Here is a 57,671-nt window from a genome sequence, read left to right as displayed (position 1 = left end):
TGGTGAGGGAGTAGTCACTGGATACGGGACCATCCATGGGAGACCCGTTTATTTGTTTGCTCAGGATTTCACTGTTTTCGGTGGGGCCTTGGGAGAAATGCATGCTCAAAAGATTGCAAAGGTGATGGATTTGGCAGCAGAAAATGGCGCCCCTTTCATCGGTCTAAATGATTCAGGTGGTGCGCGGATCCAGGAAGGCGTCGTTTCTCTTGATGGATACGGACAGATTTTCTATCGAAATTCGATATACTCCGGCGTAATCCCGCAGATTTCTGTCATTTTAGGTCCTTGTGCAGGCGGTGCTGTCTATTCACCGGCGATCACGGATTTCGTGTTCATGGTTGAGAAGACAAGCCAAATGTTCATTACTGGACCGAAAGTCATCGAGACCGTTACTGGTGAAAAAATCAGTTCAGAAGACTTGGGCGGGGCGAAGGTACATGGTACGAAAAGCGGGAATGCCCACTTTACAGCGCCGACAGAAGAGGAAGTGCTTCAGGAAGTCCGGCGACTGCTCGAATATTTACCGCAAAATAGTGAAGAACGTCCTGAACCGAAGCAAGTCGAGAATGAATCCGATTACAGGGAGAACCTTGCGGATGTCGTTCCATTTGAAACGATTCGCCCTTATGATGTAAGAAATGTTATCCTTGAGGTTGTGGATGAAGATTCATTCATGGAGGTCCACAAGGATTTTGCGAAGAATATCGTGGTCGGCTTCGGCCGGATAAACGGTGAGGCTATCGGATTGATCTGTAATCAGCCTAAAGTGATGGCTGGCGGTTTGGATATCGATTCATCTGATAAAGTTGCTCGCTTCATCCGGTTCTGTGATAGTTTCAATATCCCTTTGATTACATTTGAGGACGTTACAGGGTTTTTCCCTGGCATCAAACAGGAGCATGGGGGTATTATAAGACATGGCGCTAAAATCTTGTATGCTTATTCAGAAGCGACTGTCCCGAAGATCACAGTCATTACACGAAAAGCATACGGTGGAGCATATGTTGCACTCAACAGTAAGTCAATCGGAGCAGATCTCGTGTTTGCTTGGCCAAACGCGGAAATTGCCGTGATGGGACCTGAAGGAGCGGCTAATATCATTTTTGCACGTGAAATCAACAATAGTGAAAACCCAGAACAAACGAGACAGGAAAAGATTGCGGAATACCGTGAGAAGTTTGCGAACCCTTACGTTGCTGCAGCCAGAGGAATGGTCGATGATGTCATCGATCCTAGAGACACAAGAATCAAGCTTACTCAGGCATTACATATGCTGCGCAACAAAAAAGTGAACCGTCCTTATAAAAAGCACGGAAACATCCCACTTTAATACTATCTCTTTTGATAGATCGGCTAGATTAGAAAGGAGAATACAATGATCAATCAAGACAGAATTGTTGAAGAGTTTCTGGAATTGGTCCAAATCGACTCGGATACAAAACATGAAGAAGAAATCTCAAAAGTTCTCAAACAGAAATTTTCAGATTTAGGTTTAGAAGTATTTGAGGACGACGCTAAAGATAAAACAGACCATGGTGCAGGGAATCTCATTTGCACATTGCCGGCTACTAATGATAATGCTGATTCCATCTATTTCACTTCCCACATGGACACGGTCCTTCCAGGAAAGGGAGTTAAGCCATCCATTGAAGAGGGTTATATCAAAAGCGACGGGACGACAATTCTTGGGGCTGATGACAAGGCAGGATTGGCAGCGATGTTCGAGGCAATCAAAATCCTCAAAGAGGAAAGTATCCCTCATGGTAAAATCCAGTTTGTCATTACTGTAGGTGAGGAATCTGGTCTTGTCGGAGCTAAGGAGCTTGATCCAGAACAAATAGATGCACAGTATGGGTTTGCTCTTGATTCAGACGGTAAAGTGGGGAACATTATTGTAGCAGCACCGACTCAAGCGAAAATCAAGGCTGCGATCAAGGGAAAGACAGCGCATGCAGGGGTTGCACCTGAAAAAGGTGTTTCTGCAATCACGATTGCTGCGAAAGCTATCGCAAAAATGCCCCTCGGTCGAATTGATGAAGAAACAACTGCAAATATCGGTAGATTCGAGGGCGGTGCAGGAACAAATACAAACATCGTCATCGATCATGTCGATATTTTAGCTGAAGCACGGTCATTAGTCCCTGAAAAAATGGAAGCACAGGTACAGAAGATGAAGGAAGCTTTTGAAAGTACAGCTCAAACAATGGGCGGTAAAGCTGATGTTGAAATCAAAGTCATGTATCCAGGCTTCAAATTCGATCATGGGGACCATGTGGTGGAAGTCGCGAAACAAGCTGTTGAAAAGATCGGAAGAAAACCTGAGCTGCAACAAAGTGGTGGAGGCAGTGACGCCAATATCATTGCTGGATTCGGTATTCCAACAGTAAACTTAGCTGTTGGTTATGAAGAAATTCATACTACGAATGAACGGATGCCGATCGAAGAGCTTGTCAAAACTTCGGAACTTGTAGTGAGAATCATAGAAGAAGTTGGAACTGCCAAGTAATCTGTTTGATAAATGGTTGACCGGGTGAAGTTGGACTTCCTTTGGTCAACTTCTTTTTTGTACTTAAAGAAAGTATATTAATACTTTCTTCAGTATAAGCGCAACTAATGGCTCAGCCTACGCCTGCGGCTTGGCTTTGCCAAGTTTTCTTTATACTCATATAGGTACGCTTAATCATTTTTCGTAGATATTTGTGTAAAAAGTAACCTTTGGCCGGATTCCATGATAAAGTGGCCGGATTCTTCTGAAATTCCACCGGATTATTCACATGAATGGCCGGAATGCTTCAGTTTTCCGCCGGAATAGTTACAAGAAATCGGGTTTTTCAAACGGGAAATTACAATTGAATGTATCTTTCAAGTTTCTTTCTCCTAGTTAACTGCTTATTTTATATCCTTCCTTGGTTCTAGGCAAATACAGGACCTAGGTATCGAATTTTGTTAGATAAGCATTGAAAGGTGTCGACTCTTACAATATATGTTAATATAAAACTACCTTTTAATGCCTATTAAATAGAATAGAGAAAGCGAGGCGTTGGTAGTGAAATTAGCTAATCTACATATCATGATGAACTATCTGAGAGGAACCTACAAAGTACTGGAAGAAGAGTGGCAGAAATCAGCAAGAAGCATTGGGCTTACCCAGGCAGAACAGCACGTACTATGGATCGTACAACTTGAGAAAGAAGCGACGATAACGAAAATCGCTACGATTGGGTTGTGGGATGTTTCTACTGTCATGCAAGTCATTACACGTCTCAAGCAAAAAGGCCTCATCACCCTTATCAAAAAGAGTTCAGACCGCAGGGTATCATACGCTGTTTTGACAGATAAAGGAAAAGAGAAATATGAAGAATCCAAACAATTTTCCTATAAATTGTATGAGTATCTAGAAAACTTTGGGGAAAACTCAAATGAAAACAGACAGTTTGTAGAAAACTTGATGAAATTTCACCGGGAGTTGAATCAACATTTCCATGGGAGTGAGTTCATCGATTGGACAGAACAGACTGCTAAAACGATGAATAAAGGTAGTTAATGGCAACTGTGGAATATTCGGAGGTTTGCATCTTCGCTGTAAGAACAACTGAATTCCAATGATTCGATGATCAATTCTACAGAAACACCGATGTGTCTAGAAAGCTCAATAATCGTGGGGGAGCGCTGATTTATGCTTCTCAGTTGTTCTAAAGTGTCCAGGACCTTCAATTGAACAGCTGGATAAGGGGTACATGAATAATGTCGAATTCGATTGTACATGTAAATTACCTCCCTCCGTTATATAGCTTCATTTTATCACCTTTTAATAGAATATTCAAAATATTCTTAAAATAATATTTTTTGGCGATTATGTTCGAGGTGAAGGAGTTCATGTTGAAAAAGAACAAAACAGCAAGAATAATCTTCCATGTTGATATGAACAGTTTTTATGCTTCAGTCGAATGTGCACGTGATCCGAATTTACGTGGTAAACCACTTGCCATTGCTGGGAATGTTGAAGAACGGAGAGGGATCGTTGTCACAAGCAGCTATGAAGCGAGGGCAAAAGGTGTACGTACAACGATGCCTGTTTGGGAGGCAAGACAGAAGTGCCCGGAACTCATTGTCATGCCACCTTCCTTTGAACGCTATCGTACAGCTTCGCGAAAGATGTTCAATTTATTATCGGAATATACAGATCTAGTAGAACCTATCTCAATTGATGAAGGTTATATGGATATTACGGAAAGGTTTACTGAGTATTCACCAATAGAAATGGCAAAAGAAATTCAGCATCGTTTGATGGAAGAACAGCAATTACCGTGCAGTATTGGTATTGCACCAAATAAGTTTTTGGCGAAAATGGCTTCTGATATGAAAAAGCCGCTGGGAATCACCGTATTGAGAAAAAGGGAACTGGCAACAAAACTATGGCCATTACCCATTGAAGAAATGCATGGAGTAGGGAAGAAAACGATGGAGAAATTCCATGAGGTGAAGATTTACACCATTGGTGACTTAGCATCCAAAAGTCAGCATGAAGTGAAGCTTCATCTTGGCAGGAATGGCGAGAAACTGTGGAACCGTGCAAAAGGGATTGATGATCGACCAGTAGATCCAGAAGCATCTAGTGAATTCAAATCAGTAGGAACCTCTACGACATTACCCCGTGATATACTCCATTCTGATAACGCAGCTAAAGTACTGAGGGAACTTTCAGAGTCACTCGAACAACGATTGAAACGAAAGAAAGTCGTCACTACTTCCATCCAAATCACCATCCGTTATGCAAACCGCAAAACAATCACCCGGAGCCAGACGTTTTCAAATCCAGTTCAACAGAAGGACGAAATCTTTGATATTGCCTATCATCTTTTTAAAGAACATTGGGATGATCGACCGGTGCGGTTGTTGGGGGTCACTGCGACTCAAGTGATTGAGAAAAGCAGTGCAACCAGACAATTGGACTTGTTTTCATATAAAGAACATACAAAAGATGAACAACTTTTTGAAACGTTGGATCGTCTTAATCGTAAGTATGGGAATCAATCGATTCGAAGAGGTATAGAGAAAAAGGGGGATGTCAGTAATGGAAGTGAAGATGAAACTGAATGAAGTAAAAGAATCGATCGGCAAAGTTCTGATCGGTAAGGAAGAAAGTGTCGAGCTGATTCTGGTTGCATTGCTTGCAAAGGGGCATGTGTTGATGGAAGATGTGCCCGGCACAGGGAAGACGATGCTGGCGAAAAGTATCGCAAAATCCATCGCAGGTTCATTCGGGCGTATCCAATTCACACCGGATGTATTGCCATCAGATGTAACAGGGATCCAATATCTCAATCCGAAAACAAGGGAATTTGAAACGAGATTCGGGCCGGTGATGACGCATGTGCTTCTTGCTGATGAAATCAACCGTGCTACTCCGAGGACACAATCGAGTCTCCTGGAAGTGATGGAAGAGAGGCAGGTAACGATTGATGGTGCAACGAGTGCTCTGCCTAATCCGTTTATCGTACTGGCGACACAGAATCCGATTGAATCACATGGAACCTTTCCATTACCTGAAGCGCAAATGGATCGTTTTCTATTAAAATTGAACGTCGGCTATCCATCTTTACTCGAGGAGCAACAGATGATGAGAGCTTATCGTAAAGAAGAGCCGATAGAACATCTAGAGTCAATTTTTTCACCTGATGAAATCATTCAGATGCAGAAGATGATTAAAGAAGTCCACCTTTCTGATGAAATCGAGTCGTACCTATTGAGAATCATCATGGAGACGCGCCGATCAAAAAATATCGAAGTTGGTGTAAGTCCTCGTGGAACGTTAGCTTTCATGCGTGCATTACAAGCATATGCCTGGATCAATGGAAGGGAGTATGTAGTTCCGGAAGACTGTAAGAAGCTTGCACCATACGTTTTATCACATCGTCTTGTTCTTTCGATGGAAGGTGAATTGCGTAAAACGCAGAGACAAGTGATCCTGGATATTCTGGATGAAGTCGAGGTGCCAGTCGAGTCTGGAGCGGTCAACCAATGATCTGGCGCAGAATCCTGAATTCGGATAGAAGTATACGAATACTTCGTGTCCTAGCAATCTTTTTGATCATATTTGCGATTTATGGGAAATCCTATCTGATGTTTTTGGCTGGGGTTTTGATAGGGTTGAGCTCTTTCATGTCGATGTATTATATCCACAAAGTATCGCAAAAACTTTTTTATGCAAATGAAAAAGAGAAGGTCAGGTTATTTCCGGAAGATGAGACGACGTGGAACATGTCGTTGACCAATTACAGTAAATTACCTGTGTTCAATGCTAGACTCAGGTTACTCGTAAATAATAATATTACGTTCCAAAATATGAATCCAACTGAAGAACGAAAGAATGCAGATGAATATATTTTGCCGTTATCCTTTTTCCCTGGTGAAGAAAAGAATATGACTTTTGAAATCAAGGGGCTGAAACGAGGGGTCGCGAAAATCTCGAATTTAGAAGTTCATGTCTCTGACTTACTCAGTCTTGCAACTGTGAAAATGATCAACGATCGGCTCATACAAACGGAATTCATAGTTTACCCTACGATTCTACCTGTATCTGGAGTAGAAGATTTGATCAAGTTTAGTCAGGGGACACGCCCTGTTCAGAGCTCTTTGTATGAAGATCACACTGCAGTGGTGGGGACACGTGATTATCTTCCCGGGGATTCGTTCCAACGCATTCATTGGAAAGCATCTGCAAGAATGGAAGAAATGCAGACCAAGCTGCACGAAAAGACCGTCTTACAATCATGGACAATCCTCCTGAACGTCGTTATGGATCCAGAGGAAGTCGCGCATATAAGGGAATCTGAATTATTGGAAAAACAAATCAGCCATACGGCTTACTTATGCCAATACGCAGTACAGCATCATATTCCATTTGAAATTTTCGTGAATATCAAAACGATGGGGAGATTGCCATTCATGCATCTGGAAATGGGAGAAGGGAAATCTCATCTGGTCAAAGCGTTGGAGTTATTGGCAAGGTTGAACATCAATAGCATCAGGATGCCGATGTTCCGTGTACTGACCCTTTTCAACCGGCAACAGGTGGATGCAACAGTCGTCATCCTGGTCGGGGATGATAAATCAGATGCAGCGTATTATTATGAATGGCTCAGACAAGGAATTGATCTACATAAGGTTTACATCGATGCAGACAGTGCTAAGCTAGAGCACTATGCTCCCAGGAGGTCGATTTCATGAATAAATGGGCGTACATTCGCTCCAGGTGGTTGAATTATTCCCTGGATATCCTGCTCCTCTTGTTAATTACAACATGGTTGTACGCACCTTTCGAAACGAGCGTCATTGTCCCTACACTGATCGTGATGATTGGGGGAGGGATACTCTATGAAATGATTTTACCGCGAATGGAGCTGACAACCGGGAAAATCATTATAACGATACCACTTATCTGGGGAATCGGTCTCGTGGCTGGATTAGGTGAAGATTTGTTCTATCTTGCAGTATTAGGTGTGATTACTACAATCCGTTATTCCAGACATTATGCCGATGCTGATCTCCAACAAGAGTTTCCGATTTTGCTATCAACGACCATTGGCGCTATCTTCTTCTTTTTTCTGTACAATACCAATGATCAACTGGTATATGTTCTTTGGATTGCGATTTCTCAATTTTGCATGTTCGTATTTGTACGTTTAAATAGAATGATGGTGCAACAACCAGCTGATCCTGAATTAAAACGTTTTTTATACTACATGATTTCCGCATTTTTCGGTATTTCTGTCGTCATTGCCATTTTTCTTCCTGTCGTGAAGGCTGGCGCATTTTTCGTGTTGAAAATCGTTACAGCTGTTTTGTCGCTCATCTTTTTTCTTCCTTTGAACGCTTTTTTCAATTGGTTCGCAAACATATTTTCACCTGGAGAATTGCAACAAGAGGGTGACGATCAAGAAGGTACAGTAGAAGTAAGGCCTGAGGAGCTTGGTGAGTTCAATATCGAAGCTTCAGATACTCTATTGAATATCATACTTCTGATCGGATTGCTCCTATTGGTATGGTATGTCTATAAGTATTATAAAAATAAGATCAAGATAATGGATTATTCTACAGTTTCAGCTGGAATCGATTCAAGGAAAGCTGGTGGTACGAACCCTGAATCTCTATTTGGATTTAAACGGAGTAAACCACCTGAAAACAATATAAGGAAACAACTGTATAAATTAGAAAAAAGGATGGCGAAGATCACTTACGGCCGTTTTCAACATGAATCTGCCTCCGAATGGATGAACAGAGTTAATGCACCAGAGGAATTACAATGCGAAATTGATCGGATTTATAAGAGGGTACGATATGGCGAGGAAGAGGTCAATGAACAGGAAGCAGAACAATACCGGAAGTCGATTTCAGCATTGAACCATTGGGCGAAAAAGAAATACCGTTCAACGAAAAAAGATAAAGAATAGCAAAAGGAACTTGGTTTTCAAATGCACCTATAAATGTTGGCTAGTTAAGTTTTTTGTAAATCGGGGAGCTTTCAGTGATTGTAGAAATTTGTATCAACATAAAAACATTCAGGAGGTAAAAATGAAGGTCAAACGAATTGTTGCCAATGTTGAGACACAGAACATTACCAAAGCAAAGTACTTTTACGGGGAAGTACTCGGACTTGATCAACTGATGGACCTGGGATGGATTGCAACTTACGGCTCCGACGAGAAAATGACTACTCAAATCAGCTTCCTCTCACAAGGAGGCTCTGAGACGCCAGTGCCTGATTTGTCAATTGAAGTTGATGACCTCGAAGATGCACTAACTCGTATTAAAGATGCAGGGATTCCGATTGAGTATGGACCAGCTAACGAACCGTGGGGGGTTCGGCGATTTTTTGTAAAAGATCCATTCGGAAAGCTAATCAATATTCTTAGTCATCTGTGAATGAAATTAACATGATTTATAGAAATAATCTTCAACAATATGTAGCTTTTAAAGACAAAAATTCCACCGAAAAACAGAAATGGGTGTCCCCTTAATTTTTAATTAGAGGACGCCCTTATTCTTATTCTGATTAATACAAAGTGTTATAGATTTAAGACAAAAAGTTTATCACGTGTCATGGATTCAATACTACGACGGATGCCTTGAGAGCCAAGACCAGAGCTTTTGGCTCCAATGAACGGAAAGTGATCTGGTCCGCGCTCTGTTTTCGCATTCAGCTGGACAGATCCAACATTCAGCTTCGAACCCATAAAGAACGCTTTTTGAACGTTTTTGGTAAAAATGCTTGCTTGAAGTCCATATTCTGATTGGTTTGCAATTTTGATCATTTCTGCTTCTTCCTTGAAACGCAGGATTGGCAGGACAGGTCCGAATGGCTCTTCCCAGGCGATTCGCATATCAGTGGTGACATGATCGAGAAGAGCAGGGGAGATCAAGTTGTTTACTCTTTTATGATTCAAAACGGGAGCGGCCCCTTTTTCTAGTGCCTCTTCAATTAATTCCTCCACATAATCAGCTGCTTGAGTATTGATCAATGGTGTGATCGTTGCATTTTCTTCAGGTGATCCCACAGATAATTGTTCAACCAGTTCCTTGATTTTACCAATTAGTTCATCTGCGATCTTTTGATCCGCCAGTACACGTTTGATTGCGGTACAGCGTTGTCCAGAGTAAGAAAAAGCACCGCTGACAATCTGTTCGGCTGCTAACGATAAATCAGCATCCTCTAATACAAAGGCAGGATCCTTGCCGCCTAGTTCCAAAACGACAGGTTTCATTTTTGCTTTTTGAGAGATCGCTTGTCCCGTCGCTGAACTACCTGTAAAGGTAATCATGTCGATATCTGGATGGGTGACGAGCAAGTCTCCAATTTCAGATCCTTTCCCAGTCACTGTTTGGACCACTTCTTGAGGAATATCTGTTTGTAATAGAGCCTCTACCATAAGTAATCCGCTTAAAGCACCTTGGGAAGCTGGCTTGAAGACGACAGCATTACCACTGATTAGGGCAGGTGCGATCTTCGAAGCAGCAAGGTTAACGGGGTAGTTGAATGGGGAGATGGCAAGGACGACACCTAATGGAGCCTGCTCCACCATCGCCATTTTTGTTGCTTTTCCCCCTTTGAATGAATCACCTTTCAACAATTCACCATGCATTCTGCAACCTTCTTCAGCAACGTAGCGAATAAGGTCAGCGGTCCGAGTAACTTCTTTTTTGGCTGCGTTATACCCTTTTCCGACTTCTTTGGAAATCACCTCAGCAATGTTCGCCTGGTTCTTTAACAATTGATCTGCCCAATCATGAAGGATATCAGCTCTCTTGTATAATTCAATTTCCGCCCATTGCGGTTGAGCTTCTTTCGCTTTATGGATCGCTTTTTCTACTGACTCTTTTTCCATAATGGGGATGACGCCGATCCGTTCTTCTCCAGTGACAGAATAGATTTCCTTTTCTTTACTTAATAGTGTTGTACTAATCACTCATTCACTCCTTTGCATTATTCTGATTATTCATTCTATTAGACAAGACAATGTGTTCTTTTTCAATCCTTGTGTAAACGGTAACATTGTATGTTAAAACGCTGTCATAATGATTATCCTTTTAAATGATTGAAAATTCACAACATTACGGGCAGTTGGTATTAAATGTATAAAATGCAAAAGATCCTTATCGAAAGAAAAGTAAAATCCACAAAAAAAGAGAGTTTAGATTCCAAGCTCTCTTAAAATTAATGAAGGACTCTGTTTTTTTCCACTTTAACAGTGTGCAGGACCTTTTTTTAATAATAGAGGACAACTGTCCGCTATTTGGGAGAAACGCTCCTGATTTTTACTAGTTTCAGGTAAATAAGGTCCCCGGTGTCCTCTAATTTTCTAAAGATAGGGGATTTGGTGCTAATAAGGTTGCTGATGCCTCTAATTTAACCCGTGAAAATTTCCTTACTCTCTACAAAAGGCACAGTTTTCATTAAAGGCTTGGTTTTGTCTTTTATATTGGCAATACCGGACAGAATTACCATCCTCGTTCATATTGTTTCGGTGGTTGCAGTTCCGCGTTGAGCTCTTGGGCAGCTCTTCTTGGCCAGTACGGATCTCGTAACAATTCACGGGCTAGAAAAACCAAATCGGCACGTCCGTTCTGAAGTATTTCTTCAGCATGTAGTGGAGAGGTGATCATGCCGACAGCACCTGTGGCAATAGAAGCTGCTTTTCGAAGCTTTTCAGCATATTGCACTTGATAACCTGGATAAGGGTTGATTTTAGCAGGAACGACACCTCCAGAACTGCAATCGATGAGATCGACACCAAGGTCTTTCATCCACAGGGCATAGTCTATGTAATCCTCCACAGTATAGCCAGATGGATTGTAATCATTGGATGAGATCCGTACGAAGATCGGACCGACCCATTCTGATTTCACAGCAGTGATGATCTCTCGAAGGATGCGGAATCTTTTTTCTTTCGTTCCTCCGTATTGATCTGTTCGTTGATTGATCAATGGGGATAGGAATTGATTGATCAAGTAACCATGTGCCCCGTGAATTTCAATGACATCAAATCCAGCTTGGCGGCTCCGTCTCGCAGCTTGACGGAAATCTTCAACTGTCTGCTTTATTTGTTCCACTGTCATTTCGATGGGGACTTCCATATCCTTTTTAAAAGGAACTGGTGATGAAGAGTAGATCGGGCCATCGACGATCGCTTTCCGGCCGGCATGAGCAAGTTGGATTCCGATTTTAGAATCCTGTTCATGCACTAGATCGGCCAGCATTGATAATCCTTCGACTTGTTCATCGTTCCAGATTCCGAGATCCTCCATGGAAATCCGTCCTTGTGGATGAACAGCAGAAGCTTCGACAATGATCAAGCCGACTTGTCCGACCGCACGGCTTACATAATGTGTCTTATGCCAATTGGTCACTTCTCCATCCTGTGCAAAACATGAATACATACACATTGGTGACATGACGATCCGGTTTTTCAACGTCATATTTTGAAAAGTAATCGGTTCAAACAGTTTCATACTCATACTACACATCTCCCGTCTTTCTCTTTTACACGCAACTAGGACTCGCCTGCGCTAAAGCCTTGGCTTTGCCAAGTTTTCTTTATGAAATAGTTTATCATAATTATCCAATATACCTTTTGGAATTTGCTTTGAAAAACAAACGTAAAAATAACCCATGCATCGTGTTCGTTTCGATGATGGGTCATTCGCTTCAAAAGTAACTTTTGGGATTGATTTTATGGAAAACATTGCCGATCACAGTAGGTTTAACGAGCAATGAACCATCTAAAACTGCCCTGGCGGTATCTGGCACATCTGTAATGATCGCTTCCACTTTTTGATCACATAGCCATTTCATTTTTTTAGGGTCGTTTACAGTGTAGACTCTGACTTTTATATCATGATCCCTGAACCCATTCAGAATCGCAGGATGTAAGGTCCGCCAATGTGGATGCACGCAATCCGTGGATAGACTCTTCACATAATTCCAAGGTTCATAAAGACCTGATGAGTAGAGTGGTGCAATCTCCACAGTTGAATCGAGTTGTTTCAATTCCTGTAAACTATAATGATTGAACGAGGAATATATGATACGATCTTTCAACTTGTGTCGATCCACTAGATCATAAACGATTCTCTCCATACCATAATAGGGCATGATCGTATTTTTCAGTTCAATGTTCAATAACAGGTTTGTCTGTTTCATCCAGATGAGGAACTCTTCCAATGTCGGGATACGTTCGGAACTAAATTGTTTCGAAAACCATTTTCCTGCATCAAGTTTCTGCAATTGATCATATGTGAATTCGCTGACGAATCCTTTGCCATCTGTCGTACGTTTAACTGTTTCATCATGAATGATGACAGGTATTTTATCTTTCGTTAGCTGTACATCAAGTTCGATACCATCTGCTTTCATTTCTAAGGCTTTTTTAAAAGCGGACATCGTGTTTTCAGGGGCGTATTTACTTGCTCCTCGATGTGCAAATATATATGTCAAAAGAGATCGCTCCTTATCGACGACTTCAATTTTGGTTGATGTATAGTTTAACATAGCGTTATTTGTTAAGAGTATTTCGTGCCTTCTACGAAAGAATTACCATGCAAATGCTTTTCTCTGATAGGTTTTCTATATAGTATATACGATTCATTCATATTTTGCTTCCTGTTGGAGAATATCCTGAAGTTTTTTAATGTGTAAAAGGGTTTCGGACACAAACACCGAAATCTTCTTCTATAAGAATACCAAATTCGACAAATACTTTACGTAGTGTATGGGAGTGAGCATCTATGAAGAAATGGCAGGATAAAGAAAGTTTGAAGGAATTGCTTTGTCATTTAGTTGAGTTTCCAAGTATCACTGGGTCCGATGCGGAAATTGCGATCAGTGAATTCATCCATATGAAACTCAATGATCTCCAATATTTCAAGGATCATCCATTGGACTTACAGATTCATCCTACTAGTGATGGCCGTAAATTCGTCACAGGTTTGATAAGAAATGGGAACAGTTCAGAGACGGTGATTCTCATCAGTCATTTCGATGTAGTCGATGTTGAAGATTACGGGGAGTTCAAAAACCTTGCTTTCCGTCCGAAAGAACTGACAGCCGAATATATGGCAATCAAAAATGACCTTCCAGAAGCTGTACAGGATGACTTGAAAAACGGTGAATGGCTGTTCGGAAGAGGATCGATGGATATGAAGGCAGGTTTAGCGCTCCAAATGTCGATGATGGAAAAAGCCAGCCTAGGTGAATTCGATGGGAACATTTTACTGTTGACAGTCCCTGATGAGGAAGCGAACTCGACAGGTATGATGGAAGCGGTAGAAGTCCTTCTTGAGATGTCCCAAACACACGGACTACACTATAAAGCCTGTTTGAATTCTGAGCCGATTTTCACCCGTTATCCAGGGGATACGAACCAATACGTGTATACAGGTTCGATTGGAAAGCTATTGCCAGGTTTCTTGTGTTACGGAATGGAGACACATGTCGGAGAACCTTTTTCCGGAATCAACGCAAATTACATGGTATCCGAATTGACAAGGGAGCTGGAACTGAACACCGGTTTTTGTGAAGTGATTGATGGGGAAGTTACACCGCCACCAACCAATTTGATGCAAAAGGATTTGAAAGAGGAGTATTCTGTACAGATTCCCCATGTTGCGGTGACACTTTTCAATATGATGACGATGGAACGCTCCATCAATGATATCAATAAGGATTTGTTGGCGATCGCGGGTAAGGTCGCCAGAAGAATTGAGAACCAGTTGAATGAGAGAGCCATTTCCTTCAATCAGTGGGAATCGTTCGATCCGATTGATAGTAAAATTTCGGTCTTTACGTATCAGGAGCTGCTGGAAAAAGCGATTGAACAATACGGGGAAGCGGAGATCGTCAGACGGCAGGCCTATATTGCAGGTAGTTACAGGTTAATAGGGGACCGTGACCTTTCTACCCGTATCGTGTTCGACCTGGCATCACTTTGTAAGGAAGAAGGGCCGATGATCGTGTTGTTCTATAGTCCTCCGTTCTATCCAGCAGTCTCTTCACGTGAGAATCCTTTTATCAAACAAGTGGTAGGAGAGATGATCGAATATGCAAAGAACCAGCACAATGTCGTGCTGAAAAATCAGCATTATTTTGCAGGGTTATCTGATTTAAGTTTTACAAGCCTGACACAGCCAGTAGAAGGACTTATCCCGTTATTCAGAAATATGCCGCTGTATCAGAATGGTTATCACTTTCCGCTGGATGAACTACAGCAGCTTAAGATTCCAGTCATGAACCTGGGACCATTAGGACGAGATCCTCATCGATGGACGGAACGTTTGAATATCGACTATTCGTTCGGAGCTTTCCACGATATGCTCGGCACAGCGATCCATAAACTGTTGAAATAGAAAAAGAGCTCAAAAAGCTCTTTTTCTCACACTTGAAGAAAGTATAAATATACTTTCTTCAGCCTACGCCTAAGGCTTGGCTTTGCTAAGTTTTCTTTAACGGTTAGCTGTATTTTTCTTACAGATCGAAAAGTGCTGCTGCAGTTCTTTGGAGCGTTTTGCGGCATCAAGGATGCATTGTTTAAAGGCATCCTCAACATGCCTCTCCATTAAAGCATTCAATCCTGCTTCGGTTGTACCGCCTGGGCTTGTAATATTTATTCGAAGCTGATTCAAGTCGGTGCTGGATGCTTTCATCATTTGTCCTGCACCGATCATTGTCTCAGCAATCAATTCCCTGGCTTTATCATCATCCAACTCAAGATTCATGGCTGCTTGTTTCATGGCTTCTGCTATATAGTAAAGATAAGCTGGTCCGCTGCCAGCAAGGGCTGTAGTTGCATCCATATATTGCTCTTGGACCACGGTTACAGAACCGATTGCTTTGAACAGCTGTTCCACGATCAGGCACTGCTCAAGGGTTGTATTTTTTCCGATACATAATGTTGTCGTAGAGTGGCCGATCTCGGCTGAGGTGTTCGGCATCGTCCGGATGACTGGGCAATCAGATCCGAGGACGCTCTCAATGAATTCTGTGGTGATGCCGGCCATGACAGAAGTGATGATATGGGAGTCTTTCACATAAGGACGGATTCGTTCAAGACCTGATTGAGCATCTTTCGGTTTCATAGCGAGGATGATCAGATCCGTTTCCGTCAAAATACGTTCATCATCGTGGGAGATATGGATCCCGTATTTATCTTCAAGGTACTCCAACCGCTCCTCATCTGTACGGTTGGTGACCATGATGTTCGGAGAGGGAATCATTTTTCTTGAAACCAGACCTTTTATGATTGATTCCGCCATCGACCCTGCGCCGACGAAGGTGATTCGATTGATTGTTGTCATTTTAAATGATTCTCCCTTCTGCTAAAATGAAAGCACTCTACCTTTTCAGAGTACGATCAAGTATCATATAGTATTTCAATTTCAATACTGCTTGATTCAGTTCAACAATACGGAGGCGTTTTTGTTTTGGACCATACAACTGATATTCACTGCATTACGTTACCTACTCCCTTTGCAGTCGGTGATGTTAATGTATATCTTATAAATGATGAAAAACTGACACTGGTCGATACGGGACCGAAAACGAAGGAAGCGTGGGAAGCATTTCTTACCCAAATCAATAAACTAGGATTCAATGTAACTGATATCGACCAGGTAGTACTCACACATCATCATCCTGATCATGTAGGTCTCTCGGATTACTTGAAAGACAACGGAACGAGGTTCATAGGATTAGCTTACAATGAGCCCTGGCTCCAAAGAGATCCGCTATTTCTTGAACACCATGATGATTTTTACTTGAGAGTCTATCGAGAAATGGGTATTGAAAAATTCCATGAAAAAGCGATGCAACGGATCCGCGGATATTTGGATTATTCTTGCTCCATCAATATTCATAAAATTGTAAAAGAAGGCGATCGAATTGATGGCTTACAGGGATGGATCGTTATCGAGACACCAGGACATGCTCAGGGACATCTTTCCCTTTTTAGAGAGGAGGATGGTGTCATGATCGGTGGTGATCACCTCATTCAACACATTTCATCCAATGCCTTGATCGAGCCGCCGCCAATCGGTGTTCAGGAACGGCCGAAAACGTTGCTTCAATACCGTGACTCACTTAGAAAACTACTAGACTTGAATGTGAAGATCGTGTATGCAGGTCACGGAAAACCAGTTGTAAATCCCAAGGATCTGATCAGAAAACGTCTAGTGAAACAGGAAGAGCGTGCAGTTGATATCAGGAAGATGATCATCGATAAACCGAAAACAGGCTTCGAAATCTGTCAAAACCTGTTTCCGACAATCTTTCTAAAGGAACTAGGATTGACGATGTCCGAAACACTTGGACATCTTGATTTATTGAGCAGTAATGATCAGATCCAGATTACAGAACAAAATGGTGTCCTTTATTTTCAAGCGAAGGGGGCAATGTAGGTGAACGATACTAAAACCGTCGTCATCACAGGTGCTTCGAGCGGAATCGGAGCAGAAATGGCGAGAAAGGTTGCCTCGAAAGGTTGGACTCCTGTGTTGATGGCTCGATCCTTCGAAAAACTCGAACACCTTCGCAATGAAATTAAGAACGATTATAAAACGACTGCGTATAGTTTTCAACTGGATATTCAAGACAAAAAGAACATCGAAGCTGTTTTCAATCAGGTACAGCAAGAGATTGGAGCGATTGATGTTCTTATAAATAATGCAGGTTTCGGGGTTTTTGATTATTTTGAAGATGCGAAAATGGAAGATATCGAAGGGATGTTCAATACGAATGTCTTAGGCATGATGGCCTGCACGAAAGCTGTCTTACCCGGAATGATCGAGCAAAAGAGCGGGCATATCATCAACGTCGCTTCCCAGGCTGCAAAGCTGGCAACTGTGAAGGGCAGTGTATACGCAGCAACGAAACATGCTGTTCTCGGTTTTACGAACAGTTTACGTATGGAAGTGAAGGATTATGGCATCCATGTTACGACTGTGAATCCAGGTCCAATACAAACGAACTTTTTCACTATTGCAGACAAATCGGGTCAATATGAGAAGAACATCGCTAAATGGATGCTCAAGCCTGGTAAAGTGGCAACAAGGGTTGTCGCTGCGATCGACAAACCCGTCCGCGAAATCAATCTTCCGGGATGGATGGAAGCAGGCAGCAAGCTGTACCAGCTCATGCCGGTAATTGTGGAGAAACTGGGGAAAAGAGCATTCCGTCAGAAATAAGAGTAGACTGTTCCTGATGTGGGGTCGGGAGCAGTTTTTTATGACACTTAAAGAGGCTGGGACAAAACGATAACTGCCAACAGAAAAGACGAACAATAAAATATAATGGATAAAATGAAAGACGAAAAGTGTAGGTAACATCCGTAGACTCCTGCGGGAACAGCACGAGTCGAAGATCCCGCAAAAAAGCGGTCTGTGCTTTCTGAAGAGGCTGAGGCCGTGTCTGCGGAAAGCGAAGGATGTTGCCGAAGCGGAACCTTCATTTATTTGCCACTGAAGAAAACCCGGACGAATGTTCGGGTCTTCTATTGAACTATGTTCATTTGTCCCATGCTCTTTAGTATAAGCGCAACTAAGTCTCAGCCTGTCAAAGGCTTGGCTTTGCCAAGTTTGCCCTTTTAGAAATCACCGAAATAGTTTGAGTTTGCACCGATATTTTTGGAATGTGCACCGAAAAATCCGGAGCTAGTACCGATATTTTTGAAATGTGCACTGTTTCCGGAGTTTGTACCGATCTCGGTTAGCAGCTAATTTTTCTCACAATGCTACTGTCCTGATGAAAGGTAAGAATAAACCTTATCATGCACAATTGCAAAAACTTCTTCTGCCTGTTGGGTGTGTAAATCGATAGTTACTTGCTCGATCAATTCATCATATTCATCCTCTGTAAGGGGAGATAGTTCCAAATCTCCGAAATAATCAACTACACATCTGTCTATCATTTTTCTCAGCAGTTTTTTCTCCATCGTTCATGTCACCGTCCTTTATCCACCTTAGAATAGGGTACCTCTTCCGTCAACATTATTTTTTTGCGGCCCTTTCATTTGGAAGGAAATGAATTGCTCGGCTACGAATATAGTTATACAAGGTTAATAGAGGGGGAATAGAGGATGAGAATTAAAGTTGTGATGAATAGCGGTAAAGAATATGTCCTTCAAATGGATAAGTCCGATTTCCAGTCAATCGTCATGACTGATGATGATACTGTTCGCGATGAGATGATCGAGATCCACTCTTCACTTTACATCAATCCTTCCCACATTTCTTCATATGAAATTCTAGAATAGGTAATTTCCAGTTTTTTCTTGATTTTTCGTCACAATTGGTTCATAATGGGAATATAAAAAACTAACCAGTCAGTTTTATGTAAAAGGAGGAGAAATTCATGATAGAAATCAAGCGAGTATCATCTTGCCCGCTGACGGATGTAGTTGAGGCTTGGAATTCAGGATTCAAAGGGTATTTTACAGAAATGACAATGACGGTCGATCGTTTCATACAGCGCATGGTCCATGAAGGCCTCTCTGCTGAAGACTCGATTGTGGCATACGTGGATGGAGTGCCTGCTGGGATCGTGTTGAACGGATTCAGGATTGTTGATGGCAAAACAATCAGTTATAACGGGGGGACGGGGGTAGCTCCGGAATTCAGAAGAACGGGTATCGGAAAAAAAATGATGGAATCAACTATAGAAATTTACAAACGGAAAGCAGTCGATACTGCGACACTTGAAGCGATTAACGAAAACTCTGCTGCAATCAAACTTTATGAATCACTTGGATATGAAATCACGGACAGGGTGGACTTTTTACAACAAGATGGTCCATTGCAACCACACTTTGAAGACTTTGAAATATCGCCTGAATATGATTTTGAACATACGACACCTGAACAAGTCAGTAAGTTGAGTTTTTATCAAAAAGAGAGTCCATGGCAGACACAGTGGCAAAGTGCAGCGAATGGTGAAGCAGTGGTTGCTTCACAGGAAGGTAAGCAGGTAGGATATGCACTATATCGACGGAGTTTCAAACCAGATGGAAACGCAGCTGTCATCGTCCTTCATCAACTAGGTGTAGACGCAGATTTCAATAATCCGTACAATCTGATCGACGCTTTGCTGCATAAGGTTTTGGAGCCGAAACAATCCTGTAAACGTCTCATCATCAATCTCTCTAGGGAAGCGAAACCTCAATATGAAACCGTAATGAACAGAGGGTTCTCGACGATGATCAGTCAGGTATGTATGGAAAAAGTCATAAAGGAGCCGATCGAAAGCAATGCCAAAAGTATCGAAAAAGTATAAGGAAGAGAAAATAGCAGTCATTTTAGATGCCGCAGCTCAATGTTTTGCAGACAAAGGATTCAGTGAGACAACGGTGGATGACATCGCAAAGGCATCTGGAACGAGTAAAGGATCGATCTACTTATACTTTTCAAGCAAGGAGGAAATTTTCTATAGTTTGAATGAAAAAAGTGCTGAACAATTTCTCGAAATCAAAAAACAACTGGCAAAACAAGATAACGCCTCTGCCAAACTTAAATACATCTTTCAACACTTGATCAGTGGTTCAGTCGGTAATGAAGATTTCAATAAGATTTCGGTCCAGTTCGAGTTTTGGATATATATATCAAGAAACGATAAGGAAGCGCTGTTTACCGAAAGGGTAGAAATGTTCACCTCTTTGATCAAGGAAATCGTGGAGGAGGGGATCGAAAAAGGGGAATTCAAAGAAACCATCCAGGTAGATGATTTTTCGAAACTCTTCTGGTCTATATGGGATGGGATCTTAGTGCAATTACTCTTCCATAAGGACGATTCAGAACTTAAGAGCATGATGCGGTTGTATGAACAGATGGTGTATCAATATCTGAAAAAGTAAAACTCAGACTTGAGACGGAGATCAAAAACCGCCTTGAGACAGTGTGAAAGAGTAGAGGGTTAGAAGAAAATGGTAGTGAGGTTATAAGTTGGAGGCGATAGTATGGAAGCGGTTGTTGAAACACGGCCACAACAAGGGGAAACCTCCCCTGCGATATGGAAAAATCGAAATTTTTTATTGTTATGGATTGCCGGGCTTTGCTCTAGTTTCGGACTGGCGATCTTCATGTTCTCCCAAGCATGGTATGTTGTTGAAGTGATGAACCTGCAAGCTTCTCTAGGTTTGGTGTATATTGCGTCGAGTGTTCCGCGTGTACTCTTTATGGTATTAGGTGGTGCAGTAGCTGATCGTTTCAGCAAAAATGTCATCATGTTTTTATCAGATATTCTTCGGGCCTTTGTGGCAATAGCGCTCGTCGTATGGCTTCTGTTTGGGGAGGTATCAATCTGGTCGTTCGTTTCGTTTGCCCTTGTTTTCGGGATATTGGATGCGTTCTTTTGGCCAGCTAACGGAGGACTGTTACCTTCGTTGATTGATAAGCAACAATTGACTAGAGCGAATTCAGTCATCCAAATGACAAGCCAGTCTTCTTTCATAGTCGGCCCGATGCTTGCCGGTGCGATCATCGCATTAGGTACCTACGTACTCGCCTTTTCTCTCACTGCTGTTTTACTCATCATCGCAAGTATCTCGATACTCCTGATCCGAGTCAAAAAGAAGGAAGGTACTTCGGAAAATCAGTCACCATCAAACCTGCTCACTTCCATCAAAGAAGGAGTCACTTATGTAAAACAATCAGCATTCTTAAGTTCCCTTTTGTTGTTTGCTGTCTTTATCAATCTATTCATGGTCGGACCATTGCAGATGGGGTTGCCGCTTTTCGTTAAAAATGTGATAGGCGGGAATTCGCTGGACTTCAGTTATCTTGAAGGAACTTTTGCAGGCGGAATGCTTGTAGGCTCAATTATCGTCGGGATTTTGAATGTCCGGAAGAACAGAGGTCTTGTCGTCATATTCGCGGTAATGGGATCAGGATTGTTCTTCGCACTTTTCAGCTTCACAGAAGCTTTGTGGCAAAGCTTGATTCTAATCGCACTGTTAGGCAGTACCTTCTCAGTTATCAATATCCCGATCATTGCTGCTATTCAATCCGCAGTGAAAGAAGAAATGATGGGGCGTGTGATGAGCTTGTTATCCATGGCTTCCCTCGGACTCGTACCGGTATCGTTTGCGATTACTTCAGGTGTTCTTTCAATCGGAGCTGACATAACATCGATTATGCTGACTGGTGCGTTATTGATTGTCATCTTCGCCGTTATCATCTTCATGAAAGTTCCTGGGCTGCGGAATTTTGATTAAGTATATAGGGGAAAATAAGAGAGGTCTGCTGAGTATAAGCTCGGCAGGCTTTTTTTAGGCTCAGCCTTCGCTAAAACCCGGCTTTCTCCTATGCTGGTATAGACAACTGTACCAGCATTTTTATATACTGGATAATAGAGGTGAAGTGTATGACGATTCAGACGATTACTGGAGGCAAAGTCTTTATTGGTGAGCAAAGTTTCCAGTCAGCGACTATACATATTGAAAACGGTAAAATCAAAGCTTTAAGCGATCAAACGATAGGGTCTTCTGATATCGAACTGGAAGATGGTGACCTCGTTTTACCTGGCCGGATCGATGGCCATATTCATGGTGCAAACGGACATGATGTCATGGATGGAACGGTTGAATCGATCGATGAAATGGCAAAAGCTCTTGTGGCTGAAGGGACGACAAGTTTTTTGCCTACGACGATGACTGCCCCAGGTCATGAAATCGAACAAGCCCTTACTTCGGTCTTTGAGTACATGACAACGCATAACGAAAGAGGGAAATCGGATGTTATCGGCATTCACCTGGAGGGTCCATTCATTTCTGAAAAAAAGAGAGGTGCCCAAAATCCAAAATATATCCAGACACCGGACGTGGATGCCTTCAACCATTGGAACAGATTATCAGGCAGCAACATTAAAGTGGTAACGATTGCGCCAGAGATTGAGGGTGCACTTGATTTTATCAAGGAAATCACCAGTCTGGGGATTGTGGCGTCGATCGGCCATAGTGATGGGACCTATGCAGAAATCCACAGGGCTTTAGAGGCAGGGGCGAAACAGTTCACCCATCTTTATAACGGTATGCGCTCTATGCATCACCGAGAGCCCGGTGTCGTTGGCGCTGCTTTTCTAACTTCTGGAGCTTTAGCTGAAATCATTGCTGATGGACTCCATTGTGCTCCTGAAATGATTCGGCTTGCTTATGAGATTAAAGGAAAACGGGGACTTTTGATGATCACGGATGCAATGAGAGCCAAGTGTTTAGGGAATGGCAGTTATGATTTAGGTGGCCAGGAGGTCTATGTGGAAGACGGTAAAGCGACCCTGCAGGATGGTACTTTAGCAGGCAGCGTATTGACGATGCAGAAAGCTTTCGAAAATATATCAACTTTCACAAAGGCTGATATTGAGGCTATAATTTTCATGTCATCAATCAATCCTGCAAAACAGTACGGCGTCTACGATCGAAAAGGGTCCATTGATATAGGGAAAGATGCCGACCTGATTGTACTTGATGAAAATCTAGAGTTGAAAATGACGATTTGCCGCGGAGAAATTGCTTATACGAGGGGTTGATGATATGAATGTGATTACGGTTAATGATGAGCGGGAGATGAGCGTAAGGGCTTCTTTGATCTTATTTGATGAGATAAAAAGGAATCCGGATCTAGTATTAGGAGTAGCAACCGGAGGGACACCGGCAAGAACATATGAGCACCTGGTTGATAAAGTCCTCAATGAAACCCTTGACTTATCAAAGATAACGACCGTGAATTTAGATGAGTATGTCGGTTTGGCTCGTGATCATGAAGAAAGCTATTGGCGCTATATTTATGAACACCTATATGAACCACTCAACCTATCTATTGACAATGCTCTCGTTCCAGACGGCCTGAGCGCGAATCTTCAAGCAGAGTGTCTCAGATATGAAAAGGTGATTGAACAAGTGGGCGGAGTAGACCTTCAGATCTTAGGAGTCGGGAGAAATGGACATATCGGGTTCAATGAGCCAGGAACATCGTTCGAATCGAAGACGCATGTAGTGGAACTGACGGAAAGTACGAGAAAGGCGAATGCAAGATTTTTTGATCGAAAGGAGGAAGTTCCTTCTCAGGCGATTACAGTCGGGATATCAACGATCATGAAAAGCAGATCGATTCTCTTATTAGCCTCAAGTCCGGAAAAATCTGAGGCAGTTCACGCATTGTTGAGTGGAACCATCGATCAGGACTGGCCGGTTACCGTCTTGAATGAACATCCATCCGTCACATTGATCGTTACAAAAGATGCACTCGAAAAAGGAGAGGAGGATCCCGATGATCAATAAACACTCCACTTTACCGCTATATACCCAGGTTGAACAATACTTGAAAACAGAAATAAAAAAAGGAGGTTATCATACAGGTGATCTTATTCCATCTGAACGTGAGCTATCAGAGAAATTTCAAATCAGCAGGATGACAGTGAGGCAGGCAATCAACAATCTGGTGAATAAAGGAGTCTTGTATCGGGAGAGGGGAAAAGGCACGTTTGTTTCTGCACCGAAAATCGGTTATCAGCTGAAAGGGATCGCAAGTTTTTCAGAAGACATGAGACGGCGAGGAATCGAACCATCCACAAAAGTGATCTCTTTCAAAACGCTTATAAATCCACCGGAACATATCCTCAAAAAACTGGAATGCGAAACCGACAAAAAAGTGATCGAGCTGGAGCGGATCAGGTTTGCTAATGAAGAGCCTGTTGCAATTGAGACAGCTTATCTTCCTATCAAACTTTTTTCCAACCTTACTGAGAAGGATACAGGAGGGTCTATCTACGATTTTGTCAGGAATGAATTGAAATTGGAGATTCATAGAGCGGTACAGCAAATCGAAGCTTCACTTGTTGGCGAAAGGGATGGTTTCCTGTTGGATATCGGACCTGGAAGTCCAGTATTGATTGTCAATAGGACGACTTATCTGAGCAGTGGTGAACCATTCGAGACGGTAAAGACGGTGTTCCGAGCAGACCGTTATCATTTTTCGATCGAAATGGAGCAGGAGGGTGACTATGTACTATCTGGGGATTGATGGGGGAGGATCCAAGACTGCAGTTGCGCTGGTAGACGATAGAGGTGAACTTATTGCCTGTCATCATGGAGGACCGAGTAACCCGGTATCCGTCACGTTGAAGGAAATCGAAAAGACGATGGATGATCTTTTTGGACAGCTGAAACAAAATCATCAGGAACAGTTTTCGCAAATCAAAAGTGTATGTGCAGGAGTCGCAGGCACAGAGAACAGCCACTCGAAAGATGAATTACGGCTGTTATTGAAATCGAAATTCCCAGAAGGAACAACTGTACAACTCTGTCATGACGCGTTAACAGCTCTCTATTCGGGTACGGACGGTGAACCTGGCATTGTCAATATTGCCGGAACAGGATCCATCACATTCGGGGTCACAGCCGATAAAAACGTGGTACGATCAGGTGGATGGGGCTATTTATTGGATCATACTGGAAGCGGGTTCGGCATCGGAAGGCTTGCGCTCCAGAAAGTATTCGAAGCTTATGATGGATTCATACAACCGACGATGCTGGCAGAGTTCGTCCTCAAAAGGTTCAGAATCTCATCACCACCAGAACTCATCCCTGTTATCTATGGGACGAGCGAAAGCAGGAGCAGGATCGCCTCTGTTTGTGAAGATGTCTTTGCAGCAGCACGATTAGATGATAAAGAGGCAGTAGATATCGTCAAACAGGCTGCTGATGAAATCGCGAAAAGCATTTCTCATATCATTCACAACCATTTTAAAGGTTTAGATCAAATGAATGTCGTCTTGACGGGCAGTGTTTTTAAAAGCAGTGACATTCTATTGCCATTGTTACAAAAGGATCTTCCTGAGGGTGTCAAGTTGATTCTGCCCAAATCTCCCCCTGTTGTCGGTTCCGTTATCGAAAGTTATCAGGTATTACATGGTACTTGTCCAGAGGATTTCGTGAAAACTCTGCATGATTCATTTGCGAGGGGTGACTAGAATGGTGCATACGGGCTTGATGGTACTCATGAAAAATCATGAGGATTACAGAGGGTTGAACATCGGTCTCATCATCAACCACACTTCAGTTACTGCAGATTTACAAATGAGTATCGATGCTTTGCTGGCATGCGGATTGAATGTCACAGCGATCTTTTCTCCGGAACATGGTCTGCGGGGGCAGGTGAAAGAGGGGGAGCATATCGATCACCAAACGGATGAACGATCCGGACTTCCTGTTTATAGCTTGTATGGGAAGAATAAAACTCCTAAAGAAGAATGGCTGGAAACGATTGACTTGCTGGTATTCGATATCCAGGATCTCGGCGTTCGTTTTTATACATATATTTATACTCTGGCTAATACGATGAAACTTGCAGGTCAACTCGGTAAGAAGTACATCGTCTGTGATCGTCCCAATCCGATTTCTGGAAACCGCATCGAAGGGAATCGATTAGACATGCAATACGCCTCATTCATCGGCAATTATCAACTGCCGATCAGGCACGGAATGACAGTTGGAGAATTGGCAAAATACTTCAATGATGAATTCAACTTCAATACAGATCTCACAGTCATCCCGATGAAAAATTGGAAGCGAGTGATGTGGTTTGAGGACACAGGTTTGACATGGATCCCCCCATCACCGAATGCCCCTTCTGTTGAGATGGCACAAGTCTATCCTGGCACATGCTTTTTCGAAGGAACCAACGTCTCAGAAGGCAGAGGGACGACAAAACCGTTTGAATGGGTGGGTGCACCATGGATCGACCCATATAAATGGATGCAGCAATTGGATGGTTATGATTTAGAAGGTGTCCTTTTCCGAGAAGTGGTCTTCCAGCCCGCGATTTCCAAATATAAGGGGGAGACCTGCCAGGGTCTTCACATACATGTGTTTGACCGTGATCTCTTTAAACCGGTTGAAACAGCATCTGCCATGATCGAAACCTTGAAGTCTACTCATCCTGATTCATTTGAATGGATTCAAATCAAAGACTCCCGATACATGATCGATTTGATTCTCGGAACAGATCAATTTCGGTTGAACCTGCAAGAAAAGAAGCCGATCCTAGAGTGGTTACATCTTCAAGAATCTTTACTCGATGAATTTATTGAAAAACGCGGGAATGTTTTGTTGTACCGTTGAAAAGGAGCGGATCGTATGAACTTTGTAAGATGGGATGAGACGGTATTGCCGTTGGAGGAATTATGTGGACTGTGGAACGAAGAAATCGGAGGTGATTTCCCAATTACGGAAAGATTATTCCGACAAAACAGCCTGAATTGCCCTTTTGTGTTATCAGAAGGATCCTGGTATGTGATGGAAGGGAATAATGTCATCGGCTTCATCATAACGAAGTTTACGAAAGACAACGAAGATCATTTGCCGTCCAATATTGGTTGGATACAGGCATTGCTTGTGAAAGATGATTCCCGTAACAACGGTATCGGAAATCAATTATTGATAAAAGCAGAACAAGCCTTGGCGTCCGTCGGTGTTACTAAAATCATACTCGGAAGGGATTTCCATCATTACTTTCCTGGTATTCCCTCCACCGTCTCGAACATACACCTGTGGTTTGAAAATCGTGGGTATGTTGAGGTGAATAAGGTGAAAGACTTTTATCGTGTGGCTCCTGATCATGCTGAAGAGATAGATACAACAGAAATTACAATGTCGGAATTGGAGCCGAGCGAGAAGATGCAATTCCTGTCATTCATGGAAGAGTCGTTTCCTGGACGTTGGGAATACGAGGCTCGGGAGTATTTTAAAAAGGGTGGAGATGGTTCTCATTTTATCGTTGCAAAGTATGGAGAAGAAATCATAGGGTTTGTTCGAGTGAATGGTTTGGATAGCCCTGTCATCGGTCCCAATATATATTGGCACTACTTGTTTGAAGAGAAGGTCGGCGGTATCGGTCCTTTAGGAATCAAAAAGTCACACAGGAAAAAAGGATATGGTAAAGCAATCGTTCAAAAAGCAATCAACATAGCGGTTGAACGCGGCTGCCGACACCTCATCATCGACTGGACCGAGTTGGATGAATTTTATCAGTCCTTCGGTTTCAAGGCATGGAAGGAATATGAACAGTATGAAAAATCGATGAGAAAAATCTAGCTCATATTGCTAAAGTACCTTCCGTTGGATGAAGGTGCTTTGTCTTTTGATGGATCGGTTACCAAAAAAATCTAATCTATTTTAAGAACATAAAGTGGTTGAAACTTATTCGGATATGAGTTTTTTCCTAAGGTTCTAACATGACGTAGCAGTATTTTGTCGAGGATCCTTAATAGCTACGTAGTTTTGTTTTGCTTGATTTCCCCCAGGTGTATCATGAAGCACGCTTAAAGAATTTACAAAACCTACAAAAACGATATATTTTTCCGAATGGAAAAAAATTTATATTAAATCTTTATGATTTTGGGTATTTAAAAGAGATAGGTGAACGAAAGGTATAAAGTAGTTTTATGGAGGAGGACATCATGAACATTTCAAGCCCACTCAGTTTATCAGCAATAATATTAATAGGAATAGATTGTATTTTGATATTATTTGCCGTATTCAGCTATGCTTTATCAAGAGAAATGATTCTACTTGTCAGTCTTATTGCTCTTCTCTTAGCTCTTTTTGGAAAAACAAGAGGGGAGAATGGTTATATAGCTATGATTGGACTATGGGGTACAGCGTCATTTTGTATTCTTGTACTCTTATATGCTTTCATTCCATTCTTGTTGATCTGAACTTTTTGTATTTCACTTTTCCCTAATTACTAGTAAACTGGAAATATTAAACGATTCGTTAAGGGGAAAGTCATGAATAAAAAACCAGTCATCATCATTGCTCTGATTACGGCAGTTTGTGTCCTGGGAGATGCAATGATGTTCATCGTTTTACCGCTTTATTGGAAAGAGTTCGGATTAACTTCCCTCTGGCAAGTCGGAATACTTCTCTCAATCAATCGTTTCATCCGCCTTCCGATCAACCCGTTGGTCGGTTGGTGTTATTTACGGTTGAATAAACGTACAGGTGTCCTTCTGGCTGTCATTTTAGCCATGTTGACAACTTTCTCATATGGATGGCTGGAAAGCTTTTGGCTCTTATTCTTCATGAGGGCTTTGTGGGGTGTCGCCTGGGCATTCCTACGGTTAGGAGGTTATCTTACCGTAATCGATACCTCGACAGACCGGACAAGAGGAAATCTTGTCGGATTATACAATGGGCTGTGGGGGTTAGGTGGTTTAGTCGGAATGGCAGCAGGGGGCATACTTGCTGATTTAGTCAGTATTCAAACCGTCACCAATACATTCGGTTTCATGGCTTTAATCACCATTCCTCTAGTACTGAAGTACGTTCCTGCAGTTCCTGCCGAGTCTGAGGATACTTCTATGAAAAAAGACAAACAATCCATTGAAGTTACTAATGGAAAGCAAATATTCAAAAAGCCACAGGTTTTGACTATCCTTTGTTCAGGGTTACTCATTCCGTTGATCATTTTTGGGATATTCGCTTCAACGTTGAGTGCGATGATCGATTTCCGATTATCTGAATCATTCCTATTCCTGGGGATGACAATCGGGGCAGCTTCCTTTGCAGGGATCATTCAAGCGATCCGCTGGGGGTGGGATCCATTTATAGCACCATACATCGGGAAAATTTCAGATTTGAGATGGGGAAGGAAGCCATTATTGATTCTAGCTCTCTTCGGTGGTGCTGCGTTTTTTGCGCTAATCCCATTTGGTGCTTCCGTTTACTGCTTGTTATTCCTTTTAATCGGATTCCAGGTCATGTCTACCATGATGGTTACACTTAATGATTCGATCGCTTCTGATGTAGCTTCCAAAACGTCCAAGGTCAAAGTGATCACGGCATATACCGTAGCAGTGGATCTAGGATCGGCAACGGGACCATTATTGAGTTTCCTGATCATTGGATGGGTGGGAATCGATGTGCTGTACTGGCTCACGAGTGGATTATTATGTTTAATAGGTTTGTTTTGGCTCAATCAGTTTAAAAATGAAAGCAACTTAATAAGCCCATAGAGAAAACTGATCGTCACGATGGAAAGGACGGTTGATACGGAAGATCCTACTGAGGCAAAGTAGGGATCTCCACCATATTTCCGGGCATACAATGCAATCGTTGGTGCGGAAGGTGTGGCAGCGATTAGGACAGCAACGAGTAACAGAGTTTGATTGACAGGAAGGAAGATGATTGGCACAAGACAAAGTGGAATGACTAACAGCCTTGTAATGATTGCCGACCATAAGTATGTGTTACAAAGGTAATTCCGAACCTCCGTTACATTCAAATTGGCTAGCAAGATTCCAATGATCATCATCGAAAGTGGCACGGTTGGGAGTCCAACCGTTTTAAAAAGGTTATGAAAAGACACGGGCCATTGGTTGGGCAGTAAAAACATGATGAAGCCAACTGTAGTTGCAATGACTCCTGGATTAAGAAAAAGCCAACTCCAAGAAAATGAAGCATTCATGCGACCGACTACATAAATTCCATAAGACCAAATCAATATGATATAAAGAAAATTGAACACTGCAGTATATAGAATCCCGATTTCTCCAAGCAGGATATAAATGATCGCATAACCGATGAATCCTTGATTCCCGAATACGATCAAACCTTCATAAACACCCTTCTGATCATCTGGGAGGGTGGCTTTTTTACGTAATAAGATTCCAACAACGCATGCTATGAAAAGGGCAATAAGGGATAAGCAGATCAGCAAGCCAAACTCGTGCAAATACTTTGGGTTATACGGAAAATCCATCGAGTATAAGATGAGGGCAGGCAAGGTGATGTAAAGGACAAGCTGTGTGATGACATAATCCGAAGAGACAGGAAGGATTTTTGTTTTGCGCGCAACATAACCGACGATTGCAATCAAATAAAGCATCACCATCTCTCCGAGCAAAGAAAGCATCGCGCCCATAAAATCCCCCCAATGCAGGATATGAGGTTCATTACACATTAGTGAATGGTATGCTTTTTTCCAATTAAATCAGCTCTTCTATAATAAACAAAGTTAATGGAGGGGAAAATGAATAGATAGGGCTATGATCCATGAAAAAGTTCTTTCTGTCAGCGGAAACGAAGGTCAAAATACCCATGTGCAAGTCCGATCCATCGAAAAAGGAAAAATCGGGTCCAGCACTGTTGACGAATCGTGTACCAAGTTGCAATTGACATTTATACTATTTTAAAGTTGTTTAATTGTGTTATAATCATTCTGGTAACTGGTACTATAACTAGCTACTAAGTGTTATTTACTACATTGTTTCATTGGAGGACATCATGGAGGATTTACTCAAACTGAAAGATAAGAATATCGTGATCATGGGAGTTGCAAATGAACGAAGCCTTGCATGGGGCGTTGCAAAATCTCTCTATAAAGCAGGAGCGAACCTGATTTTTACATACAGGAAAGAACGTTCTCTTGGAAAACTGAACAAAATCCTTGAAAAAGATAATCATGATGCAAAGCTGATCGTTGAATGTGACGTGAACAATGACGAAAGCATCCAGGCAGCTTTTGCAAAGATTGGAGAGGAAGTAGGTACAATTCACGGCGTGCTGCACTCGATAGCTTTTGCCCATGCAGAAGACCTGAAAGGTGATTTCATCGATACGTCGAGGGAGGGCTATGCTTTCGCTCAAGATACGAGTGCTTATTCTCTGATTGCTGTTTCAAAAGCAGCCCAGCCTCATATGACCGAGGGTGGATCGATTATTGCAATGAGCTATTTAGGCGCTGAGCGAGTTGTTGAAGGGTATAACGTAATGGGTGTTGCAAAAGCGGCACTTGAAGCTTCTGTAAGATATTTAGCATCAGATCTTGGCAAACATAACATCAGGGTCAATGCAATTTCAGCAGGAGCGGTTCGGACTCTTGCTGCAAAAGGGATCCCGTCATTCAATCAGATTCTTCACGAGATAGAGGAAAATTCCCCATTGAAAAGGAATGTGACCCAGGAAGAAGTTGGCGACATGACGCTTGCACTAATCAGCCATCTTTCACGTGGCGTCACCGGGGAGATTGTGTACGTAGATTCAGGCTATAATATCATGGGATAGATTTTTAGCGCTGCTTCTCGATAGAGCAGTGCTTTTTTGAAATTATTAATAAAGGCTGTTTTCGTAAACTTTGTTGCTCTTGCACTTAAAGGGGCTGTCCAAAAAGAATAGTGTCAGACACCTCCAACACAACATTTTGAATCAAAACCATGATTTTTCGTAAAATGTTGTTAAATTCGGAGAGAGTCAGACACTTTTTGGACAGCCTCACTTAGATAAAGAGGAGAAAGTAGGTTGATGAAGCTATTTTGACCTGCCAAATACGTTTATCTCTACAACTCGGACCAAAACGCTGCAATTTTACAATTATCTCTACAACTCTGAATTTATCTCTAAAACTCCGGAATTATCTCTACAACTCCTAATTTATCTCTGAATTGATGAACGAGTAGCCAGGGGGAATCGGTCGTGCCTGATTCAACGAAAAAGCAACGAAGGAAAACGGACACCATTTTCCTCGTTGCTTTTTCATTTTAGGAACCTATTGGACAGCCCCTTCAGTATAAGGTCAACTAAGACTCGACCTACAAAAGGTTTGGTCTAGCCAAGTTTTCTTTTTTAATACTGCTTTTCTAACGTGATGTCTTGGTAGAAATGTTTGAGGATTTCTTCGTATGTTGCACCTTTCGTTGCCATGCCGACTGCACCGGTTTGGGAAAGCCCCACGCCATGTCCCCAGCCTCCGCCATAGGCCTTGAAGCTTGGGGTTTCAGCTTTCTTATCGATTGGTTCAACAAAGAACAACGTGCTGAGCAATACACTTTTTCCACCGCTTGCGTTGATATACTTCAAGGACCAACGGATTTGATCTTTTTGCTCATAGAATGTACCCCCGTCAGTGACGTACTCGATCTCGAGAACACGCCCTGAGTTGGAACGCTCCAATACATTTACTCCGTAAACTTCTGTGATATCAGCAGCAAAGTATTCACTTAAAACCTCGGCCAGTTCTTCATTCGTCCATTCGAATGTCCAGCGGTGATACTTCGACCAATCAGACTCATAATCGCCTGCTCTGACAGCACGGAGAGAGGTTGGGTTAGCATGACTTTTGAATACTTCGAGCGTTGGAACATGTTCAAATGCTTTTCCTTTATTAGAATCCGGTACGCCTCTCAAATAATTGACTGCACCTGAATTCCAGATATCTTCATTGTTGGCAGTGTAGCCGCCTGTAGTAGAGTGATAGACGGCTGTGATGAGTCGTCCATCATGCATTGCAACCATTCCTTCAGATTCTTGAACAGCCTGGGTGGAGATCGGATGTTCTGCTTCAAATCCACCATATACTTGATCAGATGGTGTCGGCAATAGATCGTAACCGTCTGAACTTCTCTTGCCAAGGTTCGCTAACGTATAGGTGCGCGCTGCGACTGCCTGGGATTTTTGTGCTTCCATTTCTCCGTAAGGGACTGGTGGAAGTTCACGCGGAACAACCCCATACAAATACTGTTCGATCGGCAGTTCATTGACGCCAGCTAAAGTCCCCTGACTGTTATAAATGACTTCCCCGACACCCCTGTATTTATTACCATCAATTTCGATCAACCCATCTGTTGAAGTGATTTTCACAGGTTTGTCGGTTACATACTCGTCACCTTGATATGTAACTTTCATCGTTGAAATACCAGTTGAATATGTTACGACCTTCCAGAATGAATCACTTCCAGCTAAGCCATTTGCGATCATTTCATTTCGGAATGCATTACGCACACTCCAGCTTGCGTCTGCTGGGAACTTCCCGATAAAAAGCCTGTACCCGCCGTTATAGTCCTCGACATAAGTTTCATATCCACCTATTTCCGCACGGTGAAGCCAATCATCTACGTATGGTTCACTCGTCGTCCAGGCTACTTGCAACCGATAAGATGTGTCGACTGTCCCTGTGCTTTCAAGAGCTACAGTTGCTTCGCCATTTTCCCCTTCAATCAGAGTTTCTCCACCGAGCTCGGCAATCGTAAATGAATCATCACTTCCTAAGGTGATCGTCTCAGCTGTAGGAATGACCCCGACGCGGATAGCCTGGCCATCATCTGCTTTCGCAGGTTGAATACCAGAAAACGAGAAAGCGCTTACACAAAAACATAACAACGCAATGAACAAACTTCTTCTGAGCATGGTAAAACCTCCTCTATGATTTTGATTATTTTGGGTACGAAGACAAAATTCGTCAACTAACTGAAATATCCTTTTAAAATAAATTTAAAAAATATAAAAAAAAATTTTAAATAAGAAGGAATCTAGGCAAATAGACCGAAATATTATTTTATGAAATACTGAAATCTACTAAAACAAGTGATCAAAAAGGGGGATGGAAGGGGGATCACATTTAAAATTTTTTACAATGAGGTGTCCTATGGAGTTAGATTTGACGTCATTAATGACAGAACAACGCAACTTGCAAACAAACAGCATCGACACCCTCGGTACACTGGACATTTTGACGGTGATCAATCAAGAGGACCAAGGTGTATCTCTCGCAGTGAAGAAAGTTCTGCCCCAGATAGCAATAGCTGTGGATCTCATTTCACAAGCATTTGAAAACGGCGGAAAATTATTTTACATAGGAGCCGGGACGAGCGGGCGGTTAGGGGTGATTGATGCTGCTGAGTGTCCTCCGACATTCAGCACACCATCTGAACAAGTACAGGCTATCATAGCCGGTGGAGCTGAGGCGATGTTTGATGCGATTGAAGGAGCTGAGGATGACACCCTGCAAGGAAGGGCTGATCTTACAATGCGAAATTTGACTAGTGATGACGTTGTTGTAGGTATCACGGCAAGCGGGAGAACACCATATGTCATTGGAGCACTTGAAGCGGCGAAAGAACTAGGTCTGAAAACGATCAGCTTAAGCTGTAATCCTGATTCGGTCATCTCGAAGATTGTCGATCAAAGCATCGAAGTGGTCGTAGGTCCGGAAATATTGACAGGATCCACAAGGCTGAAAGCAGCTACCGCCCAAAAAATGGTGTTGAACATGCTCACGACAGCATCAATGATCAAAATGGGTAAGGTGTATGAAAACCTCATGGTCGATGTCAATGCAACGAATCTGAAATTGATGGAAAGAGCGAAGAACATTGTCATGAACATAACAGGAATTACCTATGAGGATGCTGAAAAATTACTTCAGAAGACGGGTTATGAAGTGAAAACAGCGATTGTCATGCATAAAGCTGATGTCCCGCACGTTGTAGCAAAAGAAAGCATCAAAAAATCAAATGGGTTCGTCAAAAAGGCGATTGAAGCTGCCAAACGCTTCAAGTGACAAAAATTTGGTAAGGGGGATTCATGAAATGAAGAAATGGTTGATGGGGTTCATCTCATTGATGCTGATTCTTGGGATTTTTGCAGGTTGTTCAAATGATGACGCGTCAAAGGAGGCGGATTCGGAAGATTGGAAGGACTGGGAAGGCACGATCACGATGTGGGAAGGACCACGTTGGGCTGATAAGGATGATAACAAGTACCACTGGATCGAGGATAAGATTTCTGAATTCCAAAAGGATTATCCAAATGTGAAGATCAAACTCGTCAAGACACCTTGGGCTGAAATGAATGATAAACTCAGCGTCGCGATTGCTGGACGTGCTTGGCCTGACATCGCACCTGTTGATATCAGTGGAGGTTCTGTAAACCAGAACCACATCAAGCAAGGGGTCATCGCTCCATTAGACGATTATTTTACAGATGAAGATAAAAGTGATTTCTATGAAAACGCATTGGAAGCTTATACGACAGATGGAAAACTTTACGGCGTTCCGACATCCATCAGTGTACATGCAATGCTTTTGAACCTCGATATTTTTGAAGAAAAAGGCGTTGAACCTCCAAAGGATGGTAAATGGACTTATGATGAGTTCGTCGAAAAAATGAAAGCGCTGACAGGTGACGGGGTCGATGGATTCTCTACGTATATCCTTCCAGGTTACTATGAAGCATGGCCGTTCTTGTTGATGGATGGTGGTTATCCATTAAATGAAGATACGACGGAATATACGTTTGATTCAGAAGAAGCAATAAGCGGTTTGCAAAAACTTGTCGATCTTAAGTTCAAGCATGATGTAACACCAGAAAGTATGGGTGGTCAGGATGTCGGCGGTACATGGAAAGCATGGGCTGCATCAGATCAACGTACTGTAGCTGTAGAGCCTTGGGCTACTTGGGCGATTGCATCCGCACAAACAGAAGATTTCAAAACGAATTTCATGGTTGCTGAATATCCGACAGGTGAAACGGGTGAACCCGTCACAATCGGAGGAGTTGGCGGTTATGTCATGTTCAATTCTAAAGATGATGCGAAAAAACGTATGACTGCTGAATTCATCAAGCATATCACGAACACAGATGAGCAGGTGACGATGGCTAAGAATTACGGTACATTCCCTGCCAGGATTTCTGCAGCAGAACAGGAACCATTTGCAGATAACCCACAAATGGCGAGAGCACAAGAACTTTCTCAACACGCTGTACCAGTTCCTCGCCATGAAAACTGGGCACGTATTGATGAAGCGATCCAAAAAGAACTTCAGTTAGCTCTTAATGGTGAAAAAGAACCTGCAGAGGCATTGAAAGCTGCCGGGGAATCTGTAGAAAGTATCTTAAGCGAATAATCTTATCCCATGGGGTTGGCTCATTTGACAGTTGACACTTCACCACTTGATGGAGTGGGGTACCGGCTGTCGAGTCAATCCCTACAATTTTACATACACAATCAAGTCCTTGGTTTAGAAGGGAAGTGGGCAACCTTGGAAACAAAACCTGTAACCACAAATAAAGTTGGACAAACAGCCGTCCGTAGTACACGATCAAACTCGTTGTTGAAACGTATGTACAAAAACAGAGTCTCATACTTTTTTTTGATGCCGAAATTATTATTTTTCTTCCTATTCATGCTGGTACCGATCGTATGGGCTTTCATTCTATCCTTTCAGGAATTCAATATCATGGGTTCAACATGGGTAGGATTTGATAATTATATAGCTGCCTTTCAGAGCAAAGTCTTCAAAATTTCTTTGTGGAACACATTCTTGTATACGATCGTCACCGTTCCGGCATTTGTGATCACGGCGTTGGTCATTGCTTCACTCGTCCAGCCTCTAGGCAAGCTCTCACAATCCTTTTTCAGAGCAGCGTTTTACTTGCCGACCGTTACATCAATGGTCATCATCGCAATGGTTTGGAGATGGATGTATAACTACCGTTTCGGTATATTCAACCATATCATCGGGTGGTTCGGCATTGAACCTGTCAACTGGCTTGGACAAAGTGATTCTGCACTTCCAGCCTTGATGATCATGTCGATCCTGATTCCTCCTGGGGCAGGTATCATCATCTATTTAGCAGCCATGAACGATATTGATCAATCATTATATGAAGCTGCTAAAATTGATGGGGCGAATGCATTACAACGATGGTTGAAAATCACAATTCCGATGTTGAAGCCGACAACGTTATATTTGGTCATACTAAGTACGATCGGTTCGTTCCAAGTTTTTACGCAGATCATCATGATGACCGGTGGAGGTCCTGGCAATGCGACAGAGACGATCGTCCATGTCATTTATAAAACCGCATTCCGAGACTTCAAATTCGGTCTGGCATCTGCACAATCTGTAATCTTGTTCTTCATCATCATGGTGTTTGCAATCTTCCAATACCGCTCGTTACGAGATCATCATTAAGGTAGGAGGTAATTATGAAACCAAAACAAGTCAATCAAAAGGTCGGAAAATTATTGATCTATGTCACGCTTATTTTCATGGCGATCGTTTCATTGCTTCCTCTTTATTGGGTGTTTGCAACATCGCTGCAATTACCGAGCTATCAGAATGAAACCATGGAGCAACCGGTAAACTATGTAGAATCCACACCACCTAAATTGTATCCTGTAGGTGTGAAGGAATATTTTCATCAATGGCAAGAACGCGAAGCGGCAAAAGATGCTGGTGATTCAAGCCAAGCTGCCTACCATGATGAAAAGATGAAGGAAGTCGTCACAAAGACATTCGAAGGATTCGTCATCTTATTCGAACGGACGAAAATCATGAAGTGGCTGTTGAACAGTCTTTATATATCCATCGTCACAACCGTCGCCATCGTTTTGATTGATACAATGTCAGGCTATGTCCTGGCGAAGAAGACCTTCCCAGGAAAGATGCTCATCTTCTGGTCGATCATCGCTACGATGATGATTCCAGAGCAAGTCACGCTGGTGCCGACGTTCATGATGGTCCAGAAATTACAACTGTTCGATACGCATTGGGCTTTGATCTTCCCAAGCCTTGCACTTGCTTTCGGGGTATTTTTGATGCGTCAGTTCCTGCTTGCGATTCCTGATGAGCTGATCGAGGCAGCGAAAATCGACGGGGCTTCGGAATGGAAAATTTTCTGGACGGTCATTGTACCACTTGCGAAACCAGCGATGGCTGTACTTAGCATTTTTACGTTCGTATTGATGTGGAATTCTTTCCTCTGGCCGATCATCGTGTTGAATGATGAAAATCTCCTCACGTTGCCGGCTGGGTTGAAGACACTGCAGGATGCAAACCTTGCTAGCTTCAAATTGCTGATGACCGGTGCAACGGTTGCAGCGATTCCGATGATTGTATTCTTCCTCTTATTCCAACGTTATTTCGTAAAAGGATTATCTATGGGCGGGGTGAAACAATAATGGATTTAAAGCAGAAAATAGGTCAATTGATGGTGTTCGGCTTCAAAGCGGAACATCCATCTCAACTATCTGATGAAATCAAAGATTTGATCGAAAATCATCATATCGGCGGCATCATTCTTTTCGGGCGAAATATTGGAACACCTGAAGAAATCCAGGAACTGACGACTACCCTACAAACTACTGCGAAAAACGCAGACCAGGATCAACCATTGTTCATCTGTATCGATCAGGAGAATGGCGTCGTCCGTCGATTGGGAGAAGGGACAACTGTTTTTCCTGGAGCAATGCTGCTTGGGGCGACTGGTGAACCGGAACTTGCTTTTGAAATTGGGAGAGCCTCAGGGCAGGAATTGCTTGATTTGGGCATCAATTGGAACCTTTCTCCTGTAGTAGATGTAAATAATAACCCCCACAATCCTGTCATCGATGTGCGTTCATTTGGTGAAAAACCGGAAATGGTCGCTGAATTCGGAAAGCAGTTGATGAAAGGGATGCAAGCTTCAGGGATCATCACCACCTTGAAGCACTTCCCTGGACATGGAGATACGACAGTGGACTCCCATCTTGCATTACCTGTCATCCCGCATGAACTAGAGCGATTACGGAAAGTCGAACTGCTGCCGTTTAAAGAAAGCATCGATAGTGGTGCGGATACTGTAATGTCTTCCCATGTCTATTTTCCGGCGATCGAGCCTGAAGAGAATCGTCCTGCAACGATGTCGAAGGCAGTCATGACTGGACTTTTACGGGAAGAGCTCGGGTTTGACGGCGTCATCACAACCGACTGTATGGAAATGAAGGCGATTGCGGACGGTATCGGAACGGCTCAAGGAGCAGTAGAAGCAATAAAAGCTGGGGTCGATCTGATCATGATTTCCCACTTGCCATCCTTGCAGCATGAAGCAGTTGAACGCGTCTATCAGGCTGTCCTCGCTGGTGAAATCGAGGAAAAGAGGATTGATGAAGCTTGTGATCGTGTGATGAAGTTGAAGATGAATTCTTTGAAGTGGAATGATTCTCTAAAAGCGTTTACAGCTAAAGATACCCATAAAGTCATTGCAGAGGATGTCATGAAGAAAGGGATTACGTTGCAGGAAAATAAAAAAGGGCTCCTTCCCTTACCGAAAGAAACAAACTATCGGATTCTCGTCATTTATCCAGAGAATAGTTATTTGACGCAGGTTGAGGATGAACGTTTTGCAGAAAATGCGCTCGGTGATTTGGTTAAAGAATTGAATCCAGCAGCAAAAGTAGTTTCCGTTTCACAGTTCCCTGATCAAAGTGAGATCGATTTCGTGAAAGTTCTCGCAAATAGTGCAGATACGATCCTCGTCGGAACGCTTTCCGCTACACGTTCCGAAGGACAGCAGAGGTTGATGAAGGATATGTTGAACCTTAATAAACCTGTTATCCATATCGCGATGAGGAGTCCGTATGATCTTGGACTTTTTCCTGAAACGGATGTATCTGTTGCAACTTATGAGTTTACTACCCCTGCATTACGATTGGCTGTCAGGGCGTTATTCGGACTAGAAAAGGTGACCGGCACATTACCCGTGACGGTCAAGGAGCTGAAATGATAAATAAAAGGTTATTGCTATTGACACCTTGATTGATAAAGAGGTCTTAACTAAAGGTTGTTTACGCTCTTGAAAGTCGTTGATTTCCGCTCCAGGATGCTCGCTTTCCGCGGGGCGTACGGTGAGCCCACTCGTCGCCTTGCGCCATGGAAGGGTCTCACCTGTCCCGCTGTAAGAGCCTAACTATAAGAGTATAGAGAGAAAAGCAGGTGAACAGTAGATGACGAATACAACAGGTGGTCTTGTCATGTTGAAGGAAATGCACGAGAAATTGCCACCCTCAGAGAAAAAGATTGCATCATATATCTTGAACAATCCAAGAGCCTCGATTTCTTGTACGACAAGTGAACTCGCCGAATTGAGCCAGACGAGCAGTGCTGCGGTGATCAGGCTCTGTAAATCATTGGGGCTGAAGGGATTCCAAGAACTGAAACTGAAAGTCGTAGGTGACCTGCAAAAGAATGTCCAGGAAGGGTACCGCGATATTCAGCCTAACGAAACACACGCCTCAGTAATGGAAAAAATGACGAACAACAGCATCCAATCGTTGAAGGAAACGACTGAAGTATTGCACTTAAGTGAACTGTCCAAATCCGTCGAGGCATTGGAGAAAGCCGAAACGATCCACTTTTTCGGAGTAGGAGCTTCAGGGATCATTGCAAAAGATGCCCAGCAAAAATTCCTTCGTATCAATAAGAAATCAACGGCATTCTCAGACCTCCATATGGTTGCGATGCTTGTCGGAAATGTGAAGCCCGAAGACGTTGTCGTTGGGATTTCGTTCTCTGGTGAAACGACGGAAGTTGCCCAAATTCTTGAACTCGCCAATAAAAGAGGCGCTACGACAATAAGTCTGACAAAATACGGATCTTCTAAAGTTTCCGATCAAGCGAGGATCAGACTTTATACATCTGCATCGAAGGAAGCGACCTTCCGAAGTGGTGCGACCTCTTCACGTCTGGCACAGCTCCATGTCCTGGACATTTTATTCATGTGTGTTGCATCAACGCAGTATAATGAATCGATCCAATATCTGGACGAGAGCCGGAATGCGATCCAATATATCCAGCAAAAGCAAAGGAAATAGGTGGTTCGATGTTAAAAAGATTATCCAAGGTCGTGAACGAAGAACGAAAACTTGCTGTCGGACTGATGTCCGGGACCTCCCTTGATGGAATTGATGCCGCTCTGGTTGAAATTACAGGATTCGGTCCTGGAACAAAGGTCCGATTAATAGACTTCGAGTCAACACCTTATTCAGTTGAAGAACGGCGACAATTGATCGAGCTCTGTGATCCTGCTACATCTACAGTCGAGAAAATTTGCAAGATGAACATCATCCTTGGTGACCGTTTCGCTGAAGCAGCCCTTGCAGTCATAAAGAAGGCCGGTTTGAAACCAGAGGCTGTCAGTTTCATCAGTTCCCACGGCCAGACGATCTATCATTGGCCAGAAGAACTAGCAACTTTACAAATTGGTGAACTAGCAAATATCGCAGCAAAAACAGATATTCTCACTGTTGGAGATTTCCGTCCGAGTGATATGGCTTATCAGGGAGAAGGGGCACCACTTGTTCCCTTTGTCGATGCGCTGTTATTTTCCCATACAACCAAAAACAGGGTGCTGTTGAATATCGGCGGTATCAGTAATTTGACGGTGGTACCTGCAGAAACCTCATCTGCAAAAGAAATCATCGCATTCGATGTTGGACCTGGAAACGTCCTTATCGACGGGGCCGTCCGCCATTTGACTGCAAACCAACAAACGTATGATCTAGATGGAAAAATTGCATGTAAAGGGAACGTCCATTCCGATTTGCTTATGATGCTCATCGAAGAGGATGGTTTTTTAGCTGTAAAGCCGCCGAAAAGTACGGGAAGAGAGTTTTATACCGAACAACGATTAGCGACTATTCTCAAGAAAGCTGAAGACCAATCTCTTTCAATTGAGGATATTGTTGCAACGATCACGGCTTATACAGTCGAGATGATTGCTCAAAGTCTGGCATTATATGTACATAAGGAACAAGTGATCCATGAATTGATTGTTTCGGGGGGAGGCGCACATAACCAGGCGATCATGGATGGCTTACGTCAAGCCTTACCTTACAAAGTATCAAATATGGATGACGTTGCATTCACTGGAGACGCAAAGGAGGCCATTGCGTTCACAGTCCTTGGGAACCAGTTCCTGCATGGGGAAACAAACAATCTTCCATCGGCAACGGGAGCCTCCCGGAATGTTCTAATGGGTAAGCTCGTTTTGCCGTCGTAGTTTTCAGCCATAGGAGGTGTTGTAATGAAGCTGTCGATTCGATGGACTTTTATAGCTTTGGCAGTCCTCTTACTGGTGATTCTTTTAAAAATAACTTTCTTTTCAAGCGACAGCGTTTCGGAATGGGGGGATGTCCGTTCCAAAGCTGAAATCGAAGCCTTTATGAATCAAATGACAATGGAAGAAAAAGTCGGTCAAATATTGATGCCGGCGATCCGTGAATTTGATGAAGTACCTGTGACAGAAACGAACGACGAACTAAAGGAATTGCTTGATACCTATCAGCCTGGGGGGATCATCCTGTTTCGTGAGAATGTACGGTCGCGTCAACAAGTTAAACAATTAAACGGAGCACTTCAACAAGAGAGTGAAGTGCCCTTACTCATTTCAATCGATCAGGAAGGCGGTTTGGTGACACGGTTATCTTATTTCCCCGAACTTGCTGGAAACATGGCGTTAGGGGCAACGCAAAACCCCGGGCTTGCAAGGGAAACAGGGGAAGTATTGGGTGCTGAACTCAAACAACTCGGGATCCACATCGACTTTGCACCTTCTGTAGATGTGAACTCCAACCCTCATAATCCAGTCATCGGTATTAGGGCATACGGGGATGATCCCGATCGTGTCGGGGAAATGGGTGTGTCGTTCATGAGCGGCTTACAGGAGGCTGGGGTAATGGCAGTTGCGAAACATTTTCCAGGTCACGGTGGATTGGATCTGGATTCGCATTACGTCTTACCCGTCAGTGACCAATCACTTGAGGAACTGCATCAGACGGATCTCCCCCCTTTCCAAATGATGCTTGATGAGGGTGTAGGAGGGGTGATGACTGCTCATATTACCTTTCCGAATATCGATCAATCCGAATTCGTTTCCCAGAAAGACGGTTTTCCAATCAAGGTGCCTGCGACTATATCCAAGAAAATCGTAAAGCAATTGCTTAGGGATGAAATGAAGTTCGACGGTCTTGTCTTTACAGATTCCATGGAGATGAAGGCGATTGCTGATCACTTCGGACCTGGGGAGGCTGCTGTTCAAGCTGTTCTCGCTGGTGTGGATGTGATTGTCATGCCGGATCATCTGAAGGTTGCGTATGATGCCTTACATAAAGCGGTGGAAGAAGGCCGGATATCTGAACAGCGTCTGGATGAATCAGTCCGACGTATATTGGAAGCCAAAGTGAAATGGATTGATGAAGATACGAAAGAACTTGATCTCTCTGTCACACAACGTGCACTGGATCTAGAGAAGAAAGTTACAGAGCAATCGATCACGCTAATAAAGAATGCTGGGAACATAGTGCCATTATCGCTTTCTTTGGATGGCGCCATTACGGTCGTATCAAGTGATGCCGGTAACCTGGAATCGATGAAAAATGCGCTATGGAAACACCATAAGAAACTGAACCTCATCCAACTGAAAAACAGTGCTTTGACATCAGAAGAAAAAGAAAAGCTTGGAAATGGGGACGTAACGATCATGATAACGGAGTCGACAACGGTCCTTGGTGATGGGCAGTCCGAATGGGAGAAATCTGTATTGAATGAAGCGATGACTCATTCAAAACAGACCATCCTAGTCATGGCCAGGAATCCATATGATGCTGCAGTCCTCACAGATGCTGATGCTGTAATTGCGCAATACTCAGACCATCATGCATCTTTTCAAGCGACAGCAGATGTGATTTTTGGAGAAAAAGAAGCTGGAGGTAAGCTTCCGGTCAATTTAGAAGGTATAAAGTGAGGGGAATTCAATAGGGATGAATGAAGAATTGGATACTATTTTAAATGAAGCAGAAGAGGTACCCGGATGCGTGTTGAAGGTGTTGAAGAATGGTCAACAGGTTTATGCAAAAGCTGCCGGATTCAGACAGACTGTCCCCCTCCGCTTGCCGATGACGATGGATACCGTTTTCGATATTGCCTCCCTCACCAAAATTGTGACATCCACGATGATTCTTCGTCTGATCAGTAAAGGTGACTTTCAATTGCATACCCACTTGGATGAACTTTTTCAGGAGCAAAATGCCGTTTTGCAAACACATTTTAAAGAGATTTCTATTTTTCAGCTTCTGACCCATTCATCAGGTCTGCTGAATTGGCACCCTTTCTATACAGATCGACAGGATTTATTTTCACAACTGACGAAGTTCAAGTCGCACGTGTTTCGTAAAGAGAATGTCGGTTACAGTGATCTGAACTTCATCTTGCTTGGTAAGGTGATTGAAAAAACGACGGGTGAACCTTTGAGAGCAGCCTTCAATCGTTTGATCAAAGAACCGTTGAATTTAAAAACAATGACCTATGGACCTGTTGATCAGGAGAATATTGCGGCCACGGAATTTGGCAATCAGATCGAAATGAATATGTGTGAGGAGCGGAGGCTGTCTTTCAATGGTTGGCGGAACAGTAAGGATCCTATCTGCGGAGAGGTCAACGATGGGAACACGCATTACTTTTTTAACGGTGTATCTGGACATGCTGGCCTTTTTGCGGATATTGAGGATGTTTGTAAAATCGGTCGGGTCTACACGGAGCCTGATTTAGCAGAAAAAGCAGGTATCGATGAAAAATTCATTAAAGCTGCGGGAACGAACCTTGTTGGGAACCGCAGTCTCGGCTACGAATTCTCATCTGTCTTTCCAGAAGGATTCGGACACACTGGCTTTACAGGGACATCGATGTTCATCCATCCCCCAACAAAGTCTGTTGCCATACTGCTTACAAACCGTTTGCATCAAACAAAACCAGAAAATATCAACGCATTGCGCACAGCTGTCAATGAAACGGTGTGCCGCTATCAAATGACAACCTAGGAGAAAATTATGCTGGAGCCTTCTTTTGTAGAACGATTGATTGAAATCATCGGTAAAGAATACGTCCATTCAGATCGTGTTTCGCTGTTGTCTTACTCATATGATGCAACTCCTGATTATCAATCGCTTCCAGAGCTGATCGTCGAACCGGGATCTACTGAAGAAATCAGTAAAATGTTGAAACTCTGTGCCGAGTTCAGAGTGCCAATCGTGCCACGAGGATCAGGGACCAATTTGTGTGCTGGTACCGTACCTTCCGAAGGTGGTATCGTCCTGCTCTTCAATCGGATGGTATCGATCCTGGAAATCGATGATGAAAATCTGACCGCTACAGTCCAGCCAGGTGTGATCACCCAATCCCTTTCCGAGGAAGTAGAAAGGCAGAATTTATTTTACCCGCCTGATCCAGGCAGTATGAAAATTTCAACGATCGGCGGAAACATAAGCGAGTGTTCTGGGGGATTACGTGGTTTGAAATATGGTGTCACAAAGGATTATGTTCTTGGGTTGACTGCGGTTATGGCGAATGGTGAAATCATACAAACTGGAGGAAAGCTGGCGAAGGATGTAGCGGGCTATGATCTGACAAAGTTGCTGATCGGTTCTGAAGGTACGCTCGCTGTGATTACCGAAGCGATTTTAAAACTCGTCCCGAAACCGGAGACGAAGAAGACGATGCTTGCCCTTTTCGAAGATATCGAACGGGCGGCACAAACCGTCTCGGATATCATCGCTGCAAGAATCATCCCTGCGACACTCGAATTTCTCGATCAAGGAACGTTGAGAGCGGTTGAAGATTTTACACAAGTCGGGCTCCCGACGAATATGGAAGCGGTGTTGTTGATTGAACAAGATGGCCATGCGGAAAGCGTCCGTCAAGACATCAAGCGTATTCAGCAGATTTGTGAAAGGAATGGCGCAAGCTCGATTCAGGTTGCTGCCACTGATCAAGAAGCAGAACAATTGATGACTGCAAGAAGATCAGCGCTCACTGCCTTGTCAAGGCTGAAGCCGACGACCATCCTGGAGGATGCGACTGTTCCACGATCACGCGTCGCAGAAATGGTACGTCATATCACCGAGGTAGCAGAGAAATATGATTTGATGATCTGTACGTTCGGACATGCCGGAGATGGGAACTTGCACCCGACATGTGTGACCGATATTCGTAATGAACAAGAGATGGAGCGGGTTGAGCAAGCATTTGAAGAAATCTTCGCAAAAGCGATCGACCTCGGCGGTACGATCACCGGCGAACATGGAGTGGGAATGATGAAGGCGCCTTATCTAGCATGGAAAATCGGAGAAAGCGGAATCAATGTCATGAAGGGAATCAAACAGGCCCTCGACCCACATAACTTATTGAATCCAGGTAAAATGTTTACGGAGAATGCAAGGAAACGGATCGTGATCAAATCATGACGAAAACGTCCACATTACAAAAAGAATTCCAAGAACGCATGGATTATGATGAATTGTTGAATTGCACCCGTTGCGGCTTTTGTCAGCCGACTTGTCCGACTTTCATCGAATCGAACCGTAAAGAATCTTCTTCTCCACGTGGAAGGATTGCTTTGATGAAAGCAGTCGTGGATGGTGTGCTGGAACCGGATGAAGGTTTCGAGCGGGAATTGAGCCTCTGTTTAGGATGCCGGGCATGTGAAACAGCCTGTCCGTCTGGTGTCAAATACGGACAATTGCTGGAAGATGCGAGAGCAATCGTCGCTGAACAGAAACAGCTTCCTTTTTTCAAGCGGGTGATGCAGCGGTTACTCTTACATACGTTGATTCCGAACCGATTTCTTTTGAAAGGCGGCGTCTTTTTCTTATGGGTGTATCAGAAGTCAGGCTTGCAACGGATTGCCCGTAAGACTAAGTTGTTGAAGCTGTTTTCTGCATCGCTGTTCGAGATGGAAGGTGCTTTGCCACAAGCCCCTTTTCCATTCAGGCAGTTGAAATCCTCAGATCGTGATGACGATCAGGTCGTTGCTCTTTTCCGTGGTTGTATCATGGATGCTTTGTTTTTGGAAACAAATCAGCATACCGTCGATTTGCTGGAAGGGACAGGGCATTCAGTGGAGATTCCGGCTGGGCAGACATGCTGTGGGGCGTTGCACGCACATGCTGGAGATCGTGGAAAAGCTATAGAGTTGGCCAAAGAAAACATCCATGCATTCGAATCAGGAGAATTCGAGCAGATTGCGACAAATGCAGGAGGCTGCGGTGCCTTTTTAGCCCAGTATCCGCATCTGTTGAAGGATGAACCGGGATGGAAAGAAAGAGCAACCGCCTTTTCTGCTAAAATCAAAGACATTTCAACCTTGGTGGCAGCCGTAGAGACCGGTAACGCCTATAAAATACCGGAGCAGAAGGTGACATATCAAGATTCGTGCCATTTGAAGCATGGCATGCAGGTACACACTGACCCGCGTTCACTGCTCCGAAATATCGATGGAGTGGATTATGTCGAGCTTCGTAATGCTGGTATGTGCTGTGGCTCTGCGGGCATCTATAATCTGATTGAAGAGGAGATGTCGATGCAGATTCTCGACCATAAAATGGAGGACGTCCAGGAGACCGGCTCGACTGTCATTGTTACCTCGAATCCAGGCTGCCTTATCCAGATGCGTCTCGGAATCCAGCGAGCTGGCTTGGAGGACCGTCTGGAAGCCGTGCATCTCGTCGAACTTTTGCATGAAGCCCGTCAATGAATGCTGAAAGCTGTATCGGACTCACCGGTACGGCTTTTTTATTTTTTCTTGCGGTGCAAAGCGGGGAATTATCAGTGCAAGTTTCAACTTTATCGGTGCAAACTCGGAATTTATCGTAGCAAATTCATTTTTTATCGGTGAAAACTGAAAATATGGCGGTGATTTATAGGTCTGTGAGCCTACTCAACGTCGGTCATTTGCAAAAAAATAGGTCCTCGGTGAAAATTTCCAGTGGAAAGCGAACGTATATTCGCTTACAATAAGACATAAGATATAGAACAAATGTTCTTATTGGGAGTGACTGAGGATGGAGATTGATTATTCGACCTTTGAAAAACGAACGATCCTTTGTATTGATATGAAAAGCTTTTTCGCAAGCTGCAGTGCGGTAGAAATGGGGCTTGATCCCCTCACCTGCTACCTTGTCGTCGTAGGCGATACACAACGGCAGGGAAGTGTCGTACTAGCAGCCTCCCCGATGATGAAGAAGGAATTCGGGATTCGGACAGGAAGCCGCTTGTTCGAGGTACCTGATGATCCGCGCATTCATGTCGTCAATGCACAGATGCGTTTATACCTAAGACGTTCGACTGATCTGACACGTTTGTTCAACCGATACGTACCGAAAGATTCCATCCATACGTACAGTGTTGACGAAAGCTTTCTTCAGGTGGATGGAACCGAACGCCTTTGGGGAGACGGGTGGGAGGTTGCGCGCCGGATCCGGGAAGAGATCTGGGAAAAATATGGCTTGCCGTGTGCCATCGGAATCGGACCGAACATGCTGCTCTCGAAAATCTGCCTTGATCTTGAAGCGAAGAAAAAAGGGATTGCCGAGTGGACCTATGACGACGTGGAACGGAGGCTGTGGAAGGTTTCTCCGCTAAGTAATATGTGGGGAATCGGGCCGCGTTTAGAGCGAACGTTGAACCGGATGGGTATCATGTCTGTCGGGCAGCTTGCGCACTATCCCTTGAGGATGCTTGAAAAGAAGTTCGGCGTTATGGGGAACCAGCTTTACTATCATGCATGGGGTGTGGATCTCTCAGAAATCGGTGCTCCCATCATGCAAGGGCAGATCAGCTATGGAAAAGGACAGATCCTGCTTCGTGACTATAAAGACCGGAAAGAAGTACAGCACGTCATCCTAGAAATGTGTGAAGAAGTCGGTAGACGTGCAAGGACAGCACGCAAGGCGGGCCGTACGATCAGCCTCGGTGTCGGCTACAGTAAAGATGAAGCCGGTGGCGGATTCCATCGGTCACGGACGATTGCAGAGCCGACGAACATCACGATGGATATCTATCGCGTCTGCCTTGAGTTGTTCGATGAATTTTATACAGGGGAAACCGTCCGTAAGCTTTCAATCACCCTTTCGAATGTCTGTCCGGATGATGAAATGCAGCTTTCCCTGTTCGAGCTCGACCGTCCGAAAAAACGGATCCTCGGCTACACGATGGACCAGATCCGCGAAAAGTACGGCGGAGACTCCCTTTTACGCGCAGTATCGTACACACCAGCTGGAACCGCAAGACATCGCAGCCGTCTTGTTGGTGGACATAAAGCGTAGAAAGGAGTGTCAGCTATATGGGAATCCGTGATCGCGGCAACATCAAATGGACAGCGATGATGCTTCCGGAGCATGTGAAGCTGCTCAGGGATTGGAAGGAAGAAGATCGCGTAAAGAAGAAACCAGAGCTCGATGAACAGAAACTTGAAGAAATGAATGAAATCATCCACGAGGCGATGGCGTATAGCCAGACGTTATCCTTCGTCTATTTTGACAATTATGAATACCATATTCTCGTCGGCAACATCCATTATGCCGACCCCGTCAGGAAAGAATTGCGGATTGTCGATGAATTCGGTGACCGGCATGACCTCAAACTGCAAGATATCCTCGACATCCGTTATTTATAAATGAAGGCTCTATTATAAAGATTGTTGCTTTTGAGTCATTTTAAAAAAATCACCTTGTGCAAGTTGATTGGACAGCAAGGTGGGAGACTCCTCGAAAATGAAATTCGCCTTTTCTTCGTGCGATGTAACGCTGCCGAAGCTTTCCTTGTCCTACGGGATCAGTGTGCCTACTACCTGAATAATCTCCTCGCAAGGATGAAAAAACGGTGGTTAAGATCGTGAAGTACGTTCTCTGGGCATATTGCATAGGATATTTAAAAATCTGTGAGGGAATGAGTTAAATGTACTATGCTCCAAATACGCACCCGTATCCATATATGAACACCCAGATGAATAACCCTTCCTTGATGCAAAGAACCCCTCAAGGGAATGGTCGGCAAATTGTAGAAGCGATCCATGCTGGTATAAAAGGAAAAGCTGAAACGGTTGATCTTTATAGCCGATTAGCAAATGTTGCTCCGGATCAAAACGATAAAAATGTCATTTTTCATTCTTTGGAAGATGAAAAAGCGCACCTGAACCAATTAACGAATCTGTATAACATGCTGACTGGCAAACAGCCTGAATATGAAATCGACCAGGTTCCGTTCAGTACTTATGGAGAGGGATTACAAAAGGCATACGAAGCAGAGTTTAAGAATCATGAAGAAGGCCGTAAGAATTATATACTTACTCAATATTCACCCTTTCAGAATGTATTTTACAGGGTTTGTCATGACGAGATGGAACATGTAAGACGTATTGGCTTTCTTTCAAAAAAGAAAAACCGCATTCAGTTAAAGGATTATGGAACAAAACCGTTTGTGGTGGATATTGAAGATGCTACACAGCAAAACAATACCTTTCGTACCGCTTTATGGACTGGGAATAATTTTCAAGTTACCTTGATGAGTATCGGTGTTGGAGAAGACATCGGTTTAGAAGTTCATCCTACGGTCGATCAATTTTTACGTATTGAAGAAGGGCAAGGGCTGGTTCAAATGGGCGATAGGGAAGACCAATTGGATTTTGAAGAGAGGGTTTATGAAGATTATGCCATCATGGTCCCTGCTGGTAAATGGCATAATTTAACGAATACAGGAAGAAAACCACTTAAATTATATACGATCTATGCGCCGCCTGAGCATCCATTTGGTACGGTCCATGTAACGAAAGCAGACGCAATGGCAGCTGAAGAAAACCACTAGGTAATACTCAATAGAAAGAAATGAAGCTGGGGATTCGCTCTCCAGCTTATTTCATAGGAAGAGTAAATAAGGTTGTAGTTGAATGAATTCAAAAAACACAAGAAAAAGATTGAGTAAACACCATTTATTTGAAATAATTGGAATTGAAGGTTGTGTATGAATCCTTAGAGGTGAGGTTATGAAAGAAAATTTGAAACTGGCATGGGTGGCGTCATGGTGTGCACTTGTAGGGCAGTTAGCTTTTTTTGTTGGAGTAGCCTTTTAGAAAGTATTTATACTTTCTTTAAATGCAAATAATTATAAGAAAGCTAATATTCGAAAGGAGTGTTATTTGTGATTGAAAGAATTGATACGGTTTGTTTGTTAGTTAATGATGTTGAGATATCAAGTAAATGGTACCAAGATGTATTAGGATTTAAAGAGGTATTTATGGAAGAGGGTTACCGAGTTTTAAGTGTAGGAACTGGGAGTGTCCCTTTAACAATAGAAGAGGGGGACCCAAACCCGACTCCAAACCAGAACTATCCTATTTTTTTTACAAAGGATATTAAACAAACTTATGAAAAGCTTAAGGAACATGGTGTGAAAGTCGGCGAAATACATAATGACGATGTCAACAATTTTTTCGATTTCTATGACTTAGACAATAATAAATTGCAAGTTTGTTTCTTTGAATGATTCAACCTGTAACCAAAGTGATCAGCCTAAATCAATTTATAAAGCAGGTGTCAGTATGCTACCACCGGAAGAGATTCTTTCTACCTGGAGGAAATTCGATCGTTTTCCAATGGAAACGTTAACGAAAATATGGCTTTACAATAATACGGAAGGTAAAAAGAAGCAACGGGATGTTTCTCAGATGAAAGAGCATAGGGAACAATATGGGATCACAGGGAATTGTTTTGATCTTGCCATCTGGTTATTAGATGAATTTAAAAGGGATGGAATCGAGGCATACCCTATTGGTCATGATCTAGGAACCGAAGATGCTCATGTAGCAGTGATGGCTTTGGACAAATTCGGAAATCGGTTTTTGTGTGATCTAGGAGACCAATGGTTGAAACCGATTTTAATTGATACTAGATCTGAGGATTATACAGATGTGAAGCTTAATGGCTTTTTTCCAGCTGCAGAAATCCAGGTTAGACCGAATGGCAAGAAGATGGAAATTCTATACCATAGACCGAATGGCAAAGTTTCTAATCAAGTTTATGACATCACACCGATTGAAATGGATTATTTTATGCAAGCAGCTGAAGTCTCACAAAACGTGATTAACCCAAAACCATTATTGGAATGCAGGGTTCCTTATAAAGCCGAAACAGCCCATTGGGAATTTTACGACTGGGAGAGCTTTCTAAGTACCAGTGAAGGTTTATTCAACGATCCAAAATTAAACACCATTGAAGAATGGGTTGCAAGGTTAAACGAAAAAACGGGTTATGACATTCGTTTTTTAGAAAATGCATTGAGGCAATATGATAGATTTCCAAATTCATAATCAAATGGAGAAGTGATGAAATGAAGTATGCAGTGGAATTATTTTTTGATGAAAAGACAGAAGGTTATGTGAAAAGTATTTGGGAGGGGTTGAAAGACAAAGGGATTACATCCAAAATGGCAGACATTCAAGAAATAAGACCTCACATTACTTTAGCTGTTTACCATGCAGGAATACCAATCGAACAATACATAGGAACATTTAAAAATGCAGTGGATAAGTTATCCTCCTTTCAGGTCAAGTTTGAAAGTATATCAGTGTTTCCACCGTCGGGAGATTTTCCTACATCTGTTGTATTTGCACCGCCAACGATGACCACTCAATTATTCAATATACATCAACATTTTTATAAGGATTTACACGAGTATATCTCCTATGCAAATGGCTTATATCTTCCGGAAAGTTGGACGCCTCACTGCACATATGCAATCGGACTTGACGATGATGCAGTGATCAAGACGCTAAACTATTGCCATGGCCGTTTTGAACCAAAAGATTGTACAATCACAGAGATAGGAGTCGTTGAAATAAGAATGGAAGACCAACCTCCTAGTAGTAAGACGATTTTTTCAAAACAATTAACGTAGAGGATCGGCATGATAAATCTACCCTAAAAGATATCTTGCATAACTAACGGTTTAAGTATTGGTCGATAAATTCATTTGATCTTATATAGGGAGGACAAAGCAATGTATGTGAATGCGCGAGCCATCATAGAAAGAAAAAGAGAATCGGAAATGGAAATCCTAGTCCAAATGCGGGATAAACCGAATCAACCGAAAGCGTTGGAATTACCAGGAGGAAGAATCGAAGAATATGAATCGATTCATGATGCGCTGCATAGAGAGGTATTCGAAGAAACGGGATTGAAAATTATGAAGATCAAACAAGGGACGAACCAAATGATCTATTCTAATAATGGTACGACAATTGAAGGATTGACCCCATTTTTTGTGTATCAGACGATTCAGGGTCCTGTGGATTCCATCGGTTTTATTTTCAGATGTGCGGTTGAAGAAGGGGAATTGACTGCTAATGATGAGGCTACAGGACATCAATGGATGTGTATTGATGATGTTCAGCGGTTATTTGAACACGCACCCGATTCATTCGATTTCTTAACACAAGGGTTATTAAACTATTACCTTGAATGGATTAGACTCAATCGCAACGAGATCAAGGTTTAAGGGATATTAAGGGAACAGCAAAGTGCGTTTTATGGGGGATACATAGATGAAGTTTAAGAAAATACTGAAGTGGATCGGTAGCATCATTGTTTTATTGGCGATATTCATGTATCTGAATAATAGCTCGCTTTTTACCAAAGAACGAAATGGTGATCCACTTCTCCTGGCACATCGTGGACTCAGTCAAACGTTCAGTATGGAAGGAATCAAGGGGGACACATGTACGGCTGAACGGATCTTTGAACCGGAGCATCCATACCTGGAAAATACCATACCATCCATGGAAGCAGCGTTCGATGCAGGAGCAGATATAGTGGAATTTGATATAAGGCCAACAAAGGATGGCCAGTTCGCGGTTTTCCATGACTGGACGCTGGATTGTCGAACGAATACTACTGGAGAGCCGAAAGCGTATACGATGGATGAATTGAAAAAGATTGATATTGGATATGGCTACACAGCAGATGATGGTAAGACCTACCCATTCCGGGGTAAAGGGATCGGCTTGATGCCATCTTTGAAGGAGGTTCTTTCGCACTTTCCCGATAAATCGTTTTTAATTCATATAAAGAGTAACGATCGGGAAGAAGGAGTTCAATTGGCACAACTTCTCTCCAATCTTTCAGGGAATCAACAGAATCAGATTGCGGTATATGGAGGGGATGAACCGATTGCAGCCCTCAAGGGAAAACTTCATAATATCAGGGTCATGTCAAAATCTACCTTGAAGAGTTGTCTGATTCCTTATATTGCTGTGGGGTGGACAAGCCATGTTCCTGAAGCTTGTCGTGAGACACAGATCCATATTCCGGAAAAAATCGCACCGTGGTTATGGGGATGGCCAGATAAGTTCCTAAACCGGCTTGAAGAGGTCGATACTCGAGTCATTGTGGTCGCAGGAGATGGAAGTTGGTCGGAAGGTTTTGATGCAGTGGAGGATTTGGATCGTTTACCAGAAGGCTATAGCGGTGGAATATGGACGAACAGAATCGATAAAATCGCACCAGTATTCCATCATAAAAAATCCAGGTAACTTCAATATGAGACGTGTTCCCAAGCGCGTCCTTTTTGTATTGTCAAACTGGGTAAGCCACCCAAATAATTGTGAGAGAATTAGGCAACCTAGAAACATCCCTGTTCAGAAAGGTTTTCGTTCGATATGAAGAAGAAATTTCTTATGGTGTTCATAGTGATTGTTGTTGTAATGACTTTTTTTACACCTTCTTATGCAAAAAATACCGTCGAATTTCCTGAAGAAGATTCAACAGAGCTGCAGTATCAGGATATGATCATGTTGTTTCTAGGATCACACATTGATCAAGCTATCTCGGATCATTATTCATTTTATTTGAAAAAGGATCCGATCGTTTACCCATACCAGATTGAAGTTAAGAAAGTAAAGCGGATCAATGAATTTCGTGAATTTCATTTTGTCATCATTTTAGAAGTCACCCCGGTGGTCGGTCCTCATATCACTGTCGGAAAAGATAAATTGATCTTTGAAGTTTCTCCTACAATTCCGGGAAAAGTTAAACTTCTAAAGTTCGAACATTTAGAAACACATGAACTCCCTCCGGTCTGGATGCATCTTCTAAAGAAAAAGCCAAGCTTGTAAAACCGGTATCCGGGAAACTGACACATTCTTTCATCATCGTTACATGAAAAGGTGCTTCCACGACCATACTAATGGCGGGAGGTAATGCTTGCTATGATACATATATTGATGGCTGCTCTTTTGTTAGTGGGTCAACAGGATGAACAGCGTGAAAGCTTGACGTTGACACAACAAGAAGAAACCATTACTACCGTTGAGCGTGAAAATTTTTCGTTGCGAATACCAGATACACGTTTACTTGACGTTAATGAATACAATAAATTCATCAAAAAACTTGATCAACTGGTTTATCAAGCTCCTGTAAATGCAAGGCTAGATGATTTGGGAAATATTATACCTGGACAAGTAGGTTTTCAGCTTGATCGGCAGAGGTTCAATAACCAGTTTTTCGAATATTACTATGGACATGGTCCATTTAAGGTAGAAGTTCCAGAGATGGACATTTATCCGAGGGTGGATAGTGAATTGCTTGCTCATATCAGGGTACAGCAGATTGGCCAGTATGTAACATATTTCAATTCAAACAATGAAAACCGCACACATAATATTTCTCTTGCTGCAGAAGCGATGGATAATACAGTCATTTTCCCTGGTGAGACGTTTTCTTTTAACAAAGTGGTCGGCAGGAGAACAAAGAAAAAAGGATATTTGCCAGCTCCTGTCATCGTAAGAGGGGAAGTGTCTGAAGGGATTGGAGGAGGGATTTGCCAGGTATCCTCAACATTGTTCAATGCGGTTGACCGTGCAGGACTCCAAATCATTGAACGATACTCTCATAGTAAGCGTGTCCCATACGTACCGCCTGGTCGTGATGCGACAGTAAGCTGGTATGGCGCTGACTTTCAATTTCTCAATAAATATAATCAGCCGATACTGATCAGGGCTAAGCGGTATGGAGGAAGCATGGTAGTAAAACTCTATTCCTCTGAGGTGATCAACTTCGAACCCCAGAAGGTTCCCAAAGCGCCATCTGAATTACCTAAAGAAATTAAAATAAAAAATGAAAATTGAAATAAAAAACGGGACTGGTTCGTTCAGTAATCCCGTTTTTTATTGCATTCCATTTACTCTTAGAATCGGCATTGTACAACAGCGAAAGGAACCTCCTGATTTGATGATTTCAGAAATATCGATTTCTATTACTTCGAACCCTTTTTTTCTCAATTGTGCATTAACTTCCGTATTGATCGGGAGGCTGATAATTTTCTTGTGTCCTATTGATAAAACATTCGTCCCAAGTGTGAATTGTTCTTCTTCTGATACTTCAATCAATTCATAACGTGAAGAAAAAAGATCCAGTTCTCTCTTGTCCAAAGCAGGCGGGAAAATCAATGCAACTTCAGGAGAAACGACATTGAATACACAATCCAAATGTAAATATTTTTCATTAAAAGGGATTCCCATTACCTTGTAGGTTGTTAAAATACTTTGAAGATGATCCACAGCCTTTTGGTCGGTACGATAACTTAAACCCACAAAAATCGTATCCTGATCGATGAGTACATCCCCGCCTTCTATTTTTTCCTCAGAAAGATTGAAATACGACATTTCTTCATCATCAAGCCATTGTTTTACAATCCCTACCTCTCCTTTACGTACATCACTCCCCATTTTAGAGATGAAAACGGTTTGGCCCAGGGTAAAGCCGATATCTCGAGTAAACACCTGTTCAGGGAATTTTTCATGGTAAGGAAGCAGGATTACTTCCGCCCCGTTTTCCCTGAGTATTTTGATGAACTGGTTATGTTGTTCAACTGCCAGATCGATATTTATGCCCTCATCTTTGAACTTTTTTTGCGTTTCATTGATGATCTCGCGGATCGTCATGTAATGTGGTTCACACAAAATGACTCTCTTCAATTCATCGTATTCACAGTTACAGTAAGTTTTGTGGTTGTTTTGATGCAAATTCGCTTCCATATGTAAGCCTCCTGAGTAGCTGATCATATCTCTACAGATAGTATGGACAGATGCTTGAACAAGTATTTTGTGTTCAGTTTTCTTTTACTATCATTGTTGATTTTGCGAAAAACATTTCCTTTACACGATTATTTTGTAAATTTCTTCTTCCCAATATGGAAAAATTCGTATATAATAACAACTGTACTAATAATGATAATACAGTTAGTACGGTTAATACAGTTCATACAGTTCGAGGCCAGATGGGAGGGTAGCCATGTTTGATCTCGATGTTCGAAGTCGTAAACCAATTTATGAGCAACTAGTCGATAAATTTAAAGTGCTTATTATCAATGATGTCATGAAAACAGATGAACAGCTTCCGTCTGTCAGGGTGCTTGCCCAACAATTGACGATCAATCCGAACACGATTCAAAAGGCGTACCGGGAATTAGAATCACAAGGATATATCTATTCGATCAAAGGAAAAGGAAGTTTTGTAAGTGAGACCGAACATGCTGTTAACTCAGAAAAGTTAGCAAAGGTAAAGACGGCGTTCAAAGAGCTCGTCTCAGAAGCACTTTACCTTGGTATGACCGCAGAAGAACTGCAAAAATACATTACAGAAATAGAGAAATCGATAGGGGGAGGGGAACAAGATGATTCGGGTCAATGATGTAGCGAAGAAGCTAGATGATGTCG

General features: G+C 42.8%; 56 protein-coding genes (2 of these 56 running past the window's edge). 47 read left to right on the top strand and 9 right to left on the bottom strand.

From position 1 onward, the window contains the following. From N8M93_RS01765 to N8M93_RS01755, 3 genes are all read left to right on the top strand, one after another. Positions 1-1,333 carry the 3' portion of an acyl-CoA carboxylase subunit beta gene (locus N8M93_RS01765; protein ID WP_261129344.1) on the top strand. The gene continues 215 nt to the left of window position 1, outside the view, so only the last 1,333 of its 1,548 coding nucleotides appear in the window; its start codon lies off the left edge, out of view; it ends in the stop codon at positions 1,331-1,333. 45 nt (positions 1,334-1,378) lie between these two features. Continuing rightward, positions 1,379-2,509 carry a M20/M25/M40 family metallo-hydrolase gene (locus N8M93_RS01760; RefSeq protein ID WP_261129342.1) on the top strand — a complete coding sequence of 377 codons (1,131 nt, stop codon included), beginning with the start codon at positions 1,379-1,381 and terminating at the stop codon, positions 2,507-2,509. A 540-nt stretch (positions 2,510-3,049) separates the two neighbouring features. Next, on the top strand, positions 3,050-3,547 hold the full coding sequence (locus tag N8M93_RS01755) for a MarR family winged helix-turn-helix transcriptional regulator (RefSeq protein ID WP_261129340.1): 498 nt from the start codon (positions 3,050-3,052) through the stop codon (positions 3,545-3,547). Here the strand turns inward: N8M93_RS01755 and N8M93_RS01750 are convergent. Further along, positions 3,544-3,768: a hypothetical protein gene (locus tag N8M93_RS01750; protein ID WP_261129337.1), complete on the bottom strand. Its 225-nt coding sequence runs from the start codon at positions 3,766-3,768 to the stop codon at positions 3,544-3,546. The genes N8M93_RS01755 and N8M93_RS01750 overlap by 4 nt on opposite strands. 111 nt (positions 3,769-3,879) lie before the next feature. Between N8M93_RS01750 and N8M93_RS01745 the strand changes: the two genes are divergently transcribed. The 5 genes from N8M93_RS01745 to N8M93_RS01725 all read left to right on the top strand — a co-directional run bounded on the left by N8M93_RS01745 (position 3,880) and on the right by N8M93_RS01725 (position 8,928). Further along, positions 3,880-5,103, top strand: a complete 1,224-nt coding sequence (locus N8M93_RS01745; protein WP_261129335.1) for a DNA polymerase IV — start codon at positions 3,880-3,882, stop codon at positions 5,101-5,103. Next, on the top strand, positions 5,078-6,028 hold the full coding sequence (locus N8M93_RS01740; RefSeq protein WP_261129333.1) for a MoxR family ATPase: 951 nt from the start codon (positions 5,078-5,080) through the stop codon (positions 6,026-6,028). Before N8M93_RS01745 ends, N8M93_RS01740 begins: the two co-directional genes overlap by 26 nt. Next, positions 6,025-7,233: a DUF58 domain-containing protein gene (locus tag N8M93_RS01735; protein ID WP_261129332.1), complete on the top strand. Its 1,209-nt coding sequence runs from the start codon at positions 6,025-6,027 to the stop codon at positions 7,231-7,233. Before N8M93_RS01740 ends, N8M93_RS01735 begins: the two co-directional genes overlap by 4 nt. Continuing rightward, positions 7,230-8,456: a hypothetical protein gene (locus tag N8M93_RS01730; protein ID WP_261129331.1), complete on the top strand. Its 1,227-nt coding sequence runs from the start codon at positions 7,230-7,232 to the stop codon at positions 8,454-8,456. The genes N8M93_RS01735 and N8M93_RS01730 overlap by 4 nt, the downstream gene beginning before the upstream one ends. A gap of 121 nt (positions 8,457-8,577) precedes the next feature. Continuing rightward, positions 8,578-8,928 carry a VOC family protein gene (locus tag N8M93_RS01725; RefSeq protein ID WP_261129330.1) on the top strand — a complete coding sequence of 117 codons (351 nt, stop codon included), beginning with the start codon at positions 8,578-8,580 and terminating at the stop codon, positions 8,926-8,928. Positions 8,929-9,071: 143 nt separating this feature from the next. On the opposite strand, the gene N8M93_RS01720 is transcribed toward N8M93_RS01725, so the two are convergent. The 3 genes from N8M93_RS01720 to N8M93_RS01710 form a co-directional block, all read right to left on the bottom strand. After that, positions 9,072-10,469, bottom strand: coding sequence for an NADP-dependent glyceraldehyde-3-phosphate dehydrogenase (locus N8M93_RS01720; protein ID WP_261129329.1), 1,398 nt, complete (start codon positions 10,467-10,469; stop codon positions 9,072-9,074). Positions 10,470-11,001: 532 nt separating this feature from the next. Beyond that, positions 11,002-12,018, bottom strand: coding sequence for an NADPH dehydrogenase NamA (namA, locus tag N8M93_RS01715; protein WP_261129328.1), 1,017 nt, complete (start codon positions 12,016-12,018; stop codon positions 11,002-11,004). Between the two features lie 190 nt (positions 12,019-12,208). Beyond that, on the bottom strand, positions 12,209-12,997 hold the full coding sequence (locus N8M93_RS01710) for a glycerophosphodiester phosphodiesterase (RefSeq protein ID WP_261129326.1): 789 nt from the start codon (positions 12,995-12,997) through the stop codon (positions 12,209-12,211). 290 nt (positions 12,998-13,287) lie between these two features. Here N8M93_RS01710 and N8M93_RS01705 point away from each other — a divergent pair, with 290 nt between their 5' ends. Beyond that, entirely contained in the window at positions 13,288-14,904 is a 1,617-nt protein-coding gene (locus N8M93_RS01705) for a M20/M25/M40 family metallo-hydrolase (protein ID WP_261129325.1), read from the top strand. A 96-nt stretch (positions 14,905-15,000) separates the two neighbouring features. Here N8M93_RS01705 and proC read toward each other — a convergent pair whose 3' ends face one another. After that, positions 15,001-15,852 (bottom strand): pyrroline-5-carboxylate reductase, encoded by an 852-nt coding sequence (gene proC, locus N8M93_RS01700; protein WP_261129324.1) that lies wholly within the window; start codon positions 15,850-15,852, stop codon positions 15,001-15,003. Positions 15,853-15,978: 126 nt separating this feature from the next. Between proC and N8M93_RS01695 the strand changes: the two genes are divergently transcribed. Then, entirely contained in the window at positions 15,979-16,950 is a 972-nt protein-coding gene (locus tag N8M93_RS01695; protein WP_261129322.1) for an MBL fold metallo-hydrolase, read from the top strand. Continuing rightward, positions 16,951-17,736 (top strand): SDR family oxidoreductase, encoded by a 786-nt coding sequence (locus N8M93_RS01690; RefSeq protein ID WP_261129321.1) that lies wholly within the window; start codon positions 16,951-16,953, stop codon positions 17,734-17,736. It begins immediately after the preceding gene. Between the two features lie 545 nt (positions 17,737-18,281). Here the strand turns inward: N8M93_RS01690 and N8M93_RS01685 are convergent. Beyond that, complete coding sequence (locus N8M93_RS01685) at positions 18,282-18,482, bottom strand: YqzH family protein (RefSeq protein ID WP_261129320.1); 201 nt, start codon at positions 18,480-18,482, stop codon at positions 18,282-18,284. A gap of 144 nt (positions 18,483-18,626) precedes the next feature. Here N8M93_RS01685 and N8M93_RS01680 point away from each other — a divergent pair, with 144 nt between their 5' ends. The 12 genes from N8M93_RS01680 (at position 18,627) to N8M93_RS01625 (ending at position 29,551) form a co-directional block, all read left to right on the top strand. Further along, entirely contained in the window at positions 18,627-18,803 is a 177-nt protein-coding gene (locus N8M93_RS01680; protein ID WP_261129319.1) for a hypothetical protein, read from the top strand. A gap of 98 nt (positions 18,804-18,901) precedes the next feature. Next, positions 18,902-19,819, top strand: a complete 918-nt coding sequence (locus N8M93_RS01675; RefSeq protein WP_261129318.1) for a GNAT family N-acetyltransferase — start codon at positions 18,902-18,904, stop codon at positions 19,817-19,819. Beyond that, positions 19,794-20,396, top strand: a complete 603-nt coding sequence (locus tag N8M93_RS01670) for a TetR/AcrR family transcriptional regulator (RefSeq protein ID WP_261129317.1) — start codon at positions 19,794-19,796, stop codon at positions 20,394-20,396. The genes N8M93_RS01675 and N8M93_RS01670 overlap by 26 nt, the downstream gene beginning before the upstream one ends. A gap of 102 nt (positions 20,397-20,498) precedes the next feature. Beyond that, complete coding sequence (locus tag N8M93_RS01665; RefSeq protein WP_261129316.1) at positions 20,499-21,755, top strand: MFS transporter; 1,257 nt, start codon at positions 20,499-20,501, stop codon at positions 21,753-21,755. 149 nt (positions 21,756-21,904) lie between these two features. Continuing rightward, the gene (nagA, locus tag N8M93_RS01660; RefSeq protein ID WP_261129315.1) at positions 21,905-23,065 is read left to right on the top strand and encodes an N-acetylglucosamine-6-phosphate deacetylase; all 1,161 of its coding nucleotides are present in this window, start codon (positions 21,905-21,907) and stop codon (positions 23,063-23,065) included. Positions 23,066-23,069: 4 nt separating this feature from the next. Continuing rightward, positions 23,070-23,816: a glucosamine-6-phosphate deaminase gene (nagB, locus tag N8M93_RS01655; RefSeq protein ID WP_261129314.1), complete on the top strand. Its 747-nt coding sequence runs from the start codon at positions 23,070-23,072 to the stop codon at positions 23,814-23,816. Beyond that, the gene (locus tag N8M93_RS01650) at positions 23,806-24,558 is read left to right on the top strand and encodes a GntR family transcriptional regulator (protein WP_261129313.1); all 753 of its coding nucleotides are present in this window, start codon (positions 23,806-23,808) and stop codon (positions 24,556-24,558) included. Before nagB ends, N8M93_RS01650 begins: the two co-directional genes overlap by 11 nt. Further along, a complete protein-coding gene (locus N8M93_RS01645; protein ID WP_261129311.1) occupies positions 24,539-25,507 on the top strand; it encodes an N-acetylglucosamine kinase in 969 nt (322 codons plus the stop codon). Before N8M93_RS01650 ends, N8M93_RS01645 begins: the two co-directional genes overlap by 20 nt. A gap of 1 nt (position 25,508) precedes the next feature. Continuing rightward, positions 25,509-26,657, top strand: coding sequence for a DUF1343 domain-containing protein (locus N8M93_RS01640; protein WP_261129310.1), 1,149 nt, complete (start codon positions 25,509-25,511; stop codon positions 26,655-26,657). 15 nt (positions 26,658-26,672) lie between these two features. Further along, positions 26,673-27,629, top strand: coding sequence for a GNAT family N-acetyltransferase (locus tag N8M93_RS01635; RefSeq protein WP_261129309.1), 957 nt, complete (start codon positions 26,673-26,675; stop codon positions 27,627-27,629). 365 nt (positions 27,630-27,994) lie between these two features. Beyond that, positions 27,995-28,252 (top strand): hypothetical protein, encoded by a 258-nt coding sequence (locus tag N8M93_RS01630; protein ID WP_261129308.1) that lies wholly within the window; start codon positions 27,995-27,997, stop codon positions 28,250-28,252. 72 nt (positions 28,253-28,324) lie between these two features. Next, positions 28,325-29,551, top strand: a complete 1,227-nt coding sequence (locus N8M93_RS01625; RefSeq protein WP_261129307.1) for an MFS transporter — start codon at positions 28,325-28,327, stop codon at positions 29,549-29,551. Here the strand turns inward: N8M93_RS01625 and N8M93_RS01620 are convergent. Then, positions 29,515-30,459: an AEC family transporter gene (locus tag N8M93_RS01620; protein ID WP_261129306.1), complete on the bottom strand. Its 945-nt coding sequence runs from the start codon at positions 30,457-30,459 to the stop codon at positions 29,515-29,517. The genes N8M93_RS01625 and N8M93_RS01620 overlap by 37 nt on opposite strands. Before the next feature lie 362 nt (positions 30,460-30,821). Here N8M93_RS01620 and fabI point away from each other — a divergent pair, with 362 nt between their 5' ends. Then, positions 30,822-31,601, top strand: coding sequence for an enoyl-ACP reductase FabI (gene fabI, locus N8M93_RS01615; protein WP_261129305.1), 780 nt, complete (start codon positions 30,822-30,824; stop codon positions 31,599-31,601). Positions 31,602-32,159: 558 nt separating this feature from the next. On the opposite strand, the gene N8M93_RS01610 is transcribed toward fabI, so the two are convergent. Beyond that, positions 32,160-33,719 (bottom strand): SpoIID/LytB domain-containing protein, encoded by a 1,560-nt coding sequence (locus tag N8M93_RS01610; RefSeq protein WP_261129304.1) that lies wholly within the window; start codon positions 33,717-33,719, stop codon positions 32,160-32,162. A gap of 238 nt (positions 33,720-33,957) precedes the next feature. Here N8M93_RS01610 and murQ point away from each other — a divergent pair, with 238 nt between their 5' ends. From murQ to N8M93_RS01505, 21 genes are all read left to right on the top strand, one after another. Beyond that, positions 33,958-34,872, top strand: a complete 915-nt coding sequence (gene murQ, locus N8M93_RS01605) for an N-acetylmuramic acid 6-phosphate etherase (RefSeq protein ID WP_261129303.1) — start codon at positions 33,958-33,960, stop codon at positions 34,870-34,872. Positions 34,873-34,900: 28 nt separating this feature from the next. Beyond that, positions 34,901-36,217, top strand: a complete 1,317-nt coding sequence (locus N8M93_RS01600; protein WP_261129302.1) for an extracellular solute-binding protein — start codon at positions 34,901-34,903, stop codon at positions 36,215-36,217. Between the two features lie 24 nt (positions 36,218-36,241). Next, complete coding sequence (locus tag N8M93_RS01595; protein WP_261129301.1) at positions 36,242-37,288, top strand: carbohydrate ABC transporter permease; 1,047 nt, start codon at positions 36,242-36,244, stop codon at positions 37,286-37,288. Positions 37,289-37,302: 14 nt separating this feature from the next. Next, a complete protein-coding gene (locus tag N8M93_RS01590) occupies positions 37,303-38,277 on the top strand; it encodes a carbohydrate ABC transporter permease (RefSeq protein WP_261129300.1) in 975 nt (324 codons plus the stop codon). Continuing rightward, on the top strand, positions 38,277-39,860 hold the full coding sequence (gene nagZ, locus N8M93_RS01585) for a beta-N-acetylhexosaminidase (RefSeq protein WP_261129299.1): 1,584 nt from the start codon (positions 38,277-38,279) through the stop codon (positions 39,858-39,860). The genes N8M93_RS01590 and nagZ (N8M93_RS01585) overlap by 1 nt, the downstream gene beginning before the upstream one ends. Positions 39,861-40,080: 220 nt before the next feature. After that, positions 40,081-40,947 (top strand): MurR/RpiR family transcriptional regulator, encoded by an 867-nt coding sequence (locus N8M93_RS01580; protein WP_261129298.1) that lies wholly within the window; start codon positions 40,081-40,083, stop codon positions 40,945-40,947. Positions 40,948-40,955: 8 nt separating this feature from the next. After that, a complete protein-coding gene (locus N8M93_RS01575; protein ID WP_261129297.1) occupies positions 40,956-42,134 on the top strand; it encodes an anhydro-N-acetylmuramic acid kinase in 1,179 nt (392 codons plus the stop codon). 24 nt (positions 42,135-42,158) lie between these two features. Continuing rightward, on the top strand, positions 42,159-43,877 hold the full coding sequence (gene nagZ, locus N8M93_RS01570) for a beta-N-acetylhexosaminidase (protein ID WP_261129296.1): 1,719 nt from the start codon (positions 42,159-42,161) through the stop codon (positions 43,875-43,877). Between the two features lie 16 nt (positions 43,878-43,893). Further along, positions 43,894-44,949, top strand: a complete 1,056-nt coding sequence (locus N8M93_RS01565) for a serine hydrolase (RefSeq protein WP_261129295.1) — start codon at positions 43,894-43,896, stop codon at positions 44,947-44,949. Between the two features lie 9 nt (positions 44,950-44,958). Next, complete coding sequence (gene glcD / locus N8M93_RS01560) at positions 44,959-46,371, top strand: glycolate oxidase subunit GlcD (RefSeq protein WP_261129294.1); 1,413 nt, start codon at positions 44,959-44,961, stop codon at positions 46,369-46,371. Beyond that, a complete protein-coding gene (locus N8M93_RS01555) occupies positions 46,368-47,660 on the top strand; it encodes a (Fe-S)-binding protein (protein ID WP_261129289.1) in 1,293 nt (430 codons plus the stop codon). Before glcD ends, N8M93_RS01555 begins: the two co-directional genes overlap by 4 nt. Before the next feature lie 307 nt (positions 47,661-47,967). After that, positions 47,968-49,230, top strand: a complete 1,263-nt coding sequence (locus N8M93_RS01550) for a DNA polymerase thumb domain-containing protein (protein ID WP_261129287.1) — start codon at positions 47,968-47,970, stop codon at positions 49,228-49,230. A 17-nt stretch (positions 49,231-49,247) separates the two neighbouring features. Continuing rightward, positions 49,248-49,580, top strand: a complete 333-nt coding sequence (locus tag N8M93_RS01545) for a YolD-like family protein (RefSeq protein WP_261129286.1) — start codon at positions 49,248-49,250, stop codon at positions 49,578-49,580. A 281-nt stretch (positions 49,581-49,861) separates the two neighbouring features. After that, positions 49,862-50,767 (top strand): cupin domain-containing protein, encoded by a 906-nt coding sequence (locus N8M93_RS01540; RefSeq protein ID WP_261129285.1) that lies wholly within the window; start codon positions 49,862-49,864, stop codon positions 50,765-50,767. A gap of 333 nt (positions 50,768-51,100) precedes the next feature. Beyond that, positions 51,101-51,445, top strand: a complete 345-nt coding sequence (locus N8M93_RS01535; protein ID WP_261129284.1) for a VOC family protein — start codon at positions 51,101-51,103, stop codon at positions 51,443-51,445. Between the two features lie 55 nt (positions 51,446-51,500). Further along, entirely contained in the window at positions 51,501-52,268 is a 768-nt protein-coding gene (locus N8M93_RS01530) for a hypothetical protein (protein ID WP_261129283.1), read from the top strand. A 20-nt stretch (positions 52,269-52,288) separates the two neighbouring features. Further along, positions 52,289-52,855, top strand: coding sequence for a 2'-5' RNA ligase family protein (locus N8M93_RS01525; protein ID WP_261129281.1), 567 nt, complete (start codon positions 52,289-52,291; stop codon positions 52,853-52,855). Positions 52,856-52,957: 102 nt separating this feature from the next. Continuing rightward, a complete protein-coding gene (locus N8M93_RS01520) occupies positions 52,958-53,455 on the top strand; it encodes an NUDIX hydrolase (protein WP_261129280.1) in 498 nt (165 codons plus the stop codon). Positions 53,456-53,501: 46 nt separating this feature from the next. Next, positions 53,502-54,488 carry a glycerophosphodiester phosphodiesterase family protein gene (locus tag N8M93_RS01515; protein WP_261129279.1) on the top strand — a complete coding sequence of 329 codons (987 nt, stop codon included), beginning with the start codon at positions 53,502-53,504 and terminating at the stop codon, positions 54,486-54,488. A gap of 126 nt (positions 54,489-54,614) precedes the next feature. After that, on the top strand, positions 54,615-55,070 hold the full coding sequence (locus tag N8M93_RS01510; RefSeq protein ID WP_261129278.1) for a DUF3888 domain-containing protein: 456 nt from the start codon (positions 54,615-54,617) through the stop codon (positions 55,068-55,070). A gap of 93 nt (positions 55,071-55,163) precedes the next feature. Further along, on the top strand, positions 55,164-56,081 hold the full coding sequence (locus N8M93_RS01505) for a VanW family protein (protein ID WP_261129277.1): 918 nt from the start codon (positions 55,164-55,166) through the stop codon (positions 56,079-56,081). A gap of 39 nt (positions 56,082-56,120) precedes the next feature. On the opposite strand, the gene N8M93_RS01500 is transcribed toward N8M93_RS01505, so the two are convergent. Further along, a complete protein-coding gene (locus N8M93_RS01500) occupies positions 56,121-56,990 on the bottom strand; it encodes a dimethylarginine dimethylaminohydrolase family protein (protein ID WP_261129274.1) in 870 nt (289 codons plus the stop codon). Positions 56,991-57,246: 256 nt separating this feature from the next. Between N8M93_RS01500 and N8M93_RS01495 the strand changes: the two genes are divergently transcribed. Together N8M93_RS01495 and N8M93_RS01490 are read left to right on the top strand one after the other, a co-directional pair. Next, complete coding sequence (locus N8M93_RS01495; RefSeq protein WP_261129272.1) at positions 57,247-57,645, top strand: GntR family transcriptional regulator; 399 nt, start codon at positions 57,247-57,249, stop codon at positions 57,643-57,645. After that, a protein-coding gene (locus N8M93_RS01490) for an ABC transporter ATP-binding protein (RefSeq protein ID WP_261129271.1) crosses the window boundary here: on the top strand, positions 57,629-57,671 show its start. It continues 857 nt past the right edge of the window; 43 of the gene's 900 nt are visible here — the first part of the coding sequence; it begins with the start codon at positions 57,629-57,631; its stop codon lies beyond the right edge, outside the window. The genes N8M93_RS01495 and N8M93_RS01490 overlap by 17 nt, the downstream gene beginning before the upstream one ends.

The sequence above is a fragment of the Bacillus sp. Marseille-Q3570 genome (genome assembly GCF_946151055.1).
Taxonomy (GTDB): domain Bacteria; phylum Bacillota; class Bacilli; order Bacillales; family Fictibacillaceae; genus Pseudalkalibacillus.
The sequence above is the reverse complement of the archived record's forward strand: the minus strand, read 5'-3'. Positions and strand labels throughout refer to the sequence as shown.

Excerpts from the sequence above, each read along its gene's own strand:
- N8M93_RS01705 (WP_261129325.1), top strand. The coding sequence starts at position 13,288 with ATGAAGAAATGGCAGGATAAAGAAAGTTTGAAGGAATTGCTTTGTCAT.
- N8M93_RS01520 (WP_261129280.1), top strand. The coding sequence starts at position 52,958 with ATGTATGTGAATGCGCGAGCCATCATAGAAAGAAAAAGAGAATCGGAA.
- nagZ (WP_261129296.1), top strand. The coding sequence starts at position 42,159 with ATGAAGCTGTCGATTCGATGGACTTTTATAGCTTTGGCAGTCCTCTTA.
- N8M93_RS01750 (WP_261129337.1), bottom strand. The coding sequence starts at position 3,768 with ATGTACAATCGAATTCGACATTATTCATGTACCCCTTATCCAGCTGTT.
- N8M93_RS01650 (WP_261129313.1), top strand. The coding sequence starts at position 23,806 with ATGATCAATAAACACTCCACTTTACCGCTATATACCCAGGTTGAACAA.
- fabI (WP_261129305.1), top strand. The coding sequence starts at position 30,822 with ATGGAGGATTTACTCAAACTGAAAGATAAGAATATCGTGATCATGGGA.
- N8M93_RS01540 (WP_261129285.1), top strand. The coding sequence starts at position 49,862 with ATGTACTATGCTCCAAATACGCACCCGTATCCATATATGAACACCCAG.
- N8M93_RS01500 (WP_261129274.1), bottom strand. The coding sequence starts at position 56,990 with ATGGAAGCGAATTTGCATCAAAACAACCACAAAACTTACTGTAACTGT.
- N8M93_RS01590 (WP_261129300.1), top strand. The coding sequence starts at position 37,303 with ATGAAACCAAAACAAGTCAATCAAAAGGTCGGAAAATTATTGATCTAT.
- N8M93_RS01495 (WP_261129272.1), top strand. The coding sequence starts at position 57,247 with ATGTTTGATCTCGATGTTCGAAGTCGTAAACCAATTTATGAGCAACTA.
- N8M93_RS01565 (WP_261129295.1), top strand. The coding sequence starts at position 43,894 with ATGAATGAAGAATTGGATACTATTTTAAATGAAGCAGAAGAGGTACCC.
- N8M93_RS01610 (WP_261129304.1), bottom strand. The coding sequence starts at position 33,719 with ATGCTCAGAAGAAGTTTGTTCATTGCGTTGTTATGTTTTTGTGTAAGC.
- N8M93_RS01550 (WP_261129287.1), top strand. The coding sequence starts at position 47,968 with ATGGAGATTGATTATTCGACCTTTGAAAAACGAACGATCCTTTGTATT.
- N8M93_RS01510 (WP_261129278.1), top strand. The coding sequence starts at position 54,615 with ATGAAGAAGAAATTTCTTATGGTGTTCATAGTGATTGTTGTTGTAATG.
- N8M93_RS01625 (WP_261129307.1), top strand. The coding sequence starts at position 28,325 with ATGAATAAAAAACCAGTCATCATCATTGCTCTGATTACGGCAGTTTGT.
- N8M93_RS01685 (WP_261129320.1), bottom strand. The coding sequence starts at position 18,482 with ATGGAGAAAAAACTGCTGAGAAAAATGATAGACAGATGTGTAGTTGAT.
- N8M93_RS01530 (WP_261129283.1), top strand. The coding sequence starts at position 51,501 with ATGCTACCACCGGAAGAGATTCTTTCTACCTGGAGGAAATTCGATCGT.
- N8M93_RS01575 (WP_261129297.1), top strand. The coding sequence starts at position 40,956 with ATGTTAAAAAGATTATCCAAGGTCGTGAACGAAGAACGAAAACTTGCT.
- N8M93_RS01725 (WP_261129330.1), top strand. The coding sequence starts at position 8,578 with ATGAAGGTCAAACGAATTGTTGCCAATGTTGAGACACAGAACATTACC.
- N8M93_RS01525 (WP_261129281.1), top strand. The coding sequence starts at position 52,289 with ATGAAGTATGCAGTGGAATTATTTTTTGATGAAAAGACAGAAGGTTAT.
- N8M93_RS01555 (WP_261129289.1), top strand. The coding sequence starts at position 46,368 with ATGACGAAAACGTCCACATTACAAAAAGAATTCCAAGAACGCATGGAT.
- N8M93_RS01745 (WP_261129335.1), top strand. The coding sequence starts at position 3,880 with ATGTTGAAAAAGAACAAAACAGCAAGAATAATCTTCCATGTTGATATG.
- N8M93_RS01670 (WP_261129317.1), top strand. The coding sequence starts at position 19,794 with ATGCCAAAAGTATCGAAAAAGTATAAGGAAGAGAAAATAGCAGTCATT.
- namA (WP_261129328.1), bottom strand. The coding sequence starts at position 12,018 with ATGAGTATGAAACTGTTTGAACCGATTACTTTTCAAAATATGACGTTG.
- nagA (WP_261129315.1), top strand. The coding sequence starts at position 21,905 with ATGACGATTCAGACGATTACTGGAGGCAAAGTCTTTATTGGTGAGCAA.
- N8M93_RS01505 (WP_261129277.1), top strand. The coding sequence starts at position 55,164 with ATGATACATATATTGATGGCTGCTCTTTTGTTAGTGGGTCAACAGGAT.
- N8M93_RS01600 (WP_261129302.1), top strand. The coding sequence starts at position 34,901 with ATGAAGAAATGGTTGATGGGGTTCATCTCATTGATGCTGATTCTTGGG.
- nagB (WP_261129314.1), top strand. The coding sequence starts at position 23,070 with ATGAATGTGATTACGGTTAATGATGAGCGGGAGATGAGCGTAAGGGCT.
- N8M93_RS01515 (WP_261129279.1), top strand. The coding sequence starts at position 53,502 with ATGAAGTTTAAGAAAATACTGAAGTGGATCGGTAGCATCATTGTTTTA.
- N8M93_RS01635 (WP_261129309.1), top strand. The coding sequence starts at position 26,673 with ATGAACTTTGTAAGATGGGATGAGACGGTATTGCCGTTGGAGGAATTA.
- N8M93_RS01760 (WP_261129342.1), top strand. The coding sequence starts at position 1,379 with ATGATCAATCAAGACAGAATTGTTGAAGAGTTTCTGGAATTGGTCCAA.
- N8M93_RS01630 (WP_261129308.1), top strand. The coding sequence starts at position 27,995 with ATGAACATTTCAAGCCCACTCAGTTTATCAGCAATAATATTAATAGGA.
- proC (WP_261129324.1), bottom strand. The coding sequence starts at position 15,852 with ATGACAACAATCAATCGAATCACCTTCGTCGGCGCAGGGTCGATGGCG.
- N8M93_RS01675 (WP_261129318.1), top strand. The coding sequence starts at position 18,902 with ATGATAGAAATCAAGCGAGTATCATCTTGCCCGCTGACGGATGTAGTT.
- N8M93_RS01680 (WP_261129319.1), top strand. The coding sequence starts at position 18,627 with ATGAGAATTAAAGTTGTGATGAATAGCGGTAAAGAATATGTCCTTCAA.
- N8M93_RS01620 (WP_261129306.1), bottom strand. The coding sequence starts at position 30,459 with ATGGGCGCGATGCTTTCTTTGCTCGGAGAGATGGTGATGCTTTATTTG.
- N8M93_RS01545 (WP_261129286.1), top strand. The coding sequence starts at position 49,248 with ATGGGAATCCGTGATCGCGGCAACATCAAATGGACAGCGATGATGCTT.
- nagZ (WP_261129299.1), top strand. The coding sequence starts at position 38,277 with ATGGATTTAAAGCAGAAAATAGGTCAATTGATGGTGTTCGGCTTCAAA.
- murQ (WP_261129303.1), top strand. The coding sequence starts at position 33,958 with ATGGAGTTAGATTTGACGTCATTAATGACAGAACAACGCAACTTGCAA.
- N8M93_RS01735 (WP_261129332.1), top strand. The coding sequence starts at position 6,025 with ATGATCTGGCGCAGAATCCTGAATTCGGATAGAAGTATACGAATACTT.
- N8M93_RS01730 (WP_261129331.1), top strand. The coding sequence starts at position 7,230 with ATGAATAAATGGGCGTACATTCGCTCCAGGTGGTTGAATTATTCCCTG.
- N8M93_RS01640 (WP_261129310.1), top strand. The coding sequence starts at position 25,509 with ATGGTGCATACGGGCTTGATGGTACTCATGAAAAATCATGAGGATTAC.
- N8M93_RS01665 (WP_261129316.1), top strand. The coding sequence starts at position 20,499 with ATGGAAGCGGTTGTTGAAACACGGCCACAACAAGGGGAAACCTCCCCT.
- N8M93_RS01645 (WP_261129311.1), top strand. The coding sequence starts at position 24,539 with ATGTACTATCTGGGGATTGATGGGGGAGGATCCAAGACTGCAGTTGCG.
- glcD (WP_261129294.1), top strand. The coding sequence starts at position 44,959 with ATGCTGGAGCCTTCTTTTGTAGAACGATTGATTGAAATCATCGGTAAA.
- N8M93_RS01580 (WP_261129298.1), top strand. The coding sequence starts at position 40,081 with ATGACGAATACAACAGGTGGTCTTGTCATGTTGAAGGAAATGCACGAG.
- N8M93_RS01740 (WP_261129333.1), top strand. The coding sequence starts at position 5,078 with ATGGAAGTGAAGATGAAACTGAATGAAGTAAAAGAATCGATCGGCAAA.